Source organism: Blastococcus sp. SYSU DS1024 (assembly GCF_054050795.1).
Window position 1 is genome coordinate 1 of the sequence record NZ_JBJHAA010000021.1, and the last position, 55,049, is coordinate 55,049.

At 74.2% G+C, this 55,049-nt stretch carries 61 protein-coding genes (1 of these 61 running past the window's edge); 32 read left to right on the plus strand and 29 right to left on the minus strand.

Annotated features, from left to right (window positions below; translation table 11 throughout):
- Positions 1-221: 221 nt before the first annotated feature.
- On the plus strand, positions 222-1,745 hold the full coding sequence (locus ACI79S_RS16850) for a hypothetical protein (RefSeq protein WP_456594591.1): 1,524 nt from the start codon (positions 222-224) through the stop codon (positions 1,743-1,745).
- The gene (locus ACI79S_RS16855; RefSeq protein ID WP_456594592.1) at positions 1,742-3,409 is read left to right on the plus strand and encodes a 3'-5' exonuclease; all 1,668 of its coding nucleotides are present in this window, start codon (positions 1,742-1,744) and stop codon (positions 3,407-3,409) included. The genes ACI79S_RS16850 and ACI79S_RS16855 overlap by 4 nt, the downstream gene beginning before the upstream one ends.
- Positions 3,410-3,464: 55 nt before the next feature.
- On the opposite strand, the gene ACI79S_RS16860 is transcribed toward ACI79S_RS16855, so the two are convergent.
- The 9 genes from ACI79S_RS16860 to ACI79S_RS16900 all read right to left on the minus strand — a co-directional run bounded on the left by ACI79S_RS16860 (position 3,465) and on the right by ACI79S_RS16900 (position 11,181).
- On the minus strand, positions 3,465-4,064 hold the full coding sequence (locus ACI79S_RS16860) for a hypothetical protein (RefSeq protein WP_456594593.1): 600 nt from the start codon (positions 4,062-4,064) through the stop codon (positions 3,465-3,467).
- A gap of 327 nt (positions 4,065-4,391) precedes the next feature.
- On the minus strand, positions 4,392-5,840 hold the full coding sequence (locus ACI79S_RS16865) for an alpha/beta hydrolase domain-containing protein (RefSeq protein WP_456594594.1): 1,449 nt from the start codon (positions 5,838-5,840) through the stop codon (positions 4,392-4,394).
- Positions 5,841-6,057: 217 nt separating this feature from the next.
- Positions 6,058-7,002, minus strand: a complete 945-nt coding sequence (locus ACI79S_RS16870; RefSeq protein WP_456594595.1) for a DNA polymerase domain-containing protein — start codon at positions 7,000-7,002, stop codon at positions 6,058-6,060.
- A gap of 96 nt (positions 7,003-7,098) precedes the next feature.
- On the minus strand, positions 7,099-7,842 hold the full coding sequence (locus tag ACI79S_RS16875; protein ID WP_456594596.1) for an MBL fold metallo-hydrolase: 744 nt from the start codon (positions 7,840-7,842) through the stop codon (positions 7,099-7,101).
- The gene (gene murI / locus ACI79S_RS16880; protein WP_456594597.1) at positions 7,839-8,663 is read right to left on the minus strand and encodes a glutamate racemase; all 825 of its coding nucleotides are present in this window, start codon (positions 8,661-8,663) and stop codon (positions 7,839-7,841) included. The genes ACI79S_RS16875 and murI overlap by 4 nt, the downstream gene beginning before the upstream one ends.
- Positions 8,664-8,737: 74 nt before the next feature.
- Positions 8,738-9,199: a hypothetical protein gene (locus tag ACI79S_RS16885; RefSeq protein WP_456594598.1), complete on the minus strand. Its 462-nt coding sequence runs from the start codon at positions 9,197-9,199 to the stop codon at positions 8,738-8,740.
- A gap of 101 nt (positions 9,200-9,300) precedes the next feature.
- Complete coding sequence (locus ACI79S_RS16890) at positions 9,301-10,251, minus strand: PLP-dependent cysteine synthase family protein (protein WP_456594599.1); 951 nt, start codon at positions 10,249-10,251, stop codon at positions 9,301-9,303.
- 46 nt (positions 10,252-10,297) lie between these two features.
- A complete protein-coding gene (locus ACI79S_RS16895) occupies positions 10,298-10,576 on the minus strand; it encodes a MoaD/ThiS family protein (protein WP_456594600.1) in 279 nt (92 codons plus the stop codon).
- Between the two features lie 119 nt (positions 10,577-10,695).
- Positions 10,696-11,181 carry a Mov34/MPN/PAD-1 family protein gene (locus ACI79S_RS16900; protein ID WP_456594601.1) on the minus strand — a complete coding sequence of 162 codons (486 nt, stop codon included), beginning with the start codon at positions 11,179-11,181 and terminating at the stop codon, positions 10,696-10,698.
- Between the two features lie 102 nt (positions 11,182-11,283).
- On the opposite strand from ACI79S_RS16900, the gene ACI79S_RS16905 reads away from it, so the two are divergent.
- Positions 11,284-11,637 (plus strand): hypothetical protein, encoded by a 354-nt coding sequence (locus tag ACI79S_RS16905; RefSeq protein ID WP_456594602.1) that lies wholly within the window; start codon positions 11,284-11,286, stop codon positions 11,635-11,637.
- On the opposite strand, the gene ACI79S_RS16910 is transcribed toward ACI79S_RS16905, so the two are convergent.
- Together ACI79S_RS16910 and clpS are read right to left on the minus strand one after the other, a co-directional pair.
- Positions 11,576-12,073, minus strand: coding sequence for a DUF2017 family protein (locus tag ACI79S_RS16910; protein WP_456594603.1), 498 nt, complete (start codon positions 12,071-12,073; stop codon positions 11,576-11,578). The two genes, ACI79S_RS16905 and ACI79S_RS16910, sit on opposite strands and share 62 nt — an antisense overlap.
- Positions 12,070-12,366 carry an ATP-dependent Clp protease adapter ClpS gene (gene clpS, locus ACI79S_RS16915; protein WP_456594604.1) on the minus strand — a complete coding sequence of 99 codons (297 nt, stop codon included), beginning with the start codon at positions 12,364-12,366 and terminating at the stop codon, positions 12,070-12,072. The genes ACI79S_RS16910 and clpS overlap by 4 nt, the downstream gene beginning before the upstream one ends.
- Positions 12,367-12,426: 60 nt before the next feature.
- On the opposite strand from clpS, the gene ACI79S_RS16920 reads away from it, so the two are divergent.
- Complete coding sequence (locus tag ACI79S_RS16920) at positions 12,427-13,710, plus strand: nicotinate phosphoribosyltransferase (RefSeq protein WP_456594605.1); 1,284 nt, start codon at positions 12,427-12,429, stop codon at positions 13,708-13,710.
- Between the two features lie 17 nt (positions 13,711-13,727).
- Positions 13,728-14,300, plus strand: coding sequence for an isochorismatase family protein (locus tag ACI79S_RS16925; RefSeq protein ID WP_456594606.1), 573 nt, complete (start codon positions 13,728-13,730; stop codon positions 14,298-14,300).
- A gap of 125 nt (positions 14,301-14,425) precedes the next feature.
- Here ACI79S_RS16925 and serB read toward each other — a convergent pair whose 3' ends face one another.
- From serB to ACI79S_RS16945, 4 genes are all read right to left on the minus strand, one after another.
- Positions 14,426-15,688 (minus strand): phosphoserine phosphatase SerB, encoded by a 1,263-nt coding sequence (gene serB, locus ACI79S_RS16930; RefSeq protein WP_456594607.1) that lies wholly within the window; start codon positions 15,686-15,688, stop codon positions 14,426-14,428.
- 164 nt (positions 15,689-15,852) lie between these two features.
- Positions 15,853-17,610 (minus strand): aa3-type cytochrome oxidase subunit I, encoded by a 1,758-nt coding sequence (gene ctaD / locus ACI79S_RS16935; RefSeq protein WP_456594608.1) that lies wholly within the window; start codon positions 17,608-17,610, stop codon positions 15,853-15,855.
- Positions 17,611-17,674: 64 nt separating this feature from the next.
- Positions 17,675-18,517 (minus strand): putative RNA methyltransferase, encoded by an 843-nt coding sequence (locus ACI79S_RS16940; RefSeq protein WP_456594658.1) that lies wholly within the window; start codon positions 18,515-18,517, stop codon positions 17,675-17,677.
- Between the two features lie 11 nt (positions 18,518-18,528).
- The gene (locus ACI79S_RS16945; protein WP_456594609.1) at positions 18,529-19,038 is read right to left on the minus strand and encodes a metallophosphoesterase family protein; all 510 of its coding nucleotides are present in this window, start codon (positions 19,036-19,038) and stop codon (positions 18,529-18,531) included.
- Positions 19,039-19,114: 76 nt separating this feature from the next.
- On the opposite strand from ACI79S_RS16945, the gene ACI79S_RS16950 reads away from it, so the two are divergent.
- Positions 19,115-20,710: an MFS transporter gene (locus tag ACI79S_RS16950; RefSeq protein WP_456594610.1), complete on the plus strand. Its 1,596-nt coding sequence runs from the start codon at positions 19,115-19,117 to the stop codon at positions 20,708-20,710.
- A 49-nt stretch (positions 20,711-20,759) separates the two neighbouring features.
- Here ACI79S_RS16950 and ACI79S_RS16955 read toward each other — a convergent pair whose 3' ends face one another.
- Together ACI79S_RS16955 and ACI79S_RS16960 are read right to left on the minus strand one after the other, a co-directional pair.
- Positions 20,760-21,719 (minus strand): cytochrome c oxidase assembly protein, encoded by a 960-nt coding sequence (locus ACI79S_RS16955; protein WP_456594611.1) that lies wholly within the window; start codon positions 21,717-21,719, stop codon positions 20,760-20,762.
- A gap of 146 nt (positions 21,720-21,865) precedes the next feature.
- Complete coding sequence (locus ACI79S_RS16960; protein WP_456594612.1) at positions 21,866-23,251, minus strand: M23 family metallopeptidase; 1,386 nt, start codon at positions 23,249-23,251, stop codon at positions 21,866-21,868.
- A gap of 277 nt (positions 23,252-23,528) precedes the next feature.
- On the opposite strand from ACI79S_RS16960, the gene ACI79S_RS16965 reads away from it, so the two are divergent.
- From ACI79S_RS16965 to ACI79S_RS16975, 3 genes are all read left to right on the plus strand, one after another.
- Positions 23,529-24,710, plus strand: a complete 1,182-nt coding sequence (locus ACI79S_RS16965; RefSeq protein WP_456594613.1) for a zinc-dependent alcohol dehydrogenase — start codon at positions 23,529-23,531, stop codon at positions 24,708-24,710.
- Positions 24,711-24,922: 212 nt separating this feature from the next.
- Positions 24,923-26,476, plus strand: a complete 1,554-nt coding sequence (locus ACI79S_RS16970) for a DUF222 domain-containing protein (RefSeq protein ID WP_456594614.1) — start codon at positions 24,923-24,925, stop codon at positions 26,474-26,476.
- Positions 26,477-26,637: 161 nt separating this feature from the next.
- The gene (locus ACI79S_RS16975; RefSeq protein ID WP_456594615.1) at positions 26,638-27,531 is read left to right on the plus strand and encodes an oxidoreductase; all 894 of its coding nucleotides are present in this window, start codon (positions 26,638-26,640) and stop codon (positions 27,529-27,531) included.
- A gap of 20 nt (positions 27,532-27,551) precedes the next feature.
- On the opposite strand, the gene ACI79S_RS16980 is transcribed toward ACI79S_RS16975, so the two are convergent.
- Entirely contained in the window at positions 27,552-28,889 is a 1,338-nt protein-coding gene (locus tag ACI79S_RS16980; RefSeq protein WP_456594616.1) for a D-arabinono-1,4-lactone oxidase, read from the minus strand.
- Positions 28,890-28,995: 106 nt separating this feature from the next.
- Between ACI79S_RS16980 and ACI79S_RS16985 the strand changes: the two genes are divergently transcribed.
- Positions 28,996-30,201: an alanine racemase gene (locus ACI79S_RS16985; protein ID WP_456594617.1), complete on the plus strand. Its 1,206-nt coding sequence runs from the start codon at positions 28,996-28,998 to the stop codon at positions 30,199-30,201.
- Here the strand turns inward: ACI79S_RS16985 and ACI79S_RS16990 are convergent, their stop codons facing one another.
- From ACI79S_RS16990 to ACI79S_RS17005, 4 genes are all read right to left on the minus strand, one after another.
- Positions 30,202-31,821, minus strand: coding sequence for an ABC-F family ATP-binding cassette domain-containing protein (locus ACI79S_RS16990; protein ID WP_456594618.1), 1,620 nt, complete (start codon positions 31,819-31,821; stop codon positions 30,202-30,204). It abuts the gene before it with no gap.
- A gap of 42 nt (positions 31,822-31,863) precedes the next feature.
- Positions 31,864-32,160: a three-helix bundle dimerization domain-containing protein gene (locus tag ACI79S_RS16995; RefSeq protein WP_456594619.1), complete on the minus strand. Its 297-nt coding sequence runs from the start codon at positions 32,158-32,160 to the stop codon at positions 31,864-31,866.
- A gap of 102 nt (positions 32,161-32,262) precedes the next feature.
- The gene (locus ACI79S_RS17000) at positions 32,263-32,388 is read right to left on the minus strand and encodes a hypothetical protein (protein ID WP_456594620.1); all 126 of its coding nucleotides are present in this window, start codon (positions 32,386-32,388) and stop codon (positions 32,263-32,265) included.
- Between the two features lie 68 nt (positions 32,389-32,456).
- The gene (locus ACI79S_RS17005) at positions 32,457-33,062 is read right to left on the minus strand and encodes a class I SAM-dependent methyltransferase (protein ID WP_456594621.1); all 606 of its coding nucleotides are present in this window, start codon (positions 33,060-33,062) and stop codon (positions 32,457-32,459) included.
- A gap of 57 nt (positions 33,063-33,119) precedes the next feature.
- On the opposite strand from ACI79S_RS17005, the gene ACI79S_RS17010 reads away from it, so the two are divergent.
- Complete coding sequence (locus ACI79S_RS17010) at positions 33,120-33,884, plus strand: TrkA C-terminal domain-containing protein (RefSeq protein WP_456594622.1); 765 nt, start codon at positions 33,120-33,122, stop codon at positions 33,882-33,884.
- Positions 33,885-33,922: 38 nt separating this feature from the next.
- Entirely contained in the window at positions 33,923-34,984 is a 1,062-nt protein-coding gene (locus tag ACI79S_RS17015; RefSeq protein ID WP_456594623.1) for a winged helix DNA-binding domain-containing protein, read from the plus strand.
- A gap of 21 nt (positions 34,985-35,005) precedes the next feature.
- On the opposite strand, the gene ACI79S_RS17020 is transcribed toward ACI79S_RS17015, so the two are convergent.
- A complete protein-coding gene (locus ACI79S_RS17020) occupies positions 35,006-35,449 on the minus strand; it encodes a nitroreductase family deazaflavin-dependent oxidoreductase (protein WP_456587451.1) in 444 nt (147 codons plus the stop codon).
- A gap of 53 nt (positions 35,450-35,502) precedes the next feature.
- Here ACI79S_RS17020 and ACI79S_RS17025 point away from each other — a divergent pair, with 53 nt between their 5' ends.
- From ACI79S_RS17025 to ACI79S_RS17075, 11 genes are all read left to right on the plus strand, one after another.
- The gene (locus ACI79S_RS17025; RefSeq protein WP_456587450.1) at positions 35,503-35,619 is read left to right on the plus strand and encodes a neutral zinc metallopeptidase; all 117 of its coding nucleotides are present in this window, start codon (positions 35,503-35,505) and stop codon (positions 35,617-35,619) included.
- A gap of 3 nt (positions 35,620-35,622) precedes the next feature.
- The gene (locus ACI79S_RS17030) at positions 35,623-36,402 is read left to right on the plus strand and encodes an enoyl-CoA hydratase/isomerase family protein (protein WP_456594624.1); all 780 of its coding nucleotides are present in this window, start codon (positions 35,623-35,625) and stop codon (positions 36,400-36,402) included.
- A gap of 306 nt (positions 36,403-36,708) precedes the next feature.
- Positions 36,709-37,551: a hypothetical protein gene (locus ACI79S_RS17035; protein ID WP_456594625.1), complete on the plus strand. Its 843-nt coding sequence runs from the start codon at positions 36,709-36,711 to the stop codon at positions 37,549-37,551.
- Between the two features lies 1 nt (position 37,552).
- Positions 37,553-38,074 carry a phage holin family protein gene (locus ACI79S_RS17040; protein WP_456594626.1) on the plus strand — a complete coding sequence of 174 codons (522 nt, stop codon included), beginning with the start codon at positions 37,553-37,555 and terminating at the stop codon, positions 38,072-38,074.
- A 44-nt stretch (positions 38,075-38,118) separates the two neighbouring features.
- On the plus strand, positions 38,119-38,883 hold the full coding sequence (locus tag ACI79S_RS17045; RefSeq protein WP_456594627.1) for a DUF3618 domain-containing protein: 765 nt from the start codon (positions 38,119-38,121) through the stop codon (positions 38,881-38,883).
- A 207-nt stretch (positions 38,884-39,090) separates the two neighbouring features.
- A complete protein-coding gene (locus ACI79S_RS17050) occupies positions 39,091-39,528 on the plus strand; it encodes a response regulator transcription factor (protein WP_456594628.1) in 438 nt (145 codons plus the stop codon).
- A complete protein-coding gene (locus ACI79S_RS17055) occupies positions 39,525-41,309 on the plus strand; it encodes a sensor histidine kinase (RefSeq protein ID WP_456594629.1) in 1,785 nt (594 codons plus the stop codon). The genes ACI79S_RS17050 and ACI79S_RS17055 overlap by 4 nt, the downstream gene beginning before the upstream one ends.
- 174 nt (positions 41,310-41,483) lie before the next feature.
- Entirely contained in the window at positions 41,484-42,089 is a 606-nt protein-coding gene (locus tag ACI79S_RS17060) for a TasA family protein (protein ID WP_456594630.1), read from the plus strand.
- Positions 42,090-42,118: 29 nt separating this feature from the next.
- Entirely contained in the window at positions 42,119-42,703 is a 585-nt protein-coding gene (locus ACI79S_RS17065) for a signal peptidase I (RefSeq protein ID WP_456594631.1), read from the plus strand.
- Positions 42,700-43,113, plus strand: coding sequence for a fibronectin type III domain-containing protein (locus tag ACI79S_RS17070; RefSeq protein WP_456594632.1), 414 nt, complete (start codon positions 42,700-42,702; stop codon positions 43,111-43,113). The genes ACI79S_RS17065 and ACI79S_RS17070 overlap by 4 nt, the downstream gene beginning before the upstream one ends.
- The gene (locus tag ACI79S_RS17075) at positions 43,107-43,526 is read left to right on the plus strand and encodes an Hpt domain-containing protein (protein ID WP_456594633.1); all 420 of its coding nucleotides are present in this window, start codon (positions 43,107-43,109) and stop codon (positions 43,524-43,526) included. Before ACI79S_RS17070 ends, ACI79S_RS17075 begins: the two co-directional genes overlap by 7 nt.
- A 44-nt stretch (positions 43,527-43,570) precedes the next feature.
- Here ACI79S_RS17075 and ACI79S_RS17080 read toward each other — a convergent pair whose 3' ends face one another.
- Positions 43,571-44,281, minus strand: a complete 711-nt coding sequence (locus ACI79S_RS17080) for a response regulator transcription factor (RefSeq protein WP_456594634.1) — start codon at positions 44,279-44,281, stop codon at positions 43,571-43,573.
- 249 nt (positions 44,282-44,530) lie between these two features.
- On the opposite strand from ACI79S_RS17080, the gene ACI79S_RS17085 reads away from it, so the two are divergent.
- Genes ACI79S_RS17085 through ACI79S_RS17105 form a run of 5 tightly spaced genes read left to right on the plus strand, consistent with a single transcriptional unit; the run spans position 44,531 to position 49,061 of the window.
- Positions 44,531-45,613, plus strand: coding sequence for a response regulator (locus tag ACI79S_RS17085; protein ID WP_456594635.1), 1,083 nt, complete (start codon positions 44,531-44,533; stop codon positions 45,611-45,613).
- Positions 45,606-46,595, plus strand: a complete 990-nt coding sequence (locus ACI79S_RS17090; protein ID WP_456594636.1) for an ATP-grasp domain-containing protein — start codon at positions 45,606-45,608, stop codon at positions 46,593-46,595. Before ACI79S_RS17085 ends, ACI79S_RS17090 begins: the two co-directional genes overlap by 8 nt.
- Entirely contained in the window at positions 46,592-47,341 is a 750-nt protein-coding gene (locus ACI79S_RS17095) for a histidinol-phosphatase (RefSeq protein WP_456594637.1), read from the plus strand. Before ACI79S_RS17090 ends, ACI79S_RS17095 begins: the two co-directional genes overlap by 4 nt.
- A complete protein-coding gene (locus tag ACI79S_RS17100; protein WP_456594638.1) occupies positions 47,338-48,819 on the plus strand; it encodes a glycosyltransferase in 1,482 nt (493 codons plus the stop codon). Before ACI79S_RS17095 ends, ACI79S_RS17100 begins: the two co-directional genes overlap by 4 nt.
- Complete coding sequence (locus tag ACI79S_RS17105) at positions 48,816-49,061, plus strand: hypothetical protein (RefSeq protein WP_456594639.1); 246 nt, start codon at positions 48,816-48,818, stop codon at positions 49,059-49,061. The genes ACI79S_RS17100 and ACI79S_RS17105 overlap by 4 nt, the downstream gene beginning before the upstream one ends.
- A gap of 59 nt (positions 49,062-49,120) precedes the next feature.
- Here the strand turns inward: ACI79S_RS17105 and ACI79S_RS17110 are convergent, their stop codons facing one another.
- Genes ACI79S_RS17110 through ACI79S_RS17120 form a run of 3 tightly spaced genes read right to left on the minus strand, consistent with a single transcriptional unit; the run spans position 49,121 to position 51,645 of the window.
- Positions 49,121-50,299 (minus strand): acyl-CoA dehydrogenase family protein, encoded by a 1,179-nt coding sequence (locus ACI79S_RS17110; RefSeq protein ID WP_456594640.1) that lies wholly within the window; start codon positions 50,297-50,299, stop codon positions 49,121-49,123.
- 32 nt (positions 50,300-50,331) lie between these two features.
- Positions 50,332-50,856, minus strand: a complete 525-nt coding sequence (locus ACI79S_RS17115) for an SAM-dependent methyltransferase (RefSeq protein WP_456594641.1) — start codon at positions 50,854-50,856, stop codon at positions 50,332-50,334.
- Between the two features lie 6 nt (positions 50,857-50,862).
- Positions 50,863-51,645, minus strand: a complete 783-nt coding sequence (locus ACI79S_RS17120; protein WP_456594642.1) for an isocitrate lyase/PEP mutase family protein — start codon at positions 51,643-51,645, stop codon at positions 50,863-50,865.
- Positions 51,646-51,786: 141 nt separating this feature from the next.
- Between ACI79S_RS17120 and ACI79S_RS17125 the strand changes: the two genes are divergently transcribed.
- Together ACI79S_RS17125 and bfr are read left to right on the plus strand one after the other, a co-directional pair.
- Positions 51,787-52,017: a (2Fe-2S)-binding protein gene (locus tag ACI79S_RS17125; RefSeq protein ID WP_456594643.1), complete on the plus strand. Its 231-nt coding sequence runs from the start codon at positions 51,787-51,789 to the stop codon at positions 52,015-52,017.
- A gap of 7 nt (positions 52,018-52,024) precedes the next feature.
- Positions 52,025-52,486, plus strand: coding sequence for a bacterioferritin (gene bfr, locus ACI79S_RS17130; protein WP_456587430.1), 462 nt, complete (start codon positions 52,025-52,027; stop codon positions 52,484-52,486).
- 67 nt (positions 52,487-52,553) lie between these two features.
- Here bfr and ACI79S_RS17135 read toward each other — a convergent pair whose 3' ends face one another.
- A complete protein-coding gene (locus ACI79S_RS17135) occupies positions 52,554-53,513 on the minus strand; it encodes an ABC transporter substrate-binding protein (protein ID WP_456594644.1) in 960 nt (319 codons plus the stop codon).
- 139 nt (positions 53,514-53,652) lie between these two features.
- Here ACI79S_RS17135 and ACI79S_RS17140 point away from each other — a divergent pair, with 139 nt between their 5' ends.
- Both ACI79S_RS17140 and ACI79S_RS17145 read left to right on the plus strand, forming a co-directional pair.
- Positions 53,653-54,591, plus strand: a complete 939-nt coding sequence (locus ACI79S_RS17140) for a siderophore-interacting protein (RefSeq protein WP_456594645.1) — start codon at positions 53,653-53,655, stop codon at positions 54,589-54,591.
- Positions 54,592-54,637: 46 nt separating this feature from the next.
- Positions 54,638-54,856 carry a hypothetical protein gene (locus ACI79S_RS17145; RefSeq protein ID WP_456594646.1) on the plus strand — a complete coding sequence of 73 codons (219 nt, stop codon included), beginning with the start codon at positions 54,638-54,640 and terminating at the stop codon, positions 54,854-54,856.
- On the opposite strand, the gene ACI79S_RS17150 is transcribed toward ACI79S_RS17145, so the two are convergent.
- On the minus strand, positions 54,853-55,049 hold the final stretch of the coding sequence (locus ACI79S_RS17150; protein WP_456594647.1) for a MerR family transcriptional regulator. 568 nt of this gene lie beyond the right edge of the window; 197 of the gene's 765 nt are visible here — the last part of the coding sequence; its start codon lies off the right edge, out of view — the gene reads right to left on this strand; it ends in the stop codon at positions 54,853-54,855. The two genes, ACI79S_RS17145 and ACI79S_RS17150, sit on opposite strands and share 4 nt — an antisense overlap.

The window sequence follows — 55,049 nt, forward strand, 5'->3', positions numbered from 1 at the left end:
CCCCCCCCCGCCAGTACGGCAACACGTGGGGGGAAATGTGGGACATTGTCGCCGTTGTGTGACATGATCTTGACGCTCAGTAGGGCCCGGTCGTGCCCTCGGCGTTGGAGGTGCACGCAGTGGCTCGCCGGTCGGTGCCCGCTCCCGCGTGCCCGGACGGGCACGCGGGAGCACAGGTCCATGCTCACGAGGCCAGGCAGTCCAGGCGCGGAGCGACGCGCGTGTTCCGCTGCCGGTTCGAGGAGGACGGCGAGGCCGGCGTCCACTACTTCACGGTGCTCACCCGGCCGAAGGCCGACGCGCGGCTGCTGATCGACCAGGTGGTGAGTGCGCCGGAGTGCCCCAGGCCGGAGCACGGCGGGCGCTACGTGTGGCCCCACGGCACCTACAAGACCGCCGCAGGCGAGCGGCAGCGATACCGCTGCGTGAGTCGGACCGACGACGGCGACGCCCACACCTTCTCCGCTCCGCTGCCGCGCGCGGCGGTGGAGGACGACACCTGCTGCCCGGACTGCGAGGTGCTCACCCCGAGGCACGCCGGCGAGGAGGCGGTCAGCCGGCGGCTGAACGTGCCGACGTCGGTGGTCGTGTCGGTGCTGCGCGATCTGGCCGACGGGCACGCCTACACGGCGGTGTCGAGGCGTGCGTTGGAGCAGATGAAGCGCCCGACCGGGCGGGTACGCACGGTCGGCGGCAAGACTCCCGATGAGCTGCACGAGGCCGGCCAGTTCGGTCCGCGCCGGGAGCTGAAGGCGCACTGGCACCTCTCGGCCGACGTCCTCGAGCGGTTCGCGCCGTTCATCACTGAGCCGGCGCTCGCGGCGATGCAGGTGGAGGAGACGGCCTACCGGGCCGAGGGCCTGCCGGTGGTGTACTTCGCCGACGAGGTGGCGGTGAAGCGGGACTACGCCCGGTCGGCCACGCTGACCAACGCCCCGGTCGTGTGGACCGCCCTGGTGGTCACCCGGACCAGCTGGGAGCGAGACGGGGACGGCAAGGTCACCGGCCGGTCGAGCCGGCTGGTGCGGGTCCGGGCGCTGCCCAACGCCTCAACCGAGGCATGGCGGCTGGTCCTGGCCGAGCTCGACGCGCCGGACTTCCTCGTCGCCGACGGCGCGGCGGCGATCGAGAAGGCCGCGACCGCCGTGTGGGGCAAGAAGACCACGTTCGTGCCGTGCATGTACCACGCGACCCGCAACATCGAGGCCAAGCTGACCCCGCCCCGCGGGCGGCTGGCCGACAAGGTGCGCGACCACATGTACCGGCTCAGCCGCGAGCTGATGCGCGACGGCGGCCCGAAGGCCGTCAGCGCCTGGTTCGACGACCTCGAAGACGCGGCGGCGGCCGCCGACCTGCCGGCGGACCTGGTGGCCGCCCAGCGCCGCCGCTACGAGCCGCTGCTGCGGCGCACCGCGCTGGTCGCGCAGCGGCACAACGACCCGGAGGTGCAGGTCAGCAACTCGGCGGTCGAGTCGCAGATCCGGTTGTGGGTCAAGCGGCTGACCACCCGCCGCGGGGCGATGTTCTCCAACCTGGCCCGGACCAACCTGCTCGGGGATCTCATCGTCGCCGCCGCCAACGGCGCACTGCTCGACCAGCACGAGGTCGCCCGCACCCTGCGCGAGGCGTCCAAGCGCACCCGGGGTTGGGCGCCGCCGCCACGCGCCCTGACCGAGCCCGCGGGCGTGCTCGGCCTGCGCGACGCGTTCTCCGTCACCGAGCTGCTCGAACGGCACTCCTCGTGAGCACCGCGCCGGAGAAGGGCGCGGCGTACCAGCAGCTGGTCGCCGGCCGCGAGTTCGTCGTGCTCGACATCGAGACCACGCACACGAAGGCGACCAGGACCGCCGAGGCCGCCTTCCACCCGATCTCGGTGGGGGCGGTCGTGCTGCTCAACGGCACCCGCCGGGAGACCTTCCACCGGCTGGCCAACCCCGGCGTGCCGGTGGACAAGGACAGCAGCGCCTACAACGGCATCCGCACCGCCGACCTCGCCGGCCAGCCCGATGTGGCCACCGTGCTCGCCGAGCTGGACGCGTTCCTCGCCCGCCACCCCGACGCTGCGCTGGTCTGCCACAACGCCCTGTTCGACGTCGGGCACCTGGCCGCCGCCTACGCCCGCGCCGGGATGACTCCTTTCGACCGGCTCGTGTTCGACACCGAGTTCCTCGGCGTCCGGCTCAAGCTGCCCGGCGTCGCCAACTTCGCCAAGCTCACCGACCTCGCCACCCGCTACGGCATCAACACCACCCTCGCCGTGCCGCGCGCCCAGGCCCGGCTGCACAAGGCGCTCAAGGACGCCCAGGACACCGCCGAGGTGCTCGACTGTCTGCTGGCCGAGGCCGCGCTGCTGGACATCGCCAGCTGGGACGAGTTCTGCCGCGTCGCCAAGCCCAAGCGCAGCGGGGACATCGCCGCCACCGTCCGCCGCCGACGGCGGATGCGGGCTCCGCAGATCCCGGCCGGCCACGTCCGGGCCTGCCACGGGCGCGGCCGGCTGCCGGCCCGTCCCGGCGAGGCCGCGCTCGACACCTGGACCGCGCAGGTCACCGCCTGCGTACGGCTGCACTGCCCGACGATCGCGGAGAAGGTGCTCTACGACGAGCGTCACGCGCCCCGCCTGCTCGACCGGCTCACCGCGCTGCTGGCCACCACGCGCGACCCCGGCGACGTGGGGACCCTGCTCGTGGGCTTGGAACCGCTGCTCGAACGCCTCGACCGGCCCACCGCGCGAGCCTGGTACAGGGCCAACCATCAGCACATCCGCGACGCCAAACCGTGCGAGCCGCACGCCGCCTGCCCGGCCTGCGTCGCCGGACGCCCCTGCCCGCGGGACGTCATCTACCAGATGCTCACCCGCCGCGCCCTCGACTACGGGGCCACCGCGGCCGGCGTCCCGGTCAGCCTGCTGTCCAAGCAGGTGAAGAAGGACCTGTACTACGGCAAGAGCGCCCGCAAGATCGACACCTGGCCGGCGCAGGGCCTGTCCGACATGGCCGCGCACATGCTGTGGGTCGTCGTGCAGGAGGCCCGCGCCAAGCACCAGCACACCACCGTCAGCAAGCTGCTCGCCTCGGCGGTCGAGCGCGGCCTGCACCTGGCCGACCCGCACCTCGCGCTCGAAGTCGCCCGGCACTGGGCCCGCAGCCCCGACCGCGACGGCGACGTGGAGCAGGTCGTCACCACCGTGCTGGCGAAGGCCACCAGCAACCCCGGCTACCTCGACCTCGAGGTGTGGTTCCACGGGTCGTTCCGCCGCGCCGCCGCAGCACGCCAGGCCGCCGCGGGCCGGATCACCCGGCAGCGGAAGGCCGCCCCGGTGCGCACACCGGCCGACATCGAACTTCGCCCGCCGCAGAGCACCCACACGTACCGCTACCAGCTGCATCGCTTACCGCCCGCCAGCTGACACAGCCGGTCCGCGACCGGACGCGGGCAAGCGAGTCGGTACGGCGGGACCGGGGTCAGCGACCCGTGGCCTCGATGGTCACCTCATGTTCCCCGAAGCGGGCCACCAGGGGCTTCGTGGGCGTGACCCCCGACGGCAGCTCCACCACCGTGACGTGCCCACTCATGTCCGCAGAGCAGACGTCCCGGTCGGGGAACAGCGGTCCCAGGCGGACCTCGATCTCCTGCTCGGCGACCACCTCGACGCCAATCGGTCCGCTGGGACAGCTGGAACTGCCGAAGGTGACCACCCCGAGGTACTGGCCGTCGTTGACCCACGCGATCGAGGGCTGGAAGGCCGACTCGAGGGGCGACTGGCCACCGGAGTCGGGCGCAGGCGCTGGCGAGGGCGTGTAGGTCCGCTCGTCGAACCCTTCACCGGGGTCGGGCAGCGTGATTCGCGGCGCAGGGGACGGCTCCGGGAGCACCTCAACACGGGGTCCAGGCATCGGCGTGAGCACGAACTCCCGCGCCTCGGGCGTATCGGCTCCGAGGCCGAACTCCGCGACGTAGGGCGAACGGCTCGGCCCGCTGGCGCCGCAGGAGGCCAGCGCAGGCGTGGCGGCCAGCAGCGCCGCCATCACCAGCAGGGGCCACACCGGCCGGGGTCCGTTCACAGCTCGCATCGTGCGGCCCTACGACCTCGGAGTCCAGCAGCTCCACCCGAAGCGTGACGCAAGGGAGACGGTGCTGCGCGCCAGCGGGCTGCTGATTGCCCCGCGCAGAACCGCGTGTCGCTGCCACAGCTGGCCGCCGCACACGGACAAGCTCAGAACCTCCTGGGTCGGCCGAGCGCAGCGGTCACCGAGGCCCGTCGAGGGACGCAGAGATGTCCCACATTTCCCCCCACGTGTTGCCGTACTGGCCCCCCCGGCCGGGCCGACGACCCGGGCACGCCGAACGGCCGGCCTCCGGAGAGACCGGCCGCCCGAGGTGCCGGGTGCTCAGCCGCGGTCGTCCCGCTGCTGCTGCCGCAACTGGCGCTCGACGACGAGAGCCTCCTGGTAGTTCTCCTTCGCGTCGGGCTTCTCGATGTAGCCGGCCCGCAGGTTGGCGTGGTCGACCGCCAGCACGCCGTTGATGTACTCGCCCTTGCGCGGGTACAGCGCCGACAGCTGCTCGAGCGTGAACGGCTGGTGGGTGCCGAACAGGCGGCAGAAGCTCGCGCCGCTGTTGTAGCCCGCGTTCAGCGCGGTGGGCACCGCCACCTGGGAGAGCTGGATGCCGCCCTGCGCCAGCCCCAGCTCGTTGCGCACCTTCTCGCCCTGGTCGTCGAACTCCAGGTAGGGCGCCGACGGAGGTGCGATCCCCTTCTCGGCCCAGCGCGCGAGGTGCGCGTAGGCCGCCGCCGTCACGTGGTGCATCGGCACCCGGCTGAACGGCGGGAGGTCGCAGGTGTACTGCGGTGCGCCGCCGAGGTCGCGCTCGGAGAGCGGAGCGCGGTACTCCTGCCCCTGCCAGCCCGAGTGGGCCGCTCCCGCGACCTCCCAGCGCCGGAAGACCTCGTCGTCGGGACGCCGGGCCGCCGCCGCGGCGGCCGTCACGTCGGTCTCGGACTGCACCTGGAACACCGGCTCGTCCCCGGCCCGGCTCGGCGCCGTCCCGACGATGATCGCGTAACCGTCGAACACCGGCTCGACCTTCGGCAGGACGTGGTCGTAGTAGGCGCTCTGGTACCGGGTCGACTGCGAGGCACCGATGGAGAGCAGCGTCTCGATGTCCAGGCCGCCCATCGGGTCGACGCCGGTCGGGGCGACGAGCGCCTTGGCGGCCTGGGCGTAGATGTCCATCGCCAGCTGGTCGAGCGCGTACTCACCCCCCGCCGTGACGTCCAGCGAGCCGTAGCGGGTGGGGCTCCACTCCCGCAACTGGTCGACGCCGACCTGCTGGGCGGACACCCCGATCCAGGCGTCACCGCCGCGGGTCACGTCCTCGAAGTTCCACAGCGCGTCGAGGTCGTAGCCCGCCGTGACGTTCTGCCACTCGACCAGGGCGGTGCCGCTGAAGTGCCGGGGGTTCGCGGGCCGGCGGACGACGATCCGCGTGGTGTAGGGGACGTCCTCCTCCAGCAGCGTGCCCGGCGCGATGTCGGGGGTGCGCGGGCTGGCGTACGCATCGGCGAGGCCGGAGACGAGGAACTCCTCCTCGACGTACCCGGCTCCGGCGAGGTCCTGGTACGTCGCGAAGAACGGATAGGTCTCCGCCAGGTCGTCGGAGAGCGGGCTGCCGCCGAGGTCGCTGGGCAGCGGCCCGGTGACCGTGGCATCGCGGAGCGGCACGCGGACGTCGTCCGCGGCTCCGGCCGGGAGGGCCGGGGCCAGCAGTGCCAAGGCCAGACCCAGGGCGACGGTGGTGCCGCCGGCCCGGGCGCTCATGGGCGTGGGAACGGGCAAGGGAAACTCCTTCTGCTGCCCACGGGCACCCCGACGGGCGCCCTCGAGGGACAGCGGTCAGATGGGGAGCGAACGAGTTCCAGGCCCAGAACCATGACGTCGATCACAGCGGCGTCCTCTGCAAGCTAGCCCGCCGGAAGACCGCCCGACAACGGTTGCTGCAACAAGTTCTCGGCTTGTTGCGGAGATCGCCGTACGGCCCGGTGCCCGCCGCTCGTCACCCGCCGCCCCCGGACTCCCGCCGGATGCGCGCCCGCCGCTTCCCCTCGTGCATCGCCTGCACGCGGGCGACCGGGATCGTGTGCCCCTCGGCGACCAGGTCGGCCGGCAGGCGCTGGGGGTCGGGCAGCAGGGCCGCCCAGTCGGGGAGCGTGGCCGCCACCCCGGAGGCGACGGTGGCCTCCCCGGGGCGGACGGACGCCAGGTGCTCCCAGTCGACCGGGGCGGACACCGGCAGGCCGGGCCGCACCCGGGGGCTGTAGGCGGCGACGACGGTGCCCGTGCCCGAGCGGGTGGCGTCCACGAACACCCGCCCCTGCCGCTCCTCCTTGAGGAACGCCGTCGTGGCGATCCCCGGGTCCAGCTGCGCCGTGCGCTGCGCGAGCGCCCGCGTCGCCGCCGCGACGTCCTCCACCAGCGCACCGCGGACCGGCACCACGACGTGCAGGCCCGTGGCGCCGCTGGTCTTCACCGCGCCCACCAGGCCGGCCTCCTCGAGCGCCCGCCGGGCCAGCCGGGCGACGGCGACGACGACGTCGAGGTCCGCCCCGTCGGGCGGGTCCAGGTCCAGCACGAGACCGGTGGGCTCGCGCGACCCCGCCCGCAGGAACGGCACGTGGAACTCGACCGCGCGCTGGTTCGCCAGCCACATCAGGGTGCGCCGGTCGTCGCAGAGCACCTGGTGCACCTCGCGGCGCGCCGACTCGGCCCACACGGGCACGGTGCGCACCCACGCGGGGGCGCCCTTGCTCACGTTGCGCTGCATGAACGGCGCCTGCCCCGGTCGCACCCGCATGACCGAGAGCGGCCGGCCGGCCAGCAGCGGGACCAGCCGGTCGGCGACGGCGTCGAGGTGGTCGACCAGCGCCCGCTTCGACACGCCCAGCCCGTCACCGAGCGGCGAGTCGAGGCTGCTCAGCGGCACGCCGTCCCGCTCGTCCATGGGGTCACCGTTGCGCGATCACAGCCATCCGGCAACCGGCCCTCCTGCAGGGGCCCGCCGCGAGCCTGCGAGCGGTGGGGGCAGGAGGGCCCTTCCTCAGATGTCGTACGTGGCGCCGGGGCTGACCAGCTCGGTCTCGGAGAACACCGAGCTGGCCGCGAACAGCTGGCCGATGTGGTCGACCCAGGCGGGCACGTGGGTGAGCAGCAGACGCCCCACCCCCGCGGCGGCCGCGTGCTGGGCGGCCTGCCGCCCGGTGAGGTGCAGGCCGGGGGGCTGCTCGGGGGCGTTGTCCGGGTGCGCCGCCTCGGCGAGCAGGACGTCGGCCCCGCGGGCGAGCTCCACCACCCGGTCGCTGGGGCCGGTGTCGCCGGTGTAGACCAGCGACCGGCCGCCCGCGGTCAACCGGATGGCGTAGGTCTCGACCGGGTGCGCCGTGCGCGCGAGCTCCACCTCGAAGGGGCCCATGCGGAAGGCGCCGGGGCCCACGGGGACGAAGTCGAAGACGTCGGTCAGCCCGTCGCCGTCGCAGTCGTAGGCCAGCGCCAGCCGGCGCGCGGCGCCGACCGGCGCGTACAGCGGCACCAGCGCTCCCCGGGACCGGCCGGAGTAGCGGTGCCAGACGACGAACGGGGCGACGTCCAGGCAGTGGTCGGCGTGCAGGTGCGACAGGAAGACCGCGTCCACCGCCCCCGGGTCCACGACCCGCTGCAGCGCACCGAAGGCGCCGTTGCCGAGATCGAGCACGAGCCGGAAGCCGTCGTGCTCCACGAGGTAGCAGGAGGCGGGCGAGTCGGGGCCCGGGCCGCTGCCGCAGCACCCCACGACGGTCAGCTTCACGCGACCCCCGCCCGTCCGGCGCCGAGCACTGCGCCGACCTCCGGCCCGAGGAAGCGGCGGCCGAGCCGGGCGAACGGCTCGGGGTCGCCGGTGGCCAGGAAGGCGTGTTCCGGCGCGGGCGCGTCGGGGTCGCGCAGCAGATCGGTGCGGGTGAGCACCCGGTAGACGTCCTTCGCGGTCTCCTCGGCGCTGGAGACCAGCGTGACGCCGTCCCCGAGCACGACCGACAGCACGCCGGTGAGCAGGGGGTAGTGGGTGCAGCCCAGGACGACGGTGTCCACGCCGGCCGCCATGAGCGGATCGAGGTAGGACTGGGCGAGACCCAGCAGCTGCCGGCCGCTGGTGATCCCGCGCTCCACGAAGTCGACGAAGCTGGGGCAGGCCGCGGAGGTGACCGACACGTGCGGGGCCGCGGCGAACGCGTCGTCGTAGGCACCGCTGGTCACGGTGGCCTGGGTGCCGATGACACCGATCCGGCCGTTGCGGGTCGCGGCGATCGCCCGGCGCACCGCGGGGAGGACCACCTCGACCACCGGGACGTCGTAGCGCTCCCGGGCGTCCCGCAGCGAGGCGGCGCTGGCGGAGTTGCAGGCGACGACGAGCATCTTGACGCCGCTGTCGACGAGTTCGTCCATGACCGCCAGGGAGTGCCGGCGCACCTCGGCGATCGGGAGCGGGCCGTAGGGCCCGTTCGCCGTGTCACCGATGTAGCGGACGGCCTCCCCGGGCAGCTGGTCGAGCACGGCCCGCGCGACGGTGAGCCCACCGACACCTGAGTCGAAGATGCCGATCGGCGCGTCGGCTGCTGGCTGCGTCCCCATGTCGCCGGACAGGCTAGCCCGCAGCTCCGACAGCCGCGCAGCGCCGTCCGCCCGGGGGCACCGACCTCCCGGCGTCAGACGCAGGGATCTCCCGGTGGCACCGCCGCCAGGTGCACGTCCCCGGTCGGTCGGCCGTCCCCGCGGGTCGTCGCCGTCTGGGTGCAGATGCGCCAGTCGGGCGCCACCGCGCGATCCCAGCGCGCGTCGAAGGTGACGGCCCGGGCACCCGCGGCCTCCAGGACCGGGACCGCCTCGCCCAGCGTCGCGCCCGGGAACTCCGGCAGCGCGGACCGGATGCCGTCCGGCTCGGGGGTGTTCTCGACCGGCGCCGGTGCCCTGACCACGGGAACGCCCGGTGCGCGCCGCGGCGCGGCCTCGCCCCACCCCGGCGACCACACCAGGGCGGCGAGCACGAGGCCGGCGAGGAGCGCGGCCCCCGAGGCGATGGTGAGCGCCCAGCGGGGACGGCGGGAAGGCTGCGGGATCGCCGGCTCGCCCTCCGGTTCCAGGATGTCGAGCCCCGTGGCTGCGCTCATGCGGGTCCTCTCGCTGCGGTGATACGCACCGTAGCGGTTCAGGAACCGCGGCGACGGGACCCGCGCAGCGCGTCACGCGCCCGAGGGACGCGCCCACCCGCTCAGGCCCAGAGCTGGCCCTCCAGCGCGGAGGTCGCCTCATCCAGGGTTCCGGCGTAGGCGCCGGTGGAGAGGTACTTCCAGCCGCCGTCGCAGACGATGAAGACGATGTCGGCCCGGCGGCCGGCCGCGACCTCCTTGTCCGCGATGCCCAGGGCCGCGTGCAGGATCGCGCCCGTGGAGATGCCGGCGAAGATCCCCTCGCGCTCCACCAGCTGGCGGGTGCGGTGGATGGCGTCCTCGGGGCCCACGGAGAACCGCGAGTCCAGCAGCGAGGCGTCGTACAGCTCGGGGATGAAGCCCTCGTCGATGTTGCGCAGGCCGTACACCAGCTCGCCGTAGCGCGGCTCGGCGGCGATCACCTGGACCCCCGGCTGGTGCTCCCGGAAGTACCGGGAGCAGCCCATGAGCGTGCCGGTCGTCCCGAGGCCGGCGACGAAGTGGGTGATCGACGGGAGGTCGGCCAGGATCTCCGGGGCGGTGCCCTCGTAGTGCGCCTGCGCGTTCGCCGGGTTGCCGTACTGGTAGAGCATGACCCAGTCGTCGTGCTGCGCGGCCAGCTCCTTGGCGACGGCGACGGCCTGGTTGGAGCCGCCCGCCGCCGGCGAGGAGATGATCTGCGCCCCGTACATCTCCAGCAGTTGCCGGCGCTCCACCGAGGTGTTCTCCGGCATGACGCAGATCAGCCGGTAGCCGCGCTGCCGGGCGACCATGGCCAGGGAGATGCCCGTGTTGCCGCTGGTGGGCTCGAGGATGGTCGACCCCGGCCGGAGCAGCCCCTCCTTCTCTGCCGCCTCGATCATCTTGATCGCCGCGCGGTCCTTGATGGAGCCGGTGGGGTTGTGGTCCTCGAGCTTGGCCCACAGCCGGACGTCGGGCGTCGGCGAGAGGTTCGGCAACCCCACCAGCGGGGTGCCGCCGAGGGAGTCGACGAGGGAGGCGAAGCGGGCCATCAGGATGCTCTTCCGGGGAGACGGGTCGGGGCGGAGCGGGGACCGCTCAGCAGCCGCCCGCGACCGCCGGGAGGATCGTCACCGAGTCGCCGTCCTTCACCTGGGTGTCCAGGGCGCCGGTGAAGCGCACGTCCTCGTCGTTGACGTAGACGTTGACGAAGCGGTGCAGCTTGCCCTCCTCGGTCACGAGGCGGTTCTTCAGCCCCGAGTGCTTGCTGTCGAGGTCGTCGATCAGCGCGGCCAGGGTGTCCCCGTTGCCCTCGACGGTCTTGTTGCCGCCGGTGTGGGTGCGCAGGATGGTCGGGATCCGGACCTCGATGGCCATGGCGTGCTTCTCCTCGGGACGTGGGTGTCTGGGCGCTGCAGAGCAGCAGCGGTGGTGCGTCTGGCCGGGCCAACGCCCGGTGGTCGCCGTCGATTCCGGACCGCGGCGGCCGTCACCCGTCAGTCGTAGACGACGGTCGTCGGCGAGTGCCCGAACAGGTAGGACTCGACGATCTCGACCTCCTCCTCCGACACCTCCCCGTCGACGATGCGGTAGCTGCGGAACTCGACCTCGTCGCCGACCAGACCGGTCTGCGGCCCGTGGTGGCGGGTGGACACCAGCACGTAGTGGGTGCGCGGATCGGCGGCGGGACCGGACGCGTACCCGATGTCGGTGCGCGAGGGGTAGGCCTCGGTGGCGGTGTGCGAGTGGTAGACGACGACCGGCCACTCGTCGCGATCGTCCAGGTCGCGGTACAGCGCGAGCAGGTCGGCGCTGTCGAACTCGTAGAACGTCGGCGACCGTGCGGCGTTGAGCATGGGCACGAAGCGCTCGGGACGCTCGCTCCCCTCGGGTCCGGCGACGACGCCGCACGCCTCGTCCGGATGGTCCTTCCGGGCGTGGGCCACGATGGCGTCGTAGGTCGCGCGGTCGATGCGCAGCACGGGGCCAGTCTAGGCGTGCCCGCCACACCGCTCCCCGGTCGCCCCCGGTCGCACGGACGGGCGGCCGTCGGGAGACGCCTCCGGACCGATACGGTCGGCGTCGTGTGGGTCCCGTCGCTCCTGACCGCCGGCGTCGTGCTGCTGGCCCTGCCGGCACTCCTCCTGGGTCTCCGGGGGCTGTTCCGGCATCGCGGCTACAACGCCCTCCATCCGGGCGACCGGGCTCCCGTGCTGGTCATCGTCGTCGTGCGCGCCGTGCTCCTGCTGCTGCTGCTCGCCGCCTCGGCCCTGGTCCTGGTGTCCACGATCGGCGCGATGCTCGCCGACGTCGAGCTGCACCGCATGGTCTACGTGCTCTTCGTGCTCGACCTGCTGCTCGCCGCCCTGGTGCTGCTCACCTTCGGCCGGCGCGATCGGCGACGAGCGCGTCCACGAGCGACCCCTGCAGCGCGGTGAGCCAGTAGTAGACGGCGAGCTGGTGGTCGGCCTCGTCCACGATCTGCTCCGGCGGCTCGGTGTCCTCACCGATGTCGATCCGGGTGCCGAGCGCCAGCCGGAGGTCGTTGCTCGTGCGCAGCCAGGCGCCGGCCTGGTCGGCGTCCAGGCGCACCTCTCCCCCGTCGGCCGGCAGGGTGGCGCGCACGGTGGCCAGGTCGTCGGCCTTGCCGCCGCGCAGCGCCTGCTCGGTGAGCCCCCGGTAGTCCTCGGCCAGCGCGGGGTCGGTGCGGTGCCCGGCGGGGAACAGCCGGGCCATCACCGGATCGCCGCTGCTGTCGGCGGGATCGGCGGCCAGGAGCTGCTCGAGCTGGTCGAGCAGCAGCCCGACGATGCCGGCCTCGGCCCGGTCCAGCCGGGCGACCAGCTGCCCACCCCGGGCGCGGAACGGCTTCACGAGTCCCTCTGGTAGCTCGCCCACAGCCCGTAGGCGTGCAGCCGGCTGGTGTCGTGCTCCATCCGCTCGCGCGGGCCGGAGCTGACGATCGCCTTCCCCTCGTGGTGCACCTGCAGCATCAGCGAGGTGGCCGTCGGCTCGTCGTAGCCGAACAGCTCCTGCAGCACGAAGGTCACGTAGGTCATCAGGTTGACCGGGTCGTTCCAGACGATGGTCACCCACGGCCGGTCGAGGTCGCCGTGCTCCTCGACGGTCGTCTCGGGGGCCCGGGTCGGGGCGAGCGGTCCGGCCACGATCCCCAGCTTAGGACGTCGTCCGGCCCCGTGATGGGGGTCGGCCTACGCTCCGGAGCCATGCCGACGGCTCCCGCGCTGCTCACCGACCGCTACGAGCTGACGATGCTCGCCGCCGCGCTCGCCGACGGCACGGCGGGCCGTGACTGCGTGTTCGAGGTGTTCGCCCGCCGGCTGCCCCACGGCCGCCGCTACGGGGTGCTGGCGGGCACCGGCCGGCTGCTCGAAGCGCTGCCGCACTTCCGGTTCGGCGACGAGGAGCTCGCGACCCTGCGGGCCCAGGGGCTGACCGACCAGCGGCTGCTGGACTGGCTGGCCGACTTCCGGTTCCGCGGGGACATCGACGGCTACGCCGAGGGCGAGCTGTTCTTCCCCGGCTCGCCGGTGCTCACCGTGCGTGCGCCGTTCGGCGAAGGCGTCCTCCTGGAGACCCTGGCCCTGTCCATCCTCAACCACGATTCGGCGATCGCCTCGGCGGCAGCCCGCATGGTGGCGGCGGCCTGTGAACGGCCCTGCATCGAGATGGGCTCGCGCCGCACCCACGAGCAGGCCGCGGTCGCCGCGGCCCGCGCGGCCCACCTGGTCGGCTTCGCGTCCAGCTCGAACCTGGAGGCCGGCCGGCGCTACGGCGTCCCGACCACCGGCACCAGCGCCCACGCGTTCACGCTGCTCCACGACGACGAGCGGGCGGCCTTCCGCGCCCAGGTGGAGACGCTCGGGGTCGGCACGACGCTGCTCGTCGACACCTACGACGTCGAGCAGGGCATCCGGACGGCGATCGAGGTGGCCGGCCCGGAGCTGGGCGCCATCCGGCTGGACTCCGGCGACCTGCCCACGCTCGCCACCCGTGCCCGCCAGCTGCTCGACGAGCTCGGCGCCACCCGCACCCGTGTGATCGTCACCAGCGATCTCGACGAGTACGCGATCGCGGGGCTGATGGCCGCACCCGTCGACGGCTACGGGGTGGGCACCTCGCTGGTCACCGGCTCGGGAGCGCCGACGGCCGGGATGGTCTACAAGCTGGTGGAGCGCGACGGCGTCCCGGTCGCGAAGCGCTCGGAGGGCAAGAACTCGGTCGGCGGGCGCAAGCACGCCGTCCGCCGGCACGGGGCCGACGGCACCGCGGTCGCCGAGGTGGTCAGCAGCGCACCGGTCGGGCCGCGCGACGGTGACCGCGACCTGGTGGTCCCGCTGGTGCGCGGCGGCGCGGTGTGCGCCGACGTCTCCCCGGTCGAGGCGCTGCGGCTCGCCCGCGAGCACCACGCGCGCGTGCGGGAGGCGCTACCCACCGAGGCATGGGCGCTGTCGCGCGGGGAACCGGTCCTGGAGACCGTCACCGCCTGACCCGGGAGGAGCAGCCCATGACCCGCGCGCTGATCGTGGTGGACGTGCAGAACGACTTCTGCGAGGGCGGCAGCCTCGCGGTCGCCGGTGGTGCCGCCGTGGCGGCCGGCATCACCGAGCACCTGCGGACGGCGAGCGCCGGGTACGCCCACGTCGTCGCGACCCGCGACCACCACATCGACCCCGGCGACCACTTCGCCGAGCACCCGGACTTCCTGGAGACCTGGCCGCCGCACTGCGTGGTCGGTACCGACGGCGTCGAGCTGCACCCGGCGCTGGACCGCGCACCGCTCGAGGCGGTCTTCGACAAGGGCGAGTACGCCGCCGCCTACTCCGGCTTCGAGGGCAGCGCCGACGGTGTGGGCCTGGCCGACTGGCTGCGCGAGCGCGGGGTCGACGCGGTCGACGTCGTCGGCATCGCCACCGACCACTGCGTGCGCGCCACCGCGCTCGACGCCGTGGCGGCCGGGTTCGGCACCCGCGTGCTCCTGCCGCTCACCGCGGGCGTCTCCGAAGCGACGACCGAGGCTGCGCTGGACCAGCTGCGCACCGCCGGCGTCGAGCTGGAAGGCTCCGTCCACCAGGGCTGAGCCGGTGGCGCCGCCGTCCTCCCTCAGCTCACGGCGTCCTCCCTCAGCGCAGACGGTGAGGGAGGAGGCGCGACGATCAGGTTCCCTGATCATCGCCGCGGAGGCGGGTGACCAGGCGGCGGGCGCTACACCGCGTCCGAGACCTCGTCGCGGGTGAAGCCGAGCACCTGCAGCACCGCGTCGAGGTACGGCTGGTTGAGCGCCGTGTGCGCCTGCTCGCGCACGAACGGTTTGGCGTTGAAGGCGATGCCCAGGCCGGCGGTGTTGAGCATGTCCAGGTCGTTGGCGCCGTCGCCGACCGCCACCGTCTGGTCCAGCGGGATGCCGTACTCCCCGGCGAAGCGGATCAGGGCCCGGGCCTTCCCCGGCCGGTCGACGATCTCCCCGACCAGCCCACCGGTGAGGCGGCCGTCGAGGACCTCCAGGGTGTTGGCGGCGGCGAAGTCCAGCCCGAGGCTCTCCGCCAGCGGGTCGGTGATCTGGGTGAACCCGCCGCTGACGATGCCGCAGCGGAAGCCGAGGCGCTGGAGCGTGCGGATGAGCGTGCGCGCCCCGGGTGTGAGCACCAGGTGCTCGCGCACCTCGTCGAGCACCTCTTCGGGCAGGCCGGCCAGCACGGCGACCCGTGCCCGCAGCGACTCGGCGAAGTCCAGCTCGCCGTTCATGGCCGCGGCGGTGATGCGGGCCACCTCCGCCGCCCGCCCGGCGCGCGCGGCCAGCTCGTCGATCACCTCGCCGCGCACCAGGGTGGAGTCGACGTCCAGCACGATCAGCCGCTTGCTGCGCCGGGCGATCCCGACCTGCTCGACCGCGATGTCGGCACCGGTGGACGCCGCGACCGAGGCGAGCGCGGTACGCAGCGCCGTGGCCTCCGCCCCGGAGACGGTCAGCTCGAAGCTGGTGACCGGGTGATCGGAGAGCCGGCGGATCGCGTCGATGTTGCCACCGATGCCCGCCACGGCCCGCGCGGCGCCGGCCACGGCCTCCGGCGGCACCGGCCGCCCGAGCACGATGACGTGGTGCGGACGCCCCTGCACGGGGGGCGCGTCGGGTCCGCTGGCCGACTCCACCGCCACCCGGACGCCCACGGCGGTCTCGACGTCGCCCGCCACCCGCCGGAGGTGGTCGAGCAGCTCCGCCTCGCCCGCCGCCGGTCGCTGGTCCTCGGCGAGGGCACCCACCACGACGCCGAGGACCAGGTGGCCGTGCACGACGACCTGCTCGACGTCGAGGACCTCCACCGCCGGGCGCCCGTCCGGGTCCGCGGCCAGCGCCGCGAAGAGGTGGGCGGTCACCCCCGGGCGGTCCGCCCCGGTGACGGTGAGCAGCGCCCGCGCCGCGGTGGGATCGGGCACGGGCAGCTGGCGGGGCGTCGGGTCGAGCGGCACGCGGTCATCGTGCCGCACGTCGACCTGGGCACCGTCCGGCCCCCTGACCGGCCGGTTGCCGCGATGCCGGTCGGTGCGGCCGCCGGCCGGATCGGGCACCCGTGGACGACGGACGCCCCGCCGGCCAGTGGCCGACGGGGCGTCCGTGAGGTCGTGCTCCTTGCTCAGGTCGGGTCGGGGTCCTTCGGGCCCTGCCGCGGACCGGTGCCCTCGAGCACCTCGCTGACGCCGCCGTACGGCTCGTGGCGCTTGCCGACGTGGGCCTCGGCCTGCAGCCGCTCGACGAGGTGCGGGTAGTGCGCCTCGAACGCGGGGCGCTCCGAGCGGATCCGGGGGATCTCCACAAAGTTGTGCCGCGGCGGCGGGGACGAGGTGGCCCACTCCAGGCTGTTCCCGTGGCCCCACGGGTCGTCCCGCAGCGCGAGCTCGCCGTACTTCCAGGACTTGACCACGTTGTAGATGAAGGGGATCACCGAGGCGCCGAGGATGAACGAACCGATCGTGGAGACGGTGTTCAGCGTGGTGAAGGCGTCGGTCTCCAGGTAGTCCACGTACCGGCGCGGCATGCCCTCGTTGCCCAGCCAGTGCTGCACCAGGAACGTGGCGTGGAAGCCGATGAAGGTCAGCCAGAACTGCAGCTTGCCCAGCCGCTCGTCCATCATCCGGCCGCACATCTTCGGGAACCAGAAGTAGATGCCGGCGTAGGCGGCGAACACCACGGTGCCGAAGACGACGTAGTGGAAGTGGGCGACGACGAAGTAGCTGTCGTTGACGTGCCAGTCCAACGGCGGGCTGGCCAGCAGCACGCCGGTCAGACCACCGAGGAGGAAGGTGATCATGAAGCCGATCGAGAACAGCATCGGCGTCTCGAAGGTCATCTGACCCCGCCACATGGTGCCGATCCAGTTGAAGAACTTGATGCCGGTCGGCACGGCGATGAGGTAGGTCAGGAACGCGAAGAACGGCAGGAGCACCGCACCGGTCGCGTACATGTGGTGCGCCCACACCGCCAGCGACAGCGCGCCGATCGCGACGGTGGCGAAGACCATGCCCTTGTAGCCGAACAATGGCTTGCGGGCGAACACCGGGATGACCTCGGTGACGATGCCGAAGAACGGCAGCGCGATGATGTAGACCTCGGGGTGGCCGAAGAACCAGAACAGGTGCTGCCACAGCATCGGGCCACCGTTCTCGTCCGAGTAGATGAGAGAGCCGAGGTTGCGGTCGGCCAGCATGCCCATGATCGCGGCGGTGAGGATCGGGAACGCCAGCAGGATCAGCATGCTGGTGACCAGCGTGTTCCAGGTGAAGATCGGCATCCGGAACAGCGTCATGCCCGGGGCCCGCAGGCAGACGATCGTGGCGATGAAGTTGACGCCACCGAGGATGGTGCCCAGGCCGCTGACCGCCAGGCCGGCGAACCACATGTTCGCGCCCGCGCCCGGGGAGTTCACCACGTTCGACAGCGGCGCGTAGGCGTACCAGCCGAAGTCCGCCGCCCCACCGGGGGTGAGGAAGCCCCCCACCACGATCAGGCTGCCGAACAGGAACAGCCAGTAGGAGAAGGCGTTCAGGCGGGGGAACGCGACGTCCGGCGCCCCGATCTGCAGCGGCATGATCAGGTTCGCGAACGCGAAGAACAGCGGCGTCGCGAACATCAGCAGCATGATCGTGCCGTGCATCGTGACCAGCTGGTTGTACTGCTCGGGGGACAGGAACTGCAGCCCCGGCCGCCCCAGCTCACCACGCATCAGCAGCGCCATGAGGCCACCCAGCACGAAGAACGTGAACGAGGTGGTCAGGTACATCAGGCCGATGGTCTTGTGGTCGGTGGTCCGCAGCAGGTTCGAGAGCCGCGAGCCCTTCTCGACCACGTGAGCCGGGCTGGGCCGGCTCACGATGGGCGCCGGTGCAATCGTCACGGCTGGCAGCTTAGACCGTGCGATACGGCGCCTCAGGTCGGGCGGGCAGGGCGCGCCGCGTGGATCATCCGGGCCGCCGGTAGGTGGCGACGTCGACCGAGATCGTGACCGGCACGGCGGCCGGCAACCGCGCCAGCGAGGCCGCGAGAGCGGCGGCCGTGAGGTGCCGGGCGTGCGGCCCCATGCCCACCAGCGTCGCCACCGCGGGATGGTCCAGCACCAGGGTCTGGCGGTGGCGGTGCGCGTCCTCGCGCGCCAGGTGCGGCTCCAGCGTCGCGCTGAGCCGCTCGGCCTTGCCGGGGTCGACCCGGAGCAGGCCCAGCGGCCCGACGAGCTCGGCGAGGTGGTCGCGGCCGGGCGTCACCACGACCAGCCGCCCCTCCGCGCGCAGCACCCGGGCGATCTCGGGCCCGTTGCGCGGGGCGAAGACGACCAGCACCCGGTCCACCGCCGCGTCGCGCACCGGCAGCCGGGCCCAGGTGTCCCCGACCACGGCGACCGCGCGCGGGTGGGCCTTCGCCGCCCGGCGGGCGGCGTAGCGCGAGGCGTCGAGCACCACGCCGGTGGCGTCCGGGAGGACGTCGAGCAGCCGGGCCAGGTGGTGGCCGGTGCCGCCACCCAGGTCGAGCAGGCTCGCGGGCTCCCCCGGCCGGCGGACGGCCGCGGCCAGGGCCGCGGTCACGCCGTCGTAGTGGCCCGCGGACAGGAAGGTCACCCGGTCGGCGACCATCTCGGCGGAGTCGCCGGTCGGCGGGCGGCGCCCCGGGGGCAGCAGCGTGAGGTGCCCCTGCCGCGCGCGGTCGACACGGTGCCCCTCGGCGCAGCGCAGCCCCGAGCCGTCCGGCTCCGCGGTGAACGGCGCGGCGCACACGGGGCAGGCGAGCAGGGCGACCGCGCGGGGGTCCAGCGGTCCGGCGCTCACCGCCGCGGGGGCACCGCGTGGAAGGTCACGTCCCGCAGCCGCCCGGCGTCGGCCAGCGCGGTGACGAACGTCCCGTGCGGCTGGCGGCGCCGGTCCGTGGGCGAGCCCGGGTTCACCAGCCGCAGCCCGGAGGCCGCCGTGGTGTCCCAGGGGATGTGGCTGTGCCCGAAGACCAGCACGTCGACGTCGGGGAACCGGGCCGCGCACCGCGCCTCGCGCCCCTTCGCGTCACCGGTCTCGTGGACGACGGCGAAGCGGACGCCCTCGATCTCCGCGCGGGCCACCTCCGGCAGCCGCTCGCGCAGCGCCCCGTGGTCGTTGTTGCCGTGCACCGCGACCAGGCGGCGCGCCCGCTGCTCGAGCGCGTCGAGCATGGCGACGTCGACCCAGTCACCGGCGTGCACCACCACGTCGGCGGCATCGATCGCCGACCACAGGTCGAGAGGTAGCTCACGCGCGCGCTTGGGGACGTGCGTATCTGCGGTGAACACCAGCGAAACAGGCACGACGACATCGTTGCAGGCCGCTACGGTCCCTCCCGGCCGGCGATCCGGCCCGTTCCGCACGACCCGAGGACTTCCCGTGACCGAACCCCTCCCCTCCCCTGCCGCGACCGGCGCGACGACCTCCGCCGACGAGCCCTACGAGAAGCGCTGGCTGGCCCTCGGCGTCATCGCCATGACCGTCCTGCTGGTCATCCTCGACGCCACCATCGTCAACATCGCCCTCCCGGCGGTCACCGCCGACCTCGGCATCAGCGCCGCCAGCCAGCAGTGGATCGTCACCGCCTACACCCTCACGTTCGGCGGCTTCCTGCTGCTCGGCGGCCGGATCGCCGACTTCTGGGGCCGCAAGCGCACCTACCTGGTCGGCGCCGCCGGTTTCGCCGTCGCCTCCGCGCTCGGTGGCATCGCCCAGAACGAGGCGATGCTCTTCGGCGCCCGCGCGCTCCAGGGCGTGTTCGGTGCGCTGCTGGCCCCGGCCTCGCTCGCGCTGCTGACCGTCCTGTTCACCGACCCCCGGGAGCGGGCCAAGGCCTTCGGCGTCTACGGCGCCATCGCCGGCGGCGGCTCCGCCGTCGGCCTCCTCCTCGGTGGGGTGCTCACCGAGTACGCCGACTGGCGCTGGTGCTTCTGGGTGAACCTGCCCGTCGCCCTGCTGGCCATCGTGCTGGCCATCCCGATCGTCCCGGAGAGCAAGGCCCCCGGCGACACCAGCTACGACATCCCCGGTGCCGTGCTGGTCACCCTCGGTCTCGGCTCGATCGTCTACGGCTTCACCCGGGTCGCCGAGGCCTCGCAGACCAACGCGGCCGAGGCGGCTGTGGCGAACGCCGCGGCCGCCGCGCAGGGCGGCCCCGTCGTGACGCCGGACAGCGGCTGGACCGACGGGCTCGCGTGGCTGTTCATCGTCGCCGGGCTCGTCCTGGTGGCGCTGTTCGTGCTGCTCGAGCTGCGCACCCGCAACCCGCTGCTGCCGATGCGGATCGTGCTGGACCGCAACCGCGGTGGGGCCTACCTGACCTCGACGCTGGTCGGCGCCGGTCTCATCGGGGCGTTCTTCTTCCTGAGCCTGTACTTCCAGCAGGTGCTCGGCTACGAGCCGGTGGTGGCGGGCCTCGCCTCGCTGCCCACCACCCTCGGCGTCTTCATCTCCGCGGGTGCGTCCAGCACGTTGCTGCCGCGCGTCGGCCCGAAGCCGCTCATGGTGCTCGGTGGCGTGCTGGCCGCCGCCGGTCTCTTCACCCTGTCGTTCGTCGGCCTGGACAGCGGGTTCTGGGCGTTGCCGTTCCCCGGCCAGCTGCTGCTGGGCCTCGGCCTCGGGTTCACCTTCGTGCCGCTGTCCAACCTGGCGCTCGTCGGCGCCGGTCAGCACGACGCCGGCGCGGCCAGCGCGATGCTGAACGCCACGCAGCAGGTGGGTGCCTCGATCGGCACCGCGGTGCTCGCCTCGCTCTCGGTGGCCGCGATCAGCGCCTACACCGCCGATGCGCTCGCCTCGGGCGGCGACCCGCAGAACCCGGTGCTCGGGCTGATGGCCCAGGTGGAGGGCTACACCACCGCCTTCCGGTGGGCGGCCGCGCTGCTGGTGCTCGGGGCGCTGGTGTCGGCCTTCGTGATCAAGGCGACCAAGGAGGACCTGCCGGCCGAGGGCGACGCCGTCGTCCACGTCGGCTGATCAGGACCCGCTGCCCCCGCGCCCGTGCGGCGCGGGGACAGCGGCTCCGTCAGCTCTGCTGGTCGGCGAGCGCCCGGAGCCGCGCGTTGTAGGCGGCCCGCTCGGCATCGCCGTCACGGTCGGCCGCGCGGTCGAGCGTGCGGGCCCGGCGGTCGTCCGAGCGGGACCAGGAGAAGAAGACGACGGCGAGCACCAGGACGGTGGGCAGCTCCCCGAAGGCCCAGACGATCCCGCCGGCCACCGCCTGGTCGGTGAGCGGGTCGACGCCCCACCCGGCCGGCGGGTCGGCGAAGGTGTCGACGACGAGCGAGCCGGCCATCATGATCGCCACGCCGAAGAAGGCGTGGAACGGCACGGGCAGGAACAGCTCGAGCATCCGCCCCGGGTGGCTGAGCGTCCGCGGCCACGGATCCTGGGCGACGATCGGACCGAAGAACAGCAGCCCGGTGACGACGAAGTGGGCGAGCATGAACTGGTGCCCCACGGGATTCGACATGAGCCAGTCGAACAGCGGGGTGAAGTAGACGCCGTAGAGGCTGGCGATGAACAGCGGCACGCTGAACAGCGGGTGGGCCACGACACGGGCGAACCGGCTGTGCAACGCCTCCAGGAGCAGTGCCCGCGGGGCGCCTGCCGGCCCGCGCCCGCGCGGGAGGGTGCGCAGCGCCAGCGTCACGGGGGCGGCGAGCAGCAGGAGCAGCGGCGTGATGAGCGACAGCACCATGTGCTGGGTCATGTGGACGCTGAAGATCACCATGCTGTAGCCGTTGAGCCAGGTGCCGGTCACGGCGAACAGCGACGCGGTGCCGGCGACCCAGGCGATCGTCCGCCACCACGGCCAGCTGACCCCGGACCGGCGCAGGCGGACCACCGCGGCCAGGTAGGCGACGAGCCCGACGATGCTGAGCACCGCGAGCACCGACCAGGCGTCCAGGTGCGGGAGGAACATCCGCCCCCAGGTCGGCGGGTCCTCCGGGACCCACATGCCCGAGTGGTGCCCGTGCTCCACCGCGATCTCCTCCTACCGGCCGGTCGTGCGACCCCCACTGTCCCACTGCGCGCCGCGCACTTCCCCGGAGGGACGGCGGAGCTCCCGCACGACGACGCCCCCGGCCGGGGAGCTCCGGCAGGGGGCGTCGTCGGTCGTGGCGCGGGTCAGATCTGGACGCCGCGCTCCCGGAGCCAGGGCAGCGGGTCGACCGGCTGGCCGCCGATGCCGCCGACGTGCACCTCGAAGTGCAGGTGCGGGCCGGTGGACTGACCGCGGTTGCCGAGCAGCGCGATGGTGTCGCCCGCGCGGACCACCTGGCCGGGCGTCACCAGGATCTCGTCCATGTGGCCGTAGACGGTGACGTCGCCGTTGCCGTGCTGGATGTACACCACCAGCCCGTAGCCGCTGGCCGGGCCGGCCTCGAGCACGACGCCGTCCATCACTGCGTACTCGGGCGTGCGCATGGGCGCGGCCAGGTCGATGCCCGCGTGCAGCGTGCCCCAGCGGGCCCCGAAGCCGCTGGTCAGCCGGCCGCCCTCGACCGGGAGCACCGCCGTGGGGCGGGCGGCCTCGGCAGCGGCGCGGTCGGCCTCCTCCTGGGCGATCCGGTCGGCCTCCGCCTGGGCGTTCGCGGCGGCGGTGCGCTCGGTGTCGCGGGCGCTGCGGCTGGCGACCACCTCGCGCAGCCGGGAGGTGTCGTCCTCGTCGACGCGTGGCGCCGCGGCGGAGCCGTCGATGCCGAGCTTCTCGGCCACGCTGACCGACTGGCTGACCGTCTCGGTCGCGACCTCCGTCGGGCCGACGACCGAGGCGCCGCTGAGGCTGAGCGCGCCGACGAGGGCCGCGGCGAGGTAGAGCGCGGGGCGGCGCCGCATCGCCGGCGGACGGCGGTCCAGCCAGCGGCGCCCGCCGGTGGCGACGGCCGCGACGATCTCGGCCGCATCGGCGTCCGGGGTGTCGACGACCCGGACGACCGGCTCGAGAACCGGCGCCAGGGCGGACCGTTCCGGCTGCGCCGGGGCGTCCTTCACGACGACGACGGCATCGGGGGCGACCACCGGCGCGTCGGCCAGGGCGGCGACGTCGGTGAGCGGCTCCAGGGCCGCGAGGTCGACGGCGGACCGCTTGTAGGGGGTGGGTCGGTGCCGCACCGGCGTCTGGGCGGCCGGCGTCGCGACCGGGTCGGCCGTCCCGTCCGGCAGCCCGGACGCGCACGGGGCCGGGGCCTCAGGGCGGCGCGGCTTCGCGGTCTTCCGGGCGGCGGCAGCGGCGCGCGCCGTGGCCGCCTTCCGGGTCGCCGCTGCGGCGGTGGCCGCCGTCGCGCCGGCGGCCTTGACCGTGGCGGCGCGGGCGCGCCCGCGGGTGGTCGGATCGATCGTCCGGCGGGCCCCCGCCCCGGGCGCCTTCCCCTGGCGCTGCGGCGGAACCGTGGACGCGGCCTTCTCCTCGATCGCCCCGCTGGTGGGGCGGGCCGGGGCGGGCGTGGCGTCGACCGTTCCGGCCGGCACCGCAGCCCCCTCGGGGAGGCGGTCGTGGTGGAGCGAACTCATGCACCTGACTTCCGTCGGCGGACATTGCACTGCGGCTCCCGGGGAGAGGAGCGGGGCCCATGTAAACACGGCGTGATGGATTCGTGATCTGACGACCGGGGTACTGACCTGCAGTTCTGTGAACCGGGTCACCGCAATGTGGGGCGCTCTCTCACCGCTGCGTGACGGTCTTCATACACATCGTAAGGAACACGCCGTAGATGGTTGAGAGTGGCGCGATCCGGCTCACGTACGGGCAGGAGCCCGTTTTCCGCAGCCCGATCGAGGGAGAAGTCGTATGCGCGCAGTGACCTGGCACGGCCGGGGAGACGTCCGGGTGGAGACCGTTCCCGACCCCACGATCCAGGAGCAGACCGACGTCATCGTCGAGATCACCTCCAGCGGCATCTGCGGGTCCGATCTGCACCTCATCGAGGTCATGGCACCGTTCATGTCGGTGGGTGACGTGATGGGCCACGAGCCCATGGGGATCGTCCGCGAGGTCGGACGCGACGTGACCGCGGTGAAGCCCGGCGACCGCGTCGTGGTCCCGTTCAACATCTCGTGCGGCACCTGCTGGATGTGCTCCGAGGGCCTCCACTCCCAGTGCGAGACCACGCAGAACCGCGAGCAGGGCATGGGCGCCTCGCTGTTCGGCTACACCAAGCTCTACGGGCAGGTGCCCGGCGGGCAGGCCGAGTACCTGCGGGTGCCCTTCGGCAACACGCTGCCGATCAAGGTGCCCGACGCCCCGCTGGACGACCGGTTCGTCTACCTCTCCGACGTGCTGCCCACGGCCTGGCAAGCCGTGCAGTACGCCGGCATCCCGCAGGGCGGCAGCGTGCTGGTGCTGGGCCTCGGCCCGATCGGCGACATGGCCACGCGCATCGCCAAGCACCTCGGCGCGGGGCAGGTCATCGCCTCCGACGTCGTGCCCGAGCGCCTGGCCCGGGCCCGGCGCAACGGCATCACCGTCATCGACTCCACCGAGCAGGCCGAGGTCGTCGCCCAGGTTCGCGACCTGACCGACGGTCGTGGTCCAGACTCGGTGATCGACGCCGTCGGCATGGAGGCGCACGGCTCGCCGCTGGCGACCATGGCGCAGAAGGCCAGCGCGCTCGTGCCCGACGCGATCATGGAGAAGGTCATGACCGTGGCCGGCATCGACCGGCTGGCCGCCCTGAACACCGCCATCGAGGCGGTCCGCCGCGGCGGCACCATCTCGCTGTCGGGGGTCTACGGCGGCGCCACCGACCCGTTGCCGCTCATGCGCATGTTCGACAAGCAGATCCAGCTGCGCATGGGTCAGGCCAACGTGTGGCGCTGGGTGCCCGACATCCTGCCGCTGCTGGTCGACGGGGACCCGCTGGGTGTCGACGAGTTCGCCACCCACCGGGTGCCGCTCGAGCAGGCGCCGGAGGCCTACGCGAACTTCCGGCAGAAGAAGGACGGCGCGGTCAAGGTGCTCCTGCAGCCCTGACCGACGTGCTCCAGCCCTGACCGACGACGAGGTCCCCGGCCACCGCCCCGCGGTGACCGGGGACCTCGTCGCGCGGGCGCGCCGTCGCGGTCGCGGTCGCTACCGATTGCTGGTCACGGCCGGCTCGCACCCGACCACCCCCGCACCACGCGCTGACCCTCGTGCAGCGCCGACCTGCGGAAATTGTCGTACCCCCTGCCTAGCCTGCGGGTATGTCGGTGGTCGGGTTCGCGGTCGGGGTGACCGTGGCGCCGGTGTCCGACGCGCCCTCGCCGTGGGAGCTGGAGGATCCCGATCCGCAGCGGTGGGACGAGCCGCTCAGTGCCTGGTTGCCCGCGCGGCGCAGTGCTGCGCAGGCCGCGGAGCTGCTGGGGCAGATCGTGGCCGCGGAGGCTCGGCTGGCCGCGCTGCGCGCGGAGCTGGTGATGGACCTGGCCGCGGCCCGCCCCGCGCCGGCCGACCTGCTGCCCGGCGGTGAGCGCGCCGGGCAGGTCGGCCCGCCGGAGGTGAGTGAGTTCGTGCCCGATGAGCTGGCCGCGGTGCAGAACTGCAGCCGCACGGCGGCGGTGACGCAGTTGGAGCACGCCCACGTGCTCACCACCGTGCTGCCGGCGACCTTCGCCGCGCTGCGGCTGGGGCGGCTGGACTGGCCGCGGGCCCGGGCGATCGCCGCGGAGGTCGCCGCGACCGGCGCCGACACCGACCCGGGCGTGATCGCCGCCGCCGAGGCGGCGGTGCTGCCGGGAGCGGTCGAGCTGGGGGTGGGGAAGCTGCGGGCGGCGGTGCGCACCGAGCTGCTGGCCCGGGATGCCGCCGCGGCCGATCGGCGGCGGGAGGCCCGCCGGCGCGCGGCGGATGTGACGGTGCGCCCGGTCGGGGACGGGATGAGCGAGCTGCGCGCCCTGCTGCCGCATCCCGAGGCCCGCGCCTGCCGCGACGCCCTGGATCGGCACGCCCGCGCGGCGAAGGACGCCGGGGATGCGCGCCCGATCGGGATGCTGCGCGCCGGAGCGCTGGCCGATCTGCTGCTGCGCCCCTGGCAGCAGCAGCCGGCGGTGACCGCGCAGCTGACCGTGGTCGCACCACTGTCCGCGCTCACCCCGGCCAAGTTCCTCGCGTCGGGCGCCCCGGCCCCGGCCGCCTTCACCCGCCCCGGCACCGCGACCCCGGTCGGGGAGGTCGACGGGGAGCCGATCACCGCCGCCCACCTGCGCGAACTGCTCACCCAACTCGACGGCCTGGGCGTGCACGCGCCGTCCGGCGGCAGCCTGCAGATCGCGCTCACCGACGCCACCGGCAAGCTGCGGGCCGTCACCGGCCGGGCGGAGCTGGCCCGGCTGGCCACCCGCGGCTGCCCCGACCACCCCGCCCGGTCCTGCGGCTGCCCGCTGCTGGACGTCCCCGGGCCGGTGGACCGCTACCGCCCCTCGGCCGCCCAGCACCGCTTCCTCGAGGCCCGCGACCGCACCTGCCGCCACCCCGGCTGCACCGCACCCGCCGCCTGGGCCGACCTGGACCACGTCCTGCCCCACGCCGACGGTGGCGCCACCGCCTGCGAGAACCTGTGCTGCCTGTGCCGCCACCACCACCGGCTCAAGACCTTCGCCCCCGGCTGGCAGCACACGATGAGCGACGACGGCGTGCTCACCGTCATCACCCCCACCGGCGTCACCCGCACCAGCCGACCACCCGGCTACCGCGTCCTCACCGCACCACCCGAGCCGCCACCACCAGCCGACCCGGACGACGACCCACCACCCTTCTGACCCGCCCGGTCAGCAGGTCATGGCCGCTCGGCGCATGCGCCGCCGGGCGGCCGGCGTGGTCCACGCCGCCTGGCCCTCCGGCTGCTCGCGGTGCCGGCAGCCAAGGGGGAGAAGGCTGCCGGGACGCGCATGAGCTGCCCCCGCCGGGTAGGGGTCGGGGCATGACGACCACGACCGCGGAGAAGTCCGGCAGCTACCGACTCGGCGACCGGGAGGTGCGCCGGCTCGGCTACGGCGCCATGCAGTTGGCCGGCCCCCACGTCATGGGCCCGCCGGCCGACCGGGACGCCGCGATCGCCGTCCTCCGGCGCGCCGTCGAGCTCGGCATCGACCACATCGACACCAGCGACTACTACGGCCCCACGGTCGTCAACGAGTTGATCCGCGAGGCGCTGCACCCCTACCCCGACGAGCTCGTCATCGTCACCAAGGTCGGCGCCCGCCGCGACGCCGACGGCGGCTGGCCGGAGGCCCTGGCGCCCGACGACCTGCGCCGGGCGGTGCAGGAGAACCTCGAACACCTCGGCGTCGAGGCCCTCGACGTGGTCAACCTCCGCATGCCCGGCTTCGCCGAGCCGGTGCAGCGCTCGCTCGCCGAACCCTTCGAGGCGCTGGCAGCGATGCAGCAGGAAGGCCTGATCCGACACCTCGGCGTCAGCAACGTGACGCCGCAGATGTTCGCCGAGGCCCGCGCCATCGCCCCCGTCGTGTGCGTGCAGAACCACTACAACCTGGTGCACCGCGCGGACGACCCCCTGATCGACGCCCTCGCCCGCGAGGGCGTCGCCTACACGCCGTTCTTCCCCCTGGGCGGGTTCACCCCGCTGCAGTCGGCGGCCCTCGAGACGGTCGCCCGCCGGCTGGAGACGACGCCCATGCAGGTGGCGCTCGCCTGGTTGCTCGCCCGCTCCCCCAACGTGCTGCTCATCCCCGGCACCTCGTCGGTGGCCCACCTCGAGGAGAACGTGCAGGCGGCCGCCCGGGTGCTCGGCCCGGAGGAGCTCGCCGAGCTCGACCGGATCGGCGGGACCGGCGAGCCCGACCCGGCCGACTGAACGGTGGCCGGTGGTGCGCCTCAGCCGCGCGCCACCGGCCCCAGCACCCGGTCCAGGTACCCGTTCGAGAGCACGCCCGCCGGGTCCAGCCGGTCGCGCAGCGCGACGAACTCCCCGAGACGCGGGTAGCGCCGGCCCAGCGTCGCGGTGTCCAGCCCGTGCAGCTTGCCCCAGTGCGGCCGGCCGCCCACCTCGCCGGCGATCCGCTCGAGCGCGGCGAACCAGCAACCCGGCTCGGTGCCCGCGGGGACGTGTGCGGCGATGTAGGCGGTGTCGCGCCCCGACGCCGTCGACAGCGGGACGTCGTCGGCCGCGGCCAGGCGCACCTCGACGGGGAAGGCGGCGCGCCAGTCGCCGGCCTCGTGCACCCGCCGGAGCTCGGCCAGCACCGCCGGTGCATCGGCCCGGGGGACGGCGTACTCCATCTCCAGGAAGCGCACCCGCCGCCGGCTGACGAAGACGCGGTGCGAGTGGTCGGTCCAGGCGCGAGGGCCCAGGGCCCGGGCCGACACCCGCGCCAGGGTGGGCACCAGCGCAGGCACGCGGCGCCCGGCGGCGACCACCCCGGCGAAGGCCGCGTTGGCGAGCACCTCGTCGTCCCACACCGCCCGCCAGCGCGGGAGCGGGTCGAGCCCCTCGGCGAGCGGGACGCGGGTGTTGCGCTTCAGCAACGTCGCGTCGGTGTGCGGGAACCAGTAGAACTCGACGTGGTCGGTGGAGGCCATCAACTCGTCGAAGCCCTCCAGCGCCGCGGTGAGGGTGCCCGGACCCTCCTCGGCGCGGAGCGCGAACGCGGGCTCGCTCTGCAGCGTCACCGCCGTCACCACCCCCAGCGCACCCAGGCCCACGCGGGCGGCGGAGAACACCTCCGGGTTCCGCTGCGCGTCGCAGGCGAGCACCTCGCCGGAGGGCAGCACCAGTTCCAGCCCGCGGACCTGCGTGGCGAGCCCGCCGAACCGCGCCCCGGTGCCGTGCGTCCCGGTGGCCAGGGCGCCCGCAACCGTCTGCCGGTCGATGTCGCCGAGGTTGGTCAGCGCCCACCCCCGGCGCAACAGCTCCACGCCCAGCCGGTGCAGCGTGGTGCCCGCGCCCACGGTGACCAGGCCGTCATCGGTGAGCTCCTTCACCCCGGACAGCCGGTCGCACACCAGCTGGACGTCGTCGGGCAGCCCGACGCCGGAGAAGGAGTGCCCGCTGCCGATCGGCCGCACCCGCCGCCCGCCGGCGGCCGCCGCGGTGAGCACCTCGGCGACCTCATCGGCCGACCCGGGGTGCACCGCGGTCACCTCGGCACGCTGGTTGCCCGCCCAGTTGCGCCAGCGCGTGCGCTCACCCGCCCGGTCCAGCGGCTCGGTCACAGGGTCTCCCTCCGTCGAGCGCGCACTCTGGTGGGTGCGCCCGCGGCCGGTCAACCGCCCGGGCGCCCTTGCCCGCCGTGCTCCGCACCCGGCACGCTGCGCGGTGATGACCGCGGACCAGCACCGGGCCCTCGAGCGCGCCACCTCGACCCTCGACGCCCCGTTCGCCGTCCTCGATCTCGCCGCGCTGGACGCCAACGCGGCCGACCTGGTTGCCCGCGCCGCCGGCCGGCCCGTCCGGGTGGCCAGCAAGTCCGTCCGGTGCCGCGGTGTGCTGCGCCGCGTGCTCGCACGACCCGGGTTCTCCGGAGTGCTGGCCTACACCCTGCGGGAGGCGCTCTGGCTGGCCGGCGGGGACGACCCCGTCAGCAGCGACGTCGTCGTCGGCTACCCCACGGCGGACGTCGGCGCGCTGCGGGAGCTCGCCCGGGACGAGCGGGCGGCGGGGCGGATCACCCTGATGGTCGACTCCGCCGGCCACCTGGACCTGCTCGACGCCCTGGTCCCGTCCGCGGGGCGCCCGGCGCTGCGGGTGTGCATCGACGTCGACGCCTCCCTGCGCGCCGCCGGCGGGCGCGTCCACGTCGGGGTCCGGCGGTCGCCGGTGCACGCCCCCGGGGAGGCCGCCGCGCTGGCCCGTGCCGTGGTCGCGCGCCCCGGCGTCGAGCTGGTGGGCCTGATGGCCTACGAGGCGCAGATCGCCGGGCTGCAGGACGCACCGGCGGGCCGCCCGCTCCGGGGGCTCGCGGTGCGGGGGCTGCAGGCGGTCTCTGCCCGCGAGCTCGCCGCCCGCCGCGCCGAGGTCGTGGCCGCGGTCTCCGCGGTGGCGCCCCTGCGGTTCGTCAACGGCGGCGGCACCGGCAGCCTGGAGCGGACCGCGGCCGAGGCCGCCGTCACCGAAGTGGCGGCGGGCTCCGGCCTCTACTCCCCCACCCTGTTCGACGGGTACCGGGCCTTCACCGGCCGCCCCGCCACCTTCTTCGCCGTCCCGGTGACCCGCGTCCCGGCGCCGGGCGTCGTCACCGTGGCCGGCGGGGGGTGGATCGCCTCGGGGCCGCCGGGGGCCGACCGGCTCCCGCTGCCGGTTTTCCCGGCGGGGCTCCACCGGCTGCCCGCAGAGGGCGTCGGGGAGGTGCAGACCCCGTTGCGCGGGCCGGGCACCGCGGGCCTGCGGATCGGTGACCGGGTGTGGTTCCGCCACGCCAAGGCCGGGGAGCTGTGCGAGCACGTCGACGTCCTGCACGCGGTCGACGGCGACACCGTCGTCGACGCGCTCCCCACCTACCGCGGCGAGGGCAAGGCCTTCGGCTGATCAGCGGGCGCGGGCGACCCGCGTCTCGTCGAAGACCGGCTCGGCGGACTCGTACACCCGGCCGTCGGCACCGAAGACCAGGAACCGGTCGAAGGAGCGGGCGAACCAGCGGTCGTGGGTGACCGCGAGCACAGTCCCGTCGAAGGCCGCGAGCGCCTCCTCCAGCGCCTCCGCGGAGAGCACGTCGAGGTTGTCCGTCGGCTCGTCGAGCAGCAGCAGCGTCGCGCCGGACAGCTCCAGCACCAGGATCTGGAACCGCGCCTGCTGGCCGCCCGACATGGTGCGGAAGGGCCGGTCGGCGGAGTCGGTGAGCCCGTAGCGGCGCAGCACGGCCATCGCCCGGCCGCGGTCGACGCCCGGCCGGCCAGGTTCCCCGTGCCAGAGCAGGTCCACCGGTGTCCGGTCCTGCCACTCCGGGTGCGCGTGGGTCTGGGCGAAGAAGCCGGGGACGACGCGGGCCCCGAGCCGCCAGTCCCCGGTGTGCGCGACCTCCTGGCCGGCGAGCAGCCGGAGGAAGTGCGACTTGCCCGCACCGTTGGCCCCGAGGACGCCGATCCGGTCGCCGTACCAGACCTCGAGGTCGAACGGCTGCATGAGGCCGGTCAGCTCCAGCTGCTCGGCCATCACGGCGCGCACCCCGGTGCGGCCGCCGCGCAGCCGCATGGCCACCTTCTGCGCCGGCGGCCGGTCCGGCGGCGGACCGGCCGCCTCGAACTTCGCCAGCCGCGTCTGCATCGCGTGGTACCGGTTGGCCATGTCCGGTGAGTTGGCGGCCTGCTGCTGGAGGGTGCGGACGAGGTCGACCAGCCGCTGGTGCTCCTCGTCCCAGCGTCGGCGCAGCTCGGCCAGCCGCTCGTGCCGCGCCGTCCGCGCCTCGTGGTAGCTGGCGAAGCCCCCGCCGTGCACCCACGCCGTCCCGCCCTCGACGGTGACCACCCGGTCGGCGACGCGGGCCAGCAGCTCCCGGTCGTGGCTGACGAACAGCACGGTCTTGCGGGTCTCGAGCAGCCGCTGCTCCAGCCAGCGCTTCCCGGGCACGTCGAGGTAGTTGTCCGGCTCGTCGAGCAGCAGCACCTGGTCCGGCCCGCGCAGCAGCGCCTCCAGCGCCAGCCGCTTCTGCTCCCCACCCGACAGCGTCGCCAGTTCGCGGTACTTGCAGCGCTCGTAGGGCACACCCAGGGCCGCGACGGTCACCGTGTCCCAGGTGACCTCGGCGTCGTACCCCCCGGCGTCCCCCCACTGCGCCAGCGCGTCGGCGTAGGACATCTGCGAGCGCTCGTCGTCGGTCTCCATCAGCGTCAGCTCGGCGGCCTCCACGGCGTCCCAGGCGTCCCGCACCGCAGGGGGAGACAGGTCCACGAGGAACCGCTGGACGGTCGTGCCGTCCCGCACCGCCCCGATGAACTGGCGCATCACCCCGAGGCCGCCGGTGCGGGCGACCGAGCCCGCCTCCGGCACCAGGTCGCCGGCGATGATCCGCAGCAGCGTCGTCTTCCCCGCGCCGTTCTCCCCCACCAGCGCCGCACGCGCACCCTCGCCGACGCGGAAGGAGACGTCGTCCAGCAGCACCCGCCCGTCGGAGAGGGTGTGCCGGACCCCGGTCACGTCGACGTAGCCCACGCCGTCATCCTGCCCCGCGGGGCAACCGGGTTCCGGGCGCGGTCAGCCGATGTGCCGGTCCAGGCGGTAGCGCGCCAGCCGCTCGACCAGCTCGGGCAGCGCGCCCACCGGTGATCCACCGAGCTCCCGCCGGCAGTCCCGGACGATCCGCACGACCACCCGTCGCCCGACCCGTCCGGAGAACTCGCCGCTGAGCCGGCCGACCGCAGCGGCGACGGCGTCGTCGCAGGGGACGACGGCGTTCCGGTGGAGCCGGTCACCGCGGGCGGACGGCCCTCCCGTTCCGGCGGGTTCGTCGGCGGCGGGGCCGGAGGAGCTCGGCGGGACGACCTGGGTCATCGGCGGTCCTTCGTTCCGGGGCGGTACCGGGCCGGCATGACCGCGGCGGTTCCATACGGTTCCGTTCCGCGGCGGTCGGCACCAGGGCCCAAGGACCCGGGGTCAGCGCGCCACGATCGAGAGCACCGTCGCACCGGCGGCGAGCAGCATCGCCAGGACCACCAGCGCGGCGACCAGTCGCCGGCGCCGCTCCGCGTCACGCCCGCCGGCGCCACCCATCCCCATCACACCGGGCGACGCTACCGCCGCGGTCGCGCTCGGGCCTGCGCGTACCCGCCCCGGTCACGGCCCGAAGGCTATGGGCGCGCCGCGCCGGGCCCACCGGTCAGCGCGCGCCGTCCCCACAGCAGGGTGTCGAGGGCGGTGCCGTGCGGGGTGTCCCGGCGGACCTGCTCCAGCCGGTCGACCTCGAGCAGGCGCGCGACCGGCGCCAGGCGGTCGACGCCGTGCAGGATCGCCGGCTCCTGCGGCCCGCCGACACCCGAGGTGAGGTTCTCCACGTCGTGCCCGAGCAGCAGCAGCCGGCCACCGGGCCGCAGCCAGCCGACGGCCCGGGTGAGCAGCGCGGTCATCTCCTCCTCGGGCAGGTGGAGGTAGGCGACGAGCACCAGGTCCAGCGATCCCGGCGGCGCCGACCAGGTCAGCACGTCGGCGGTGACCCAGCGGACCCGCTCCGCGCCGGGGCTGCCCCGGCCGCGGGCGAGGCCGACGGCGGAGAAGTCGACCGCGGTCACCGTCCACCCCCGGGCAGCCAGCCAGAGGGCGTGCCGCCCCTCCCCGGCGGCGAGGTCGACCGCGGCGCCCGGCGGGAGGCCCCCGAGCAGCTCCGCCACCAGCGCGTTGGGCTCGCCCGACCACTGGGCGTGCTCGGCGTAGCGCCGGTCCCAGTCCTCCGCCCGCACGCCGGCAGTCTCGCAGCCGGAGTCGCTGCCCGCGCCCGGGCGGGGTAGAGGTGGTGCGTGGCCGCCGTCGTCTCCCTGGTCGTCATCGTCACGCTGGGCCTGCTCGTCACCCGGGTGGCCACGGTGGCACTGACCATGACCGGCATGTCGTTGCAGCACGCCCGCTTCCAGGCCCGCTCGGCCTTCACCGGCACCGGTTTCACGACCTCGGAGGCCGAGGCCGTGGTCTCCCACCCGGTGCGCCGGCGGATCGTGATGGTGCTGATGCTGGTCAGCGGCGCCGGGGCCGTGTCGGTGCTGGGCACGCTGATCCTCACCTACGCGGGCGTGGACTCCACCGCGGGCGGGGTGCGCCGGACCCTGGTGATCGTCGGCTCGATGGCCGCGCTGCTCTGGCTCTCCCGCAACGACCGCGTCGACCGGGTGCTGCGGCGGGTGATCGAACGGGTGCTCAGCCGGGTCGCCGACCTCGACGTCCGCGACTACGCGGCGCTGCTGCACCTGCGCGGCCGGTGGCAGGTGGTCCAGCTGCCGGTCAAGGACGACGACTGGATCTCCTCGCGGCCGCTGGGCCGGCTCCGGCTGCCCGAGGAAGGGGTCGCCGTGCTGGGCGTCGAACGGGACGACGGCACGTGGATGGGTGCGCCCAGCGAGGACCTCCGGCTGCGCACCGGCGACGTCGTGGTGCTCTACGGGCGGCAGGCGATCCTCGACGACATCACCGACCGGCTGCACGGCGAGGAGGGTGAACGGGCCAGCGAGCGGTCCCGCGCCTGGCACGCCGCGACGCCTCCGGTCGAGGTCGTCGAGCGCCGGCGCTGACCTCGGGAACCGTCGTACCCCTCTGCGAGGGTGTGCCCGTGACGACACCGCACGACATCGGGCTGCTCCGGCTGGTCGCGCAGCGGCTCGCCGGGCCGCCGGCGGAGGACGCCGCCACGGCCGTCCGCCGGTTGGTGGCGGTGCAGGGCCAGGACTTCCCGGGCGCGGTGACGTCGGTGGCCCTGCGCACCCGCAGCCGCGACCGGGGCGACGTGCTGCAGGCGCTCGACAGCGGGGCCGTCGTCCGGTCCTGGCCGATGCGCGGCACGCTGCACCTGGTGCCCGCCGAGGACCTGCCGTGGCTGCTCGAGCTGCTCGGCCCCCGGGCGCTGGCCGGGCTGGCCGGTCGGCGGGCCGCCCTGGGCCTGACCGAGGCCGATGCCGAGCGCGCCCCGGAACTCGCGCGCGCAGCCCTGTCGGGGGGCCGGCGGCTCTCCCGCCGCGCGCTGCTGGGGGTGCTGGACGACGGTGGCGTGCACACCACCGGCCAGCGCGGCTACCACCTGCTGTGGTTCCTCTCCCAGACCGGAACCCTCTGCCTGGGGCCGACCGAGGACGGCGAGCAGCTGTTCGTGCTGCTCGACGAGTGGGTCACCGCCCCACGCCGGCTCCCCCGCGAGGAGGCGCTCGCCGAGCTGGTGCTGCGGTACTTCCTCGGCCACGGCCCGGCCACGGTGCACGACCTGGTCCGCTGGGCTGGGACGACGGTGCGCGACGTCCGCACCGGGCTCGACGCGGTCCGCGACCGGCTGGCGCGCATCGAGGTGGACGGGACCGAGCACTTCCTCGATCCGGAGACCCTGGACCGCTGCGCGGCGCACGGGGAGGCCGCCCGGGCACCGCTGCTGCTGCCCGGCTTCGACGAGTTCGTGCTCGGCTACGCCGATCGCGGCGCCGTCCTGGACCCGGCCGACGCCCAGCGCATCGTGCCCGGGCGCAACGGCGTCTTCCGCCCGACCGTGGTCGTCGACGGCCGGATCGCCGGCACGTGGCGGCTCACCGGCCGGGGCGCCGCACGGACCGTCGAGGCCGAGCCGTTCACCGCCTGGGACGCCGACGTGCAGGCAGCCATCACCCGGCTCGCGGACGCCTGGCCCTGACCGGCTCCGCCCCGGTGCTGCTCAGCGGCGCTCGACCAGGAAGACGGGGATCTGCCGGTCGGTCTTCTGCTGGTACTCGGCATAGGGCGGGTAGGCCGCCACGGCCCGCTCCCACCACTCGTCCCGCTCCGCACCGGAGATCTCCCGGGCGACGCCGTCCCACGGCTCGGGGCCGTCCTGCACGGTGACCTGGTCGGGGTGCGCCCGCAGGTTGGCGACCCACGCCGGATCGGTCGGCGCCCCGCCCTGCGAGCCCACCATCGCGTACACGCCGTCGTGCTCGACCCGCATGAGCGGCTGCTTGCGCACCTTGCCGCTCTTCGCCCCGCGGGTGCTGAAGATGACCACCGGCAGCCCCGTGTCCAGGAGCGTGTTCGCCTCCCGGCCCCCGGTCGCCTCGTAGCGCTCGACCTGCTCGCGCACCCACTGCTGCGGACTCGGTTCGTACTCACCTTCCAGCGGCATGCTCCCGAATCTAGGGGCGCCGCGGCGCGCCCGCCCGCCGACCCGGGTCGCGGGTGCCCGGGCCCCGATGGCACCGTGTCGTCGGCCAGCGGCAGCGCTGGTTCCGCACCGGGTACGAGACCGGTGACCCCAGCCGCTGCGACACCTTCGCCACCGACGACCTGGGCTGAGGAATGACCGACCACCTCCGCGTGACCCGGGACGGCTCCGTCGCCGTCCTCACCATCGACCGGCCGCAGAAGCGCAACGCCATGACCGTGGGGATGTGGGCGGCGCTGCCCGCCGTGCTGGCTCCGCTCGCCGACGACCCCGGGGTCCGGGTGCTGCTGGTCACCGGCGCCGGCCCCAGCTTCTGCGCGGGCGCCGACATCTCCGATCTGCTCGGCGGCGAGGACCCCGCGGATCCGATGGCCGACGTCCGGCGGCACAACCTCGCCGCGCAGGCCGCGCTGCGCACCTTCCCCAAGCCGACGGTGGCGGTGGTGCGCGGGCACTGCATCGGGGGCGGGGTGGAGCTCGCCACCTGCTGCGATCTCCGCTTCGCCGACCCGACGGCGGTCTTCGGGGTCACCCCCGCCAAGGTCGGCATCGTCTACACGCCCTCCTCCACCAAGGCCCTGGTGGACCTGGTGGGGCCGGCGACGACGAAGTACCTGCTGTACAGCGGCGAGCTGATCGACGCAGCCACCGCCCTGCGCACCGGGCTGGTCGACCGGCTCGTCGACGCCGAGGACCTGGCTGCCGAGGCGCACCGGTTCGCCGGGGTGCTGGCGTCCCGCTCCGCGCTCACCCAGCGCGCCACCAAGGAGACCGTGGCCGCGCTGGCCGAGGGCGGGGACGGCGAGGCGCTCGCCGCGGCGCGGTACCGGGAGACGATCGCCGCCGGGGAGCTGGCCGAGGGCGTACGGGCCTTCGCGGAGCGCCGCGCCCCGCGCTTCCCCTGGTCCGGCTGACGCCGGGGGCGTCCGGCGGTTTCACCCACCCCTCACCAGGGGTACCCCACCCGTTGCGCGGAACGGCGCTCTTCACGAGCGGCAGGCGGATGGCGCAGCGACGACGCTGGCCAGCCCCTGCCACCCCCGATCCCGCCCCGAGACGCACGGATGCGCCGGGTGGACTTCGGTCAGCTCTTCCCGCCCCACCAGGGCGCCGAGCCGACGTCGTCGCGGCACCCCGGGCCCCGTGCAGGGCCCGGATGTGTGCCGGAACGGCGTCGGGGTAGCGCTCCCACCGACCACGAAGCATGCCGAGGAGGACCGATGACTCACTCCATCGACGCCCCGTTCCCGCCACCGGTTCCGCCGACGACGGGCACCACGACGGGCACCACGAACGAGAGCTCGTCCACCAAGGACGCAGCCAAGCACGAGGCGAAGAACACCAAGGACGTCGCCAAGCACGAGGCCCAGCACACCAAGGACGTCGCCAAGGACGAGGCCCGCAACGTCGGGCAGACCGCTGCCCAGGCCGGCAGCCAGGTCGCCTCGACCGCCGCCGACCAGGCCATGAACGTGGCGAACGAGACCCAGCGCCAGGCCATGGACCTCATCGAGCAGGGGCGCACCCAGCTCAAGGAGCAGGCGGTCAGCCAGCAGCAGAAGGCCGCGACCGGCCTGTCGTCCCTCGCCCAGGAGCTGCGCGGCCTCGCCGACGGCACGAGCGACGGCGCCCCCGGCCCCGCGCGCGACCTGCTCCACCAGGCCTCCGGCGTCGTCGAGGGCTTCGCCGACAAGCTGCAGAACCGCGAGCCGGCGCAGCTCCTCGACGAGGTGCGCAGCTTCGCCCGCCGCAAGCCGGGCCTGTTCCTGCTCGGTGCCGCGGCCGCCGGCATCGTCGCCGGTCGGCTGACCAGCGGGGCCAAGGCCGCGCACAGCGACTCCGGCTCGGGCAACGGTGGTCAGCGCAGCACGCCGACGAACTACGTCGACCCCGCGCCGACGTACTCCGACTACTCCAGCGCCACCACCGGCGCGGGAACCGGCACCGGAGCCCCGCTCCCGCCGCCGCCGTACGGCACGGTGCCGCCCGCCGGCAGCATGGTGCCCCCGGCGACGCCCGCAGGCTGGGACGACCCGGCCCGCCGGCCCGGTGAGGTGCGCTGACATGAGCACCCCCTACTCCGGAGCCACCCCCGCCGGGTCGCAGGGCTACGCGGAGCCGACGCCGCAGAACTACGCGGCTGACTACTCCCAGGGCCAGCAGCACAGCGGCGACATGGGCACCCCCACCACCGACTCCGGTCACCCCGACGTCGAAGGCGTCTCGGTCGGCGCGCTCATCGGGGAGGTCACCAAGGACCTCTCCACCCTGATGCGCCAGGAGCTCGAGCTGGCCAAGGTCGAGCTCAAGAGCGAGGCCAAGAAGGCCGGGCAGGGCGCCGGCATGTTCGGCGCCGCCGGTTTCGCCGGCTACATGGTGCTGATGTTCCTGTCCTTCGCCCTCTGGTGGGCGTTGGAGAACGTGATGGACGCCGGGCTGGCCGCCCTCATCGTGGCCGTTCTCTGGGGCGTCGTCGGGGCCGTCGCGTACGTGATGGGCCGCAAGAAGTTCGAGCAGGTGAACCCGAAGCCCGAACGCACCGTGGACACCCTGCAGCAGGTGCCCGGCGCCCTCAAGCCCAACTGACCACCAGACCGCTGAGGTCTCTTGAACGGCAGGAGCCGATACCAATGACCAGCAGTGACCCGGACGTCATCCGGCGGCAGATCGAGGACACCCGGCGCGAGCTCAGCTACGACGTCGACGCCCTCAACGAGAAGGTCAACCCGTCCCGCGTCATGGACCGGCGGGTGACCGCGGCCAAGGGCCGCATGACCACCCTCAAGGAGAAGGTCATGGGTTCCGCCCACGACACCACCGCGACGGCCCAGCACCGGGCCTCCGACGCGGCGGGCTCCGTGCAGGGCGCGGCGCAGAATGCGGCGGGCTCGGTCCAGGGCGCGGCCTCGAACGCGGCCGACAGCGTGCAGAACGCGGCTTCGTCCGCGGTCGGCGCCGTCCAGCAGGCACCGGACACCATCGCGCGCCAGGCGCAGGGCAACCCGCTCGCCGCCGGGCTCATCGCGTTCGGTACCGGCTGGCTGATCTCCAGCCTGCTCCCTGCCTCGCACAAGGAGCAGCAGCTGGCCCAGCAGGCCGAGTCGACGCTGCGCGAGAACAAGGACGCCCTGCTCCAGCCGGCGAAGGATGCCGCGCAGGAGATGGGTGAGCAGCTCAAGCCGGCCGCCCAGCACGCGATGGAGGAGGTCAAGTCCACCGCCCAGGACGCGGCCGGGACCGTCAAGCAGGAGGGCCAGTCCGCGGCCCAGGACGTGCAGGGGCAGGCCCAGCAGTCCAAGGAGTCGGTGCAGGGCCAGGCCGAGCAGTCCAAGCAGTCGGTGCAGGGCCAGGCCCAGCAGTCCAAGCAGTCGGTGCAGAGCCAGTCCGGCTCCTGACACCCCGCGGGTCCACCGACCCGCACCATCCGCCTGCGCCCCGCCGGGTCTTCCCGGCGGGGCGCAGTGCTGTCCGGCGCCCCACCCCAAGGGGTGAGCCGCCGGGGTCCGCGCTGCAGGCCTCCCGTCGGGGCGCCGTTCCTCCTCGGGACGACGCCTCCGGTCCCACCGCACCCGCGGTGCGGGACCACGACCGACGGGAGCCCCGTGGACCCGGCCCTGCACTCCCCCGGCGGCGGCCCCGCCGGGCCGGCCACGAGCGGCGCCGTCCGCGTGCTCGTGGCCGACGACGAGGACGACATCCGCGACCTGGTGTGCCTGGCCGTGCGCAAGGCCGGTTGCCAGGTGGTCGTCTCGGCACCCGACGGCGCGGTCGCTCTCGCCGCGGCACGGGCGGAGCTGCCCGACCTCGCCGTCCTGGACGTCTCCATGCCCGGCGCGACGGGTCTGGAGATCTGCACGGCGCTGCGCGCCGACCCTGCCACCGCCGGCACCCGCATCCTGCTGCTGTCCGCCGGCGCCTCACCGGACGAGGTGGCCCGCGGCCTGGCCGCCGGGGCGGACGCCTATCTGGCGAAGCCGTTCAGCGTGGCCGGTCTCGTGCACGAGGTGCGGGCGCTGACCGCGCGGGAGCCGGTGGCATGACCCTCGCCGTCCTCGACCGGCCACGGGACGCGCGCCCGCCGTGGACCCGCCGGCTCACCCGGCCGTCCGCCTGGCAGGCCGCCGTCCGCGGGCCGCTGGCGTCCACCGTCCTGCTCACCGCGGTCGCACTGCTGCTGCTGACCGGTGACGTCCCCGTCGCCCACCAGGCACTGGTGCACGCCGGCCTCGCCGTCGCCGTCGCCGCCACGGGCGTCGGCTGGTTCGCCCGGTCGGGTTCGATCCCCGGCTCGTTCGCCGTACCGGTCGCGCAGCTGGGCGCCGCCGGCCTCCTGTACGCCGGCACCGCGTCGGCCACGACCCTCGTCCTCCTGCTCGGCCCGCTCTGGGCGCTCGCCACGCACGCCGACCGCCGGGGGGTGCTGGTCGCGGTGGCCGGGACCACGGGCGTGCTGGCCGTGCCCTCGCTCGTGGGTCCGCTCGCCGCTGCCGGCGCCCCTCCCGGCGCGCTGCTGGTCGGCCCGCTGGTGGTCGCCGTCGGCGGCCTCGCGATCAACGAGAACGCCCGCCGGGTGGCCACCCAGGCGCGCCACATCGCACAGCTGCAGCACGAGCAGGCGGCCCTGCTGGCGCAGGTGCGCAACCGCGCGGACGAGCTCGACACCGCCTCGCGCATCCTCGCCGCCCGCGCCCAGACGATGACCAGCGTGATCGACGCGGTCACCGAGCAGTCGATCATCGGCACCGACCGGGACGGCACGATCCGGGTGTGGAACCCCGGCGCGGAGAAGATGCTGGGCGTCCCGCGCCCCGACGTGGTCCGCACCCGGTCGATCCTCGAGTTCCACCTGCCCGAGGAGCTGGACGCCGCGGCGGCGGACGGCGGTTGCGGCACCGGGCTGGAGGCGCTGGTGCACGTCGCCCGGGAGCACGGCAGCGACGTCCGCGACTGGACCTACGTCGCCGCCGACGGCAGCCACCGCACCGTGTCCGTCGCCATCACCCCGCGCTCGGACGACCGCGGGGTGCACGCCGGCTGGAACTTCGTCGGCACCGACATGACCGAGGCGCGCGCCACCGAGCGGATGAAGGACCAGTTCGTCAGCCTCATCAGCCACGAGCTGCGCACCCCGCTGAGCTCGATCCTCGGCTACCTCGAGCTGGTCATGGACGACGAGGACTCACCGCTCACCGACGAGCAGCGGCAGTACCTGTCCACCGTGGAGCGCAACGCCCAGCGTCTGCTGCGGCTGGTCGGCGACCTGCTGTTCACCGCGCAGGTGGAGAGCGGCCGGTTCACCCTCCAGCCGGCCGACGTCGACCTGGCCGGCGTGGTCCGTGCCGCCGAGGAGACCGCCCGGGTCGCCGCCGCCAACGCCGGGGTTCGGATCCTCGTCGACGTCCCCGGGGAGGCCCTGGTGGTCTCCGGGGACGCCGTCCGCCTCGGGCAGGCGTGCGACAACCTGGTCTCCAACGCGGTGAAGTTCACCCCCGCCGGCGGGGAGGTGCGGCTCGTCCTCCGGTCGATGTGGCGCTCCGCCGACGGCGAGCTCCGCCCGGACCCGGTGCCCGGCGCGGAACCGGTCGCGCAGCTGTCGGTCAGCGACACCGGCATGGGGATCCCCGCCGGTGAGCAGGGCCAGCTGTTCACCCGGTTCTTCCGCTCCTCGACCGCCCAGCGCAACGCCGTTCCCGGGGTGGGGCTGGGGCTCACGATCACCAAGGCCATCACCACCGCGCACGGCGGCACGCTGGACCTGGTGAGCACCGAGGGCGTCGGCACCACCTTCACCATGACGCTCCCGGCACCCGCGGCGGCCTGAGCCCGCACGGCCCCTTCCGCCCCGCCCCGCGCACGTCCGGGGGCCGGGCGGAGGGGGCCTTCCGTTCTTGCGGATTCCTTGCGGATCGCTCGCGGGTGACCTGCGGTTCGCCGCGCAGAGTCCCCTGTGTCGCCGGCAGACCGGCGCCCGCCCGGACACAGGAGACGCAAGGACATGAGCACCAAGGCCACCGCCACCGGCTCCACCGCCCGCAAGGTCGTCGGCTCCCTCGGGGTGATCGGCGCGGCCGCCGCCGTCGCCGGCCTCGGCACCTTCGGCAGCTTCACCGACTCGACCTCGGTCGACACGACCATCAGCTCCGGCACGGTCTCCATCGACCTCGCCAAGCCCGTGGCCATCCCGGTGACCACCGCCGGCTTCGTCCCCGGCGACACGCTCACCCGCCCGGTGACCCTGGTCAACGACGGCGACACCGCCCTCGCCGCGGTCAACCTGAGCGCGACGGCCGCCGTGTCGAGCGTCCTCACCAGCGACACCGCCCGGGGCCTGCAACTGGCCGTCAAGTCCTGCGACGTGGCCTGGACGCAGGGCGGCACCGCGTCGACCTGGACCTGCGCCAGCGGCGAGAAGACCCTCGGCTCGGGCGCCGTCCTCGCTCCCGTCGCCCTCGGTGACGCGAAGTCGCTGACCGCCGGCGGCACCGACCACCTGGCCTTCTCGATCAGCCTGCCGACCACGGCCGACAACACCTTCCAGGGCAAGACCGCCGCCCTGACCCTCACCTTCACCGGCACCCAGCGCAGCGGCACCGCCCGCTGAGCCCGGACCGACGACCCGGAGACCACGCCATGACCACCGTCCTCCCCGTCCGCGCCACGGCCGGCCGCACGGCCGACCGGGCCCGCCGCATCGTGGGCCGCACGGCCCCGTGGCTGGTCCGCGGGGTCATGGGGGTCGCCGTCCTGGCCTTCGCCGTCCTGGCCGTCGGACCGCACGTGCTCGGCTACCGCACGATGACCATGCTGACCGCGAGCATGGCCCCCGAGATCGAGCCGGGCGACATCACCATCGCCACCCCGATCGACGTCACCGAGCTCACCGCCGGCATGGTGATCACGTACCACATGCCGGTGGGCGACCGGAGCCTCGTCACCCACCGCATCGTCTCGGTCGACCACACCGCCGACGGCGGCGTCACCGTGCAGACCAAGGGCGACGCCAACGAGGCGATCGACCCGTGGACGGCCGGCCTCACCGGCGACACCGTCTACCAGGTCCGCGCGGTCATCCCCGAGTTCGGCCACCTGGTGCAGCTGCTGCGCACCCCCGTCGTCAGCCAGGTGCTGCTCTACGGGGCCCCCGCGCTGCTCGCCGGCTGGCTGCTCCTGACCATCTGGCGCCCCACCCCCGTGACCGAGGAGGACCGAGCATGAACGCCGTCCGCCGCGCCCTGGCCGTCACCGGCCTCGCCGTCGCCGTCACCGCCGGCGCCACCGTCCCGGCCTGGGCCGCCCTCACCGGCACGGCGGCGCTGTCGACGACCATCTCGACCCCGGTCATCCAGCCGCCCACGGCGGTCAGCACGGCCGGCAGCTGGTGCTTCCTGGGATTCGGGGCCCGGATCTCGTGGACCCCGAGCACGTCCGCCGACGTCAGCGGCTACGTCGTCACCGCCCGCCGGAGCGACGGCACGACGTTCGTCGTGGGCCGGACCGGGCCGCAGGGCACGAGCGTCAGCGAGACCTACTGGGCCTCCGGCCGCAGCTACACGTTCACCGTCACCGCCGAGACCCCGTACGGCTGGACGGCGACGTCCGCCCCGACCGCGGCCGTGACGTGCTGATCAGCCTGCCCGCGGGCCGGACGGCCCCTGCCCCCGGCCGGACCGTCGTCCTCCTGTCCGACGACGGGCTCGTGGACTTCCTGCGCGGCCGGACCACGGGGCCGGCCGCGCAGGCGGAGCCCCCGACCGGCGCCGGCGAGCACGACGAACCGGTGGACGCCGAGCTGATGGACCGCCTGCAGGGCATCTACGCCGATGCGCTGCCCACCCGGCTGTCGGCCATCGACTGGCACACCCGCGCCGGCGACGCCACCGCGGTCGCGTTCGCCGCGCACACCCTGGCCGGCACGAGCGGTCAGCTGGGCCACCCGGAGGTCGCCTCCCTCTGCCGGGAGATCGCCGCCGACGCCCGCCGTGGCGTGCTAGCCCACTCCCGGGTCGCCCGGCTGCAGGAGCTCGCCGGCGTCTGCTGAAGGACCCCGGTGGATCGTCGGTGCCGCCGGCCCCCCTGCGGCGGCTACGCCGCGACGAGGCGGTAGCCGACGCCGCGGACGGTCTTGATCTCCGGCGAGTTCAGGCCGGCGGCCACGAGCTTGCGGCGCAGGTTGGACATGTGCGCCTCGACCAGCCTCAGGTTGCCTTCCCAGTCGGTCTGCCACACCTCGCGCAGCAGCGTCTCCCGCTGCAGCACCCGGCCCGGTCGCGAGGCGAGGGCGGCCAGCAGGTCGAACTCGGTGCGGGTCAGGTCGACGACCTCGCCGTCGACCCGGACCTCGCGGCTGTCCTCGTCGACCTCGAGCTCGGCGAGCCGGCGCACCGACTCCGCCACCGGAGCCGGCTCCGCGGCCGGCTGCGGGGCGGTCCGCGGGAAGCGGAGCATCGCCTGGACGCGGGCCACGAGCTCGCGCGGGGAGAACGGCTTGGCCATGTACCCGTCGGCGCCGACGGCCAGCCCGATGAGCAGGTCGACCTCCTCGGCGCGCGCGGTCAGCATGAGGACGTAGCAGGGCGTCTCGGCGCGGATCTGCCGGCACACCTCGGTGCCGTCGGCGTCGGGGAGCCCGAGGTCGAGCACGATCAGGTCCGGCGGGTCGCGCCGCACCTCCACGATGGCCTCGGCACCGGTGCCGACGGCGCGCACGGCGAACCCGGCCCGCCCGAGCACGGTGGTCACGAGCTCGCGGATCTCCTGGGTGTCCTCCACCACGAGCACGGACTGGTCCGGCACGACGTCTCCTCCTCGCTGCTCGCTGAGCGTGCGGAGGCTGGTCCTCCGGTCACCTGACCGGGTGATCGGCACGGCAGCCCGCCGGCTTGAGCAGGCGACCGGTCGCCCGGCCGGGTCGACCCACCCCAACGGGTGAGGAGCGGGGAGCACGGCTCATGGGACCTGCCGGGGCGGCCGTCAACTCCCGCGGGGACACACCGTTCCCCCTCCCGGCACGCCCGGGGGACCCGACCGACGGGAGCCGGAACAGTGGACGGTGCTCTGCACGTCCTGGTCGTCGACGACGACCCCGACACCGCACTCTTCGTACGCACCGTGCTGCAGCGGGGCGGCATGGCCGTGACCACGTGCGCCGACCCGCTCGAGGCCCTGGCGCTTGCGTCGCGCGTCGAGTTCGACGCCGCGATCACCGACATCGAGATGCCCGGCATGACCGGGCTGGAGTTCCTGGACCGGCTCCGCCAGCTCCGCCCGGACCTGCCCGTGACGGTGATGACCGCGCACGCGTCGGTCGACTACGCCGTGGACGCCCTGCGCCGCCAGGCCGACGAGTTCCTGGTCAAGCCGGTGCCCAAGGACACCCTCGCCGCGACGATCCGCCGGCTGGCCGAGACCGCGCAGGCCAGGCGCGCGGCCGCTCCGCAGCGCCAGACCGTCCTGGCCATCGGCGCGCACCCCGACGACGTGGAGATCGGGGTCGGCGGCACGCTCGCCGCACACCGCTCCGCCGGTGACCAGGTGGTGATCCTGACGCTCTCCCGGGGCGCCCGCGGCGGCGAGGCCGGCGACCGGCAGAACGAGTCGCTGGCCGCCGCCGAGCTGATCGGCGCGCGGCTGTTCCTCGAGGACCTCGAGGACACCCGGATCAGCCCGATGGACCCGACCATGTCGATCATCGAGCGGGTCGTGCAGGAGGTCCGCCCGACCATCGTCTACACCCACTCGGCCAACGACCGGCACCAGGACCACCGGGCGGTGCACCAGGCAGCGAGCGTCGCCACCCGCACCGTGCCGACCGTCGCCTGCTTCCAGAGCCCCTCGGCGACGATCGACTTCCGGCCGACGCGGTTCGTGAGCATCGACGGCTTCACGCGCACGAAGCTCGACCTGCTGAAGAGCTTCGCCTCCCAGGCCGGCATCCGCGCCTACCTCGAGGACGACTTCGTCCTGTCCACCGCCCGCTACTGGTCCCGCTACGGCACCGGCGGCCGGTACTGCGAGCCCCTCGAGGTCGTCCGGGACGCCGGCGGCGTCGTCGGCGCCACCAGCGGGTCCGCCGTCCAGTCCACCTCCTCCACCACCTCGACCACCCCGGAGCGCTTCGGTGTCTGACCCCACCCCCACCCGCGTCCTCGTGACCGGCGCCGGCGGCCCCGCCGGGATCGCCGTGCTGCGCTCGCTGGCCCGCCGCGACGACGTCGTGCTGCTCGCGGCGGACATGGACCGCTTCGCCAGCGGTCTCTACCTGGTGGACGCCGGTGCGCGGCACCTCGTCCGCCCCGGCCTCAGCGAGGAGTTCGTCGACCACCTCGTCGCCCTGTGCGAGCGGGAGCGGGTCGACGTGCTCTTCTCCACCGTCGACGTCGAGCTGCCGCGGCTGGCCGCCGAGCGCAAGCGCCTGGACGCCGTCGGCACCACGCTGGCCGCACCGAGCCTGGAGACCCTCGAGGTCTGCCTGGACAAGTACGCGCTGGCGCAGCGCTGCGCGGAGGTCCTCCCGACCCCGCGCACCGCGCTGCTCGGCGCGACCGACCCCGCCGGCTGGGACTACCCGGTCATCGTCAAGCCGCGGCGCGGCGCCGGCTCCCGCGGGGTGCACCTGGTCGAGGACGCCGCCGCGCTGACCGCCCTGGGCAGCGACGAGGACACCCTGGTGCAGGCCCACCTGCCCGGCGACGAGTACTCCGTCGACACGCTCGCCGACGCCGGCGGGCACGTGGTCGCCGCCGTGCCGCGGTCGCGGCTGCGGGTCGACTCCGGCGTCTCGGTCGCCGGCGCCACCGTGGCCGACCCGGAGCTGGAGGAGACCGCCCGCCGGGTGGCCCGCGCGATCGGGCTGGTGGGGGTGGCCAACGTCCAGCTCCGGCGCGACGCCGAGGGCCGCCCGGCCCTGCTAGAGGTCAACCCGCGCTTCCCCGGCGCGATGCCCCTGACCGTCGCGGCCGGCGTCGACATGCCCTCGCTCGCCCTGGACCTGGCGCTGGGCCGGCCGCTGCCGGCCGAGGTGCCCTTCCGGGAGCTCGCGGTGGTCCGCTACCTCGAGGACGTCTTCCTGGCCCCGTCCGACGTCGTCGCCGAGGAGGCCGCACGATGACCGCCGCCCTGGGTGAGCTCGACCTGCTGCTCACCGACCACCACGTGCACTCCACCTGGTCCGACGACGCCGTGAGCGCGCCGATGGAGAACCTCGTCGCCGCGCGCGACACGGGGCTGGCCAGCATCCGCATGGTCGACCACGTCCGGACGACGACGACGTGGGTGCCGGGCTTCCTCGCCGAGGTGGCCGCCCTCCCCCGGGTCGAGGGGCTGGAGGTGCTCACCGGCGTCGAGGCGAAGATCCTGGACGCCTCCGGCCGCCTCGACGTGCCCGAGGGCCTCGTGGTCGGGCCGGGCGGGGTGGACCGCATCCTCATCGCCGACCACCAGTTCCCCGGGCCGGACGGCCCGTGGAGCCCGCGCCGGACCCTGGAGGAGATCGCGGGCGGGCTGCCCGCCCAGGACGCGCTGTCGATCCTCGTCGACGCGACCGTGCGGGCGATGGAGCGGGCCGGGCGGGGTCAGCTGGCCCACCTGTTCTCGCTGCTGCCCAAGATCGGCATGCACGAGAGCGAGCTGCTCGACGAGCACGTCGCCGCGATCGCCGACGCCGCGGTCCGGACGGGGACGACGGTCGAGGTCAACGAGAAGTGGCGCTGCCCCGGGCCCCGCGTCGTGCTGGCCCTGGCGGCCGCCGGCGTGGCCCTCGTCGGCTCCACCGACAGCCACGAGGCCGCCACCGTGGGCCGCTACTCCTGGGTGGCGGACGCTGCGTCGGCGACCCGGCTGGTGGGTGCCCGGTGACCGTCCTCTCCGCCGGCGCCGATGTGGCCGGCATCGGCGAGACCGTGCTGACCTGGTTCCTGCTGGCCCTGGTGGCCACCGGCGCCATCCCGGTCGTCGCCGGGCTGGCGCAGTTCCTCGTCATCCCGTTCCACGCGGTGCGCAACCACTACCGGGAGACCGGCCCGTACCTGCCCAACGTCGCGGTGCTCGTCCCGGCGTGGAACGAGGCCGCCGTCCTCACCAGCTCGATCGAGCGGCTGATGCGGCTGGAGTACCCGCCGGACCGGCTGCGCGTCTACGTGGTGGACGACGCGAGCACCGACGACACCCCCGCCGTGCTGGCCGCCTGCGTCGAGCGCTTCCCCGGCCGGGTCGTGCACCTGCGCCGCGAGAAGGGCGGCGAGGGCAAGGCGCACACCCTCAACCACGGGCTGCGCGAGATCCTCGCCGACGACTGGATGGAGGCGCTCCTGATCATGGACGCCGACGTCATCTACGAGCCGGCGTCGCTGCGCAAGATGACCCGCCACCTGGCCGACCCCACGGTCGGCGCGGTGACCGCCTACATCCGCGAGGGCAGCGGCGACCCGGAGGGGATCACCCGGTTCATCGGGTTCGACTACCTGGCCGCGCAGGCCGCCTCCCGCCGGGCGCAGAACGTCGCCGGTGCGATGGCCTGCCTCGCCGGTGGCGCGCAGCTGCACTCGCGGGAGAACCTCGTGGCGATCGGCGGGCAGATCGACACCTCCTCGCTGGCCGAGGACACCGTCACGACCTTCCGCACCCAGCTCGCCGGGCGCCGGGTCGTCTTCGAGCCGCACGCCCGTGTGCTGGCCGAGGAGCCGGCCGGCGTGGACGCGCTGTGGAAGCAGCGGCTGCGCTGGGCCCGCGGCAACGTGCAGATCACCGCGATGTACCGGCACCTGTGGTTCCGCCGGTCGGTGCACCCGGGGCTGGGCGGCTTCTTCTTCGGCGTCTTCTGGTTCGCGATCCTGCTGCTGCCGGTGGCGATGCTGCTGACCTCGATCGGCCTGACCGGGCTCTACCTGCTCGACAGCGAACTGGCCTCGGAGGTGTTCGGGGCAGCGGTGTTCGTGCCGATCGCCACGTTCGTCTTCATGATCACGCTGACGATGTCGGTCGATCCCCGCACCGGCCTCAAGGTCTGGCGGGAGGCGCTGCTGTTCCCCGGCGCGATCTCCTTCGTCGTCCTGCTGTCGGCCGCGTTCCCCGGGGTGGTCCCCCTGTCGGGCGGCGTGGAGACGTTCTGGACCCTGTTCGTCTACAGCTGGCTGGTGCTCTGCATCCCGCTGGCCTACGGGGTGCGCGCGCTCGAGGGCACCCGCTGGGGCCGGCGGCTCGCGCCGCTGGCGCTCTACCTGGTCGGCTTCGGGCCGCTGATGTGCGCGATCACCGTGGACGCCTACGTCAAGGAGTTCCGCGGGGCGGCCATGACCTGGGACAAGACCGAGAAGACCGGGAGGGTCACCGTATGAGCAACCTCCACCAGCTGGTCGGGGCCGGGCAGCCGTTCCGGGTGAGCCCCCCGGTGGTGCTCTCCGCCGACGAGCTCGCCCGTCGTGGCGGGGTGCTGCCGGTGTGGGCCGACCCCCTGCAGCTGGCCGACGAGACCGAGGCGGACCGGGTGCGCGAGCGCCGGCTGTGGGTCGGGCTCGCGGTGGCCGTCTCCGTCGTCGTCCTGCTGTACCTGGTCCGGACCGCCGTCCTCGGCGCCTGAGACCGCGGCCCGGCCCGCCCCCCTGACCCGGGGCGGCCGGGCCGCACGTCCGGGCCGGTCTAGACGAAGGCGCTGATCCCGGTCAGCGCCCGGCCGACGATGAGCTGGTTGATCTCCCGGGTGCCCTCGTAGGAGTACAGCGCCTCGGCGTCGTTGAAGAAGCGGACGACGTCGCGCTCGAGCAGGATGCCGTTGCCCCCGAGCAGCTCCCGCGCCCACGCCACCGTCTCCCGCGCCCGGCTGGTCGCGTAGCTCTTCGCCAGCGCGGCGTGGTCGTCCCGGAAGACGCCCTCCTCCTGCAGCTGGGCCACGCGCACCGCCATGCCGAGGCTCGCCGTGACGTTCCCGGCCATGCGGGCCAGCAGGTCCTGGATCAGCTGGAACCCGGCGATCGGGCGGCCGAACTGCTCCCGCTCCTTGGCGTAGGCCAGCGCGGCCTCGAAGGCCCCCATCTGGCAGCCGACGGCGCTCCAGGCGACCCCGCCGCGGGTCAGCTTCAGCACCCGGTTGACGTCCTTGAAGGTGTTGCCGCCCTCGAGCTTGTTCTCGGCCGGGATGCGGCACCCCTCGAAGGTGAGGTCGGCGTTCTGCACCGTGCGCAGCGCGTACTTGCCCTCCATCTTGCTCGCGCTGAAGCCGGGCGTCCCCTTCTCCACGACGAAGGTCTTCACGGAGTCGTCGGCGACGTCGCGGGCGAAGACGACGACGAGGTCGGCGAAGGTGCCGTTGCCGATCCACCGCTTGGCGCCGTCGATCACCCACTCGTCGCCGTCCTGCCGGGCCGTGGTCTCCAGGCCGAGCGCGACGTCGGAGCCGCCGTGCGGCTCGGTGAGCGCGAAGCAGCCGATCTTCTCCAGGGCCAGCATGCCCGGCAGCCAGCGCTGCTTCTGCTCCTCCGAGGCGAGGTTGACGATCGACCCCATCGCCAGGCCGTTGTGCACGCCGAGGAAGGTGGCCATCGACGGGTCGACGCGGGCGGTCTCGAGGGCGATGAAGCCGGTGAACAGCCGCGAGGCGCGCGGTGACCCCTCGGTGTCGTAGCTGCGGCCGACCAGCCCTGCCTCGGCGAAGCGCGGGATCAGCTCCATCGGGAAGGTGGCCGCCTCCCAGTGGTCGTTGACCTGCGGCCGGACCTCGTCCTGCAGGAAGGCGCGGATGCCGGCGAGCTCCTCCCGCTCCTCCGCCGACAGCAGCGACTCGTAGGCGTACAGGTCGCCGGGTACCAGGTCCTCGGTCATGCGGTGTCCTCTCGTCGGTGGCATCCCGCCTCCTACCCGTCCTGCGCGGACCGCAACTCGACGGCCGCCGACGGCAACGGCGCCGTGGCGGCCCGGTGGACGGCGTGCTCGACGAGGCCGCGCTCCCCGGCGGACCGGAGGACCGCCGTCCGGATCCGGTCGTCGGCGCCGGGGGCCATGACCGTGAACGCGACGACGACCCGCCCGCCGGGAGCCAGCACGCGGCGGACGACGTCCCACTCCGGCGCCGGCGGGGTCCAGAAGGCGCGGACGTCGAACGACACGACGACGTCGAACCAGCGCTCGGGCAGCTCGGCCTCGACCAGCGTCGCGGTCTGCAGGCTGACCCGCCCGGCCTCGACCGCGGCGCGGTTCCGCCGGGTCGCCGCGGCCACCATGGTCGCCGAGCGGTCGACGGCGGCCACGTGGCCGACCCCCGGCCGCCGGGCGAGCAGGTCGGCCAGCACGCCGTGCCCGCAGCCCACCTCGAGCACCCGCTCCCCGGGCGCCGGGGCCACCAGCCCGGCCGCCCAGGCCAGCCGCTCGGACGCCGCCACGGGAGCTCAGCTCAGCGTGCGGGTGCCGGGTGGGAGCACCCCGCCCGCGAGCAGCGCCGCCGTCGCGTCCTGCAGCGCCGTCAGGGCCACCCGCTGCGCGTTCGGGCCGGTGGAGACCCGCGCGACGCCCAGGCGCTCCAGCTCGGCGACCGGCGGCGTGGCCCCCGGCACGGCGAGCACGCTGAGCCGGCCGCGCCCCAGCGCCCCGACCAGCGCGGCGATCTCGTCGGCCGCCACCACGCCCGGCACGAAGACCGCGGCGGCCCCGGCCGCCAGGTAGGCCCGGCCTCGGTCGGCCGCCTCGTCCAGCAGCGCCGCCCGGTCGGCCCCGGCCGGCGCGAGCAGGACGACGTCGGTCCGCGCGTTGAGCACGAAGTCGACGCCCGCGGCGCGGCCGGCGGCGAGCACCTCCCCCACGGCGGCCACGGCCTCGTCCAGCGGGCGTGTCCCGTCCTCGAGGTTGCCGCCCACGGCGCCGGCCCCGATCGCGCGCCGGGTCGTCTCCCCCGGGTCGCCGTAGCCGGCCTCCATGTCCATGGACAACGGGAGTTCCACGGCCGCGACGATCCGCCGCACCACGTCGAGGTGCAGCTCCAGCGGGATGCGCTCGCCGTCCTCGTACCCGTGGGCCGCCGCGATCGCGTGGCTGGCGGTGGCCAGTGCCCCGGTGCCCTCGGTGTCGGCCACCGCTCTCGCCGATGCCGCGTCCCAGACGTTGGCGAGGACGAGGACGCGGGGATCGGTCTGCAGCCGCAGGAGCGTGCGGGCGCGGGACGCCGGGTCGGCCATGACGGCAACCTAGGGGGCCTCGGCGGCTCCTGACCAGGAGGGGTGGCGCAGAACGGTTAGGAGAGGCTAACCTCTGCGAGTCGCCCGGGTGTCCGCACCGGGGCCACCCCCGCCCGCCGTCTCCCGTTAGGCGACCGCCGCATGTACGTGTGCCACTGCAACGTGGTGACCGATCGCGACATCCTCGAAGCGATCGCCAACGGGGCGCGCTGCGTCGCCGACGTGGCCCGCGCGACCGGTGCCGGGCGCACCTGCGGCAGCTGCGTCGGCTCGCTCCGCGACCTGGTGTGTCAGCATTGCCCGGTGCGAGCCGGGCGCACCACCGAGCGCCCGGCCGAGCGAGAGCTGGGAGTATCCGGTGCAGCCCGTTAGCCCCCGCGTGGTCGAACTGCTGAACGACGCGCTGACCTTCGAACTCACGGTCACCAACACGTACTTCCTCAACGCGCGCATGCTCGACGCCTGGGGTCTGCCCAAGCTGGGCAAGGTCTTCTACGACCTCTCCATCGACGAGATGCGGGACGCCGACGCCCTCATCCAGCGCGTCCTGCTGTTCGACGGCCACCCCAACCTGCAGCGCCTCGGCGCGATCCGGGTCGGCGAGAGCGCCGAGGAGATGCTGGTGCTGGCCCTCGACAGCGAGAAGGCCGCCGTCGCCCAGTTCAACGCCTCCGCGAAGGAGTGCCACGACCTCGGCGACCACGGCACCGCGTCGGTGTTCGAGGAGATGGTCCTGGACGAGGAGAAGCACGCCGACTGGTTCGAGGCGCAGATCGCCGCGATCGAGCGGGTGGGCGCGCCGCAGTACCTGGCCGCGCAGCTGGTCACCGAGACTCCCTGACCGCGGTCGCCCGTGCAGCGAGGGCCCCTTCCCGATCGCGGGAAGGGGCCCTCGCTGCGTCCCGGGGTCAGCCGGCCAGCAGCTCCTCGAGCGACTCCAGCTGCAGCTGCGCGGCCTTGAGCCCGATGCCCGTGTAGAAGACGTCGTCCTCCACGGCGAAGGCCCGGCCCTCGGCGACGGCGGTCAGCCGCGGCCACAGCGGCCCGGCGACGACGGTGGCCTCACCCGATTCCTCGGGCGCCCCGTAGGAGGAGTACAGGATGACGTCGGCGTCGGCCTGCGTGATCTGCTCGGGGCTGAGCTCGGCGAACGTGGACACCTCCCCCTCCGGCAGATCGACGTGGTCCAGGCCGATGTCGGCCAGCACCGTGCCGACGAACGACTCCGGCTGGTAGGCGCGGATCGTGCCACCGACGAAGCGCAACGGGCTCACGGTGGTGCTCGCCGGGTCACCGATCGCCTCGCCCAGGTCGGCGGCCTGCTGCTCGTACTCCGCGAGCAGCTCCTCGGCCTCCTCCTCCCTGCCCAGCGCCTCGGCGTCCAGGAGGAGGTTCTCCTTCCAGGTGTCGCCGAGGTCCGCGGCGAACACCGTGGGGGCGATCTGCTCCAGCTGGTCGTAGATGTCCTCGTGGCGCACCTGGTTGGAGAGGATGAGGTCCGGCTCCAGCGCGGCGATCGCCTCGAGGTCGGGCTCGGCGATGGTGCCGACCACCTCGATGCCCTCGGCGTCCTCGGCCAGGTAGCTCAGGAACTGCTCGGAGACGTCGGTGGTGACCGCGCCCACCGGGGTGACCCCCAGCGAGAGCGCCGAGTCGAGCTCGCCGGTGTCGAGGACGACGACCCGCTCGGGCTCCTCGGGGATCACGGTGCTGCCCATGGCGTGCTCGACGGTGCGGGGGAACGCGGCGTCGCCGGCCGCCGCCTGCCCGGTCGGGCCGGCCTCCGGCTCGGAGCTGCTGCCGCAGGCGGTGAGGGACAGGGCGGCCGCCACGGTGAAGGCGGTGGCGCGCAGGGCGCGAGTCGTCATCGTTCTCCTTCGAACTGAGGCGCGGGCCCGGGTGGACGCGCGTCTGGATCGACCGGCGCTCGTGTGCGAGACTGCCGGAAGCCAGGTGAGGCTAGCCTAAGTCGAGAGACGCCCCTACCTGCCCAGCCCGGGAGACGCCGTGACCGTCGAGACCGCGCAGATCCCCGCCTACCGCACCTTCCCGGTGCGCGTGGCGCGGGTGCAGCGGCTGAGCCCGAGCTTCCTCCGGGTCACCTTCACCGGGCCGGAGATGGCTGCCTTCGCGTCCAACGGCTTCGACCAGCGCATCAAGGTCATGCTGCCGCTGCCCGGCCGGGGCATCCTCGACTGCCCGGCCGGTGACGACTGGTACGGCGCCTGGCGGGCGTTGCCGCCGGAGCGGCAGATGCCCATCCGCACGTACACGATCCGGGCACTGCGCAGCGACGTCGGCGAGGTCGACGTCGACTTCGTGCTGCACGGCGCCACCGGCCCCGCGTCGGCCTGGGCCGAGCAGGCCACCGCCGGCGACGAGGTCGTCCTGGTCGCCCCGAACGCCCGGTTCCCCGGCGAGACCGGCGGCTTCGAGTGGCACCCGCCGGCCGACGCCTCCTGCCTGCTGATCGCCGGCGACGAGACCGCGGTGCCGGCCATCTGCGCGATCGTGGAGAGCCTGCCCGCAGGCCGTCGCGCCCGGGTGCTGCTGGAGGTGCCGACAGCCGGCGACGCGCTGGACGTCGTCGCGCCCACCGGCGTGGAGATCACCTGGCTCCCCCGCTGGCCCGCCGACGGCGCCCCCGCCGCACCGCGTGGGCAGCTGCTCACCGGGGCCGTTCTGGACGCGGTGCGCGAGCTGGGCGACCTGCTCTCCCCCACCCCCACCCCCGAGCTGGCCGACGTCGACGTCGACGCCGGCATCCTGTGGGAGGTCCCCCTCGAGGACGCCGCGACCCCGGAGTCCTCCGGGGTCTACGCCTGGCTGGCCGGAGAGGCCGGGGTGGTCAAGGGCCTGCGGCGGCACCTCGTCCAGGAGGTCGGCGTCGACCGCCGATCGGTGGCCTTCATGGGGTACTGGCGCGAGGGCCGCGGCTCCGACTGAGCGCTCGGGTTTGACACCGTGTCATCGGTCGGTGTCACATGAGGTCGTGCCTGGCTACGACGTCGTCGCCACGGACGGCCTGAGCGTCATCGGGACCGTCGGCTTCTTCGTGCCCGCAGCCATCCTCGTCGCGCTCGTCGCGGGAGCCGTCGTCCGCGACCGCCGGATCAGCGCACGGGAGGCGGCCGCCGAGGCAGACCGGCAGGGGATGACCCGCGAGGAGCTCCCCGACGGCGAAGTGCCCGGCCGCCCCCCGGCCGACTAGTCCCCCAGCTCGCCCAGCGCCTCCTCGACGGCGCTCGCCACCTCCGCGGCCATCTCGGTCCGGAAGGCAGCCAGCACCGCCTGCGCCGCCACCGGCTGGAGCCGGGTCACGGTGGCGAGGATGTCCTCCAGCCGTTCGGGCGGCGCCCCCGCCGCGACGAACGACCGCCACACGGTGTCGACGAACATGCGCA

Bases quoted from the DNA above. Each gene is read 5' to 3' on its own strand.
- ACI79S_RS16975 (WP_456594615.1), top strand. From the start codon at position 26,638: ATGACGACCACGACCGCGGAGAAGTCCGGCAGCTACCGACTCGGCGAC.
- ACI79S_RS16985 (WP_456594617.1), top strand. From the start codon at position 28,996: ATGACCGCGGACCAGCACCGGGCCCTCGAGCGCGCCACCTCGACCCTC.
- ACI79S_RS16870 (WP_456594595.1), bottom strand. From the start codon at position 7,002: ATGGACGAGCGGGACGGCGTGCCGCTGAGCAGCCTCGACTCGCCGCTC.
- ACI79S_RS17035 (WP_456594625.1), top strand. From the start codon at position 36,709: ATGACTCACTCCATCGACGCCCCGTTCCCGCCACCGGTTCCGCCGACG.
- ACI79S_RS16965 (WP_456594613.1), top strand. From the start codon at position 23,529: ATGCGCGCAGTGACCTGGCACGGCCGGGGAGACGTCCGGGTGGAGACC.
- ACI79S_RS17045 (WP_456594627.1), top strand. From the start codon at position 38,119: ATGACCAGCAGTGACCCGGACGTCATCCGGCGGCAGATCGAGGACACC.
- ACI79S_RS17125 (WP_456594643.1), top strand. From the start codon at position 51,787: ATGTACGTGTGCCACTGCAACGTGGTGACCGATCGCGACATCCTCGAA.
- ACI79S_RS16885 (WP_456594598.1), bottom strand. From the start codon at position 9,199: ATGAGCGCAGCCACGGGGCTCGACATCCTGGAACCGGAGGGCGAGCCG.
- ACI79S_RS16920 (WP_456594605.1), top strand. From the start codon at position 12,427: ATGCCGACGGCTCCCGCGCTGCTCACCGACCGCTACGAGCTGACGATG.
- ACI79S_RS16995 (WP_456594619.1), bottom strand. From the start codon at position 32,160: ATGACCCAGGTCGTCCCGCCGAGCTCCTCCGGCCCCGCCGCCGACGAA.
- ACI79S_RS17110 (WP_456594640.1), bottom strand. From the start codon at position 50,299: ATGACCGAGGACCTGGTACCCGGCGACCTGTACGCCTACGAGTCGCTG.
- ACI79S_RS16960 (WP_456594612.1), bottom strand. From the start codon at position 23,251: ATGAGTTCGCTCCACCACGACCGCCTCCCCGAGGGGGCTGCGGTGCCG.
- ACI79S_RS17030 (WP_456594624.1), top strand. From the start codon at position 35,623: ATGACCGACCACCTCCGCGTGACCCGGGACGGCTCCGTCGCCGTCCTC.
- ACI79S_RS17095 (WP_456594637.1), top strand. From the start codon at position 46,592: ATGACCGCCGCCCTGGGTGAGCTCGACCTGCTGCTCACCGACCACCAC.
- ACI79S_RS17105 (WP_456594639.1), top strand. From the start codon at position 48,816: ATGAGCAACCTCCACCAGCTGGTCGGGGCCGGGCAGCCGTTCCGGGTG.
- ACI79S_RS17020 (WP_456587451.1), bottom strand. From the start codon at position 35,449: ATGCCGCTGGAAGGTGAGTACGAACCGAGTCCGCAGCAGTGGGTGCGC.
- ACI79S_RS17120 (WP_456594642.1), bottom strand. From the start codon at position 51,645: ATGGCCGACCCGGCGTCCCGCGCCCGCACGCTCCTGCGGCTGCAGACC.
- ACI79S_RS17070 (WP_456594632.1), top strand. From the start codon at position 42,700: ATGAACGCCGTCCGCCGCGCCCTGGCCGTCACCGGCCTCGCCGTCGCC.
- ACI79S_RS17060 (WP_456594630.1), top strand. From the start codon at position 41,484: ATGAGCACCAAGGCCACCGCCACCGGCTCCACCGCCCGCAAGGTCGTC.
- ACI79S_RS17065 (WP_456594631.1), top strand. From the start codon at position 42,119: ATGACCACCGTCCTCCCCGTCCGCGCCACGGCCGGCCGCACGGCCGAC.
- ACI79S_RS16890 (WP_456594599.1), bottom strand. From the start codon at position 10,251: ATGGCCCGCTTCGCCTCCCTCGTCGACTCCCTCGGCGGCACCCCGCTG.
- ACI79S_RS17135 (WP_456594644.1), bottom strand. From the start codon at position 53,513: ATGACGACTCGCGCCCTGCGCGCCACCGCCTTCACCGTGGCGGCCGCC.
- murI (WP_456594597.1), bottom strand. From the start codon at position 8,663: ATGGGGACGCAGCCAGCAGCCGACGCGCCGATCGGCATCTTCGACTCA.
- ACI79S_RS16895 (WP_456594600.1), bottom strand. From the start codon at position 10,576: ATGGCCATCGAGGTCCGGATCCCGACCATCCTGCGCACCCACACCGGC.
- ACI79S_RS16970 (WP_456594614.1), top strand. From the start codon at position 24,923: ATGTCGGTGGTCGGGTTCGCGGTCGGGGTGACCGTGGCGCCGGTGTCC.
- ACI79S_RS17040 (WP_456594626.1), top strand. From the start codon at position 37,553: ATGAGCACCCCCTACTCCGGAGCCACCCCCGCCGGGTCGCAGGGCTAC.
- ACI79S_RS16925 (WP_456594606.1), top strand. From the start codon at position 13,728: ATGACCCGCGCGCTGATCGTGGTGGACGTGCAGAACGACTTCTGCGAG.
- ACI79S_RS17055 (WP_456594629.1), top strand. From the start codon at position 39,525: ATGACCCTCGCCGTCCTCGACCGGCCACGGGACGCGCGCCCGCCGTGG.